General features: G+C 62.5%; 49 protein-coding genes, 2 tRNA genes and 3 pseudogenes (1 of these 54 running past the window's edge). 23 read left to right on the top strand and 31 right to left on the bottom strand.

The genetic code is table 11. From position 1 onward, the window contains the following. The 7 genes and pseudogenes from O7A61_RS09235 to O7A61_RS09205 form a co-directional block, all read right to left on the bottom strand. A protein-coding gene (locus O7A61_RS09235) for an ABC transporter permease (RefSeq protein ID WP_027144811.1) crosses the window boundary here: on the bottom strand, positions 1 to 793 show its 5' portion. The gene continues 26 nt to the left of window position 1, outside the view; 793 of the gene's 819 nt are visible here — the first part of the coding sequence; the start codon lies at positions 791 to 793; its stop codon lies beyond the left edge, outside the window. After that, the gene (locus O7A61_RS09230; protein ID WP_337129443.1) at positions 790 to 1758 is read right to left on the bottom strand and encodes an ABC transporter permease subunit; all 969 of its coding nucleotides are present in this window, start codon (positions 1756 to 1758) and stop codon (positions 790 to 792) included. The genes O7A61_RS09235 and O7A61_RS09230 overlap by 4 nt, the downstream gene beginning before the upstream one ends. Positions 1759 to 1767: 9 nt before the next feature. Beyond that, positions 1768 to 2904 carry an ABC transporter ATP-binding protein gene (locus O7A61_RS09225; protein ID WP_337129441.1) on the bottom strand — a complete coding sequence of 379 codons (1137 nt, stop codon included), beginning with the start codon at positions 2902 to 2904 and terminating at the stop codon, positions 1768 to 1770. Between the two features lie 75 nt (positions 2905 to 2979). After that, positions 2980 to 4077, bottom strand: coding sequence for a polyamine ABC transporter substrate-binding protein (locus O7A61_RS09220; RefSeq protein ID WP_337129440.1), 1098 nt, complete (start codon positions 4075 to 4077; stop codon positions 2980 to 2982). Positions 4078 to 4406: 329 nt separating this feature from the next. After that, positions 4407 to 5377: pseudogene (locus O7A61_RS09215) on the bottom strand (DMT family transporter). 142 nt (positions 5378 to 5519) lie between these two features. Continuing rightward, positions 5520 to 6419: a DUF2167 domain-containing protein gene (locus O7A61_RS09210; protein WP_337129439.1), complete on the bottom strand. Its 900-nt coding sequence runs from the start codon at positions 6417 to 6419 to the stop codon at positions 5520 to 5522. Positions 6420 to 6570: 151 nt separating this feature from the next. Then, positions 6571 to 8019: a helix-turn-helix domain-containing protein gene (locus O7A61_RS09205; protein ID WP_337129438.1), complete on the bottom strand. Its 1449-nt coding sequence runs from the start codon at positions 8017 to 8019 to the stop codon at positions 6571 to 6573. Between the two features lie 225 nt (positions 8020 to 8244). On the opposite strand from O7A61_RS09205, the gene aceA reads away from it, so the two are divergent. The 3 genes from aceA to O7A61_RS09190 all read left to right on the top strand — a co-directional run bounded on the left by aceA (position 8245) and on the right by O7A61_RS09190 (position 10525). After that, on the top strand, positions 8245 to 9534 hold the full coding sequence (aceA, locus tag O7A61_RS09200) for an isocitrate lyase (RefSeq protein ID WP_337129437.1): 1290 nt from the start codon (positions 8245 to 8247) through the stop codon (positions 9532 to 9534). A gap of 64 nt (positions 9535 to 9598) precedes the next feature. Continuing rightward, positions 9599 to 9841 (top strand): SMc00767 family acetate metabolism repressor, encoded by a 243-nt coding sequence (locus tag O7A61_RS09195; RefSeq protein WP_006202762.1) that lies wholly within the window; start codon positions 9599 to 9601, stop codon positions 9839 to 9841. A 270-nt stretch (positions 9842 to 10111) separates the two neighbouring features. Then, on the top strand, positions 10112 to 10525 hold the full coding sequence (locus O7A61_RS09190) for a response regulator (protein WP_246672679.1): 414 nt from the start codon (positions 10112 to 10114) through the stop codon (positions 10523 to 10525). Positions 10526 to 10597: 72 nt separating this feature from the next. Here O7A61_RS09190 and O7A61_RS09185 read toward each other — a convergent pair whose 3' ends face one another. Beyond that, complete coding sequence (locus tag O7A61_RS09185; RefSeq protein WP_140504700.1) at positions 10598 to 11314, bottom strand: HAD family hydrolase; 717 nt, start codon at positions 11312 to 11314, stop codon at positions 10598 to 10600. Positions 11315 to 11461: 147 nt separating this feature from the next. On the opposite strand from O7A61_RS09185, the gene O7A61_RS09180 reads away from it, so the two are divergent. From O7A61_RS09180 to O7A61_RS09170, 3 genes are all read left to right on the top strand, one after another. After that, a complete protein-coding gene (locus O7A61_RS09180) occupies positions 11462 to 12898 on the top strand; it encodes a glutamine synthetase family protein (RefSeq protein WP_027144802.1) in 1437 nt (478 codons plus the stop codon). 91 nt (positions 12899 to 12989) lie between these two features. Further along, a complete protein-coding gene (locus O7A61_RS09175) occupies positions 12990 to 14276 on the top strand; it encodes an NAD(P)/FAD-dependent oxidoreductase (RefSeq protein WP_337129436.1) in 1287 nt (428 codons plus the stop codon). A 435-nt stretch (positions 14277 to 14711) separates the two neighbouring features. Next, a complete protein-coding gene (locus tag O7A61_RS09170) occupies positions 14712 to 15548 on the top strand; it encodes an SH3 domain-containing protein (protein ID WP_337129435.1) in 837 nt (278 codons plus the stop codon). A gap of 19 nt (positions 15549 to 15567) precedes the next feature. Here the strand turns inward: O7A61_RS09170 and O7A61_RS09165 are convergent, their stop codons facing one another. After that, positions 15568 to 16314, bottom strand: coding sequence for an SDR family oxidoreductase (locus O7A61_RS09165; protein WP_337129434.1), 747 nt, complete (start codon positions 16312 to 16314; stop codon positions 15568 to 15570). 407 nt (positions 16315 to 16721) lie between these two features. Between O7A61_RS09165 and zwf the strand changes: the two genes are divergently transcribed. From zwf to edd, 3 genes are all read left to right on the top strand, one after another. Next, entirely contained in the window at positions 16722 to 18194 is a 1473-nt protein-coding gene (gene zwf / locus O7A61_RS09160) for a glucose-6-phosphate dehydrogenase (protein WP_027144797.1), read from the top strand. Continuing rightward, positions 18176 to 18892 (top strand): 6-phosphogluconolactonase, encoded by a 717-nt coding sequence (gene pgl / locus O7A61_RS09155; protein WP_337107288.1) that lies wholly within the window; start codon positions 18176 to 18178, stop codon positions 18890 to 18892. Before zwf ends, pgl begins: the two co-directional genes overlap by 19 nt. A 72-nt stretch (positions 18893 to 18964) precedes the next feature. Beyond that, positions 18965 to 20788 (top strand): phosphogluconate dehydratase, encoded by a 1824-nt coding sequence (gene edd / locus O7A61_RS09150; protein ID WP_337129433.1) that lies wholly within the window; start codon positions 18965 to 18967, stop codon positions 20786 to 20788. Between the two features lie 66 nt (positions 20789 to 20854). Here edd and O7A61_RS09145 read toward each other — a convergent pair whose 3' ends face one another. From O7A61_RS09145 to O7A61_RS09130, 4 genes are all read right to left on the bottom strand, one after another. Next, positions 20855 to 22507, bottom strand: coding sequence for a vWA domain-containing protein (locus O7A61_RS09145; protein WP_337129432.1), 1653 nt, complete (start codon positions 22505 to 22507; stop codon positions 20855 to 20857). Between the two features lie 109 nt (positions 22508 to 22616). Continuing rightward, positions 22617 to 23615 carry a GlxA family transcriptional regulator gene (locus O7A61_RS09140; protein ID WP_032922464.1) on the bottom strand — a complete coding sequence of 333 codons (999 nt, stop codon included), beginning with the start codon at positions 23613 to 23615 and terminating at the stop codon, positions 22617 to 22619. A gap of 28 nt (positions 23616 to 23643) precedes the next feature. Continuing rightward, positions 23644 to 24543, bottom strand: coding sequence for a bifunctional methylenetetrahydrofolate dehydrogenase/methenyltetrahydrofolate cyclohydrolase FolD (folD, locus tag O7A61_RS09135; RefSeq protein ID WP_337129431.1), 900 nt, complete (start codon positions 24541 to 24543; stop codon positions 23644 to 23646). A 182-nt stretch (positions 24544 to 24725) separates the two neighbouring features. Then, positions 24726 to 25736 (bottom strand): hypothetical protein, encoded by a 1011-nt coding sequence (locus O7A61_RS09130; RefSeq protein ID WP_337129430.1) that lies wholly within the window; start codon positions 25734 to 25736, stop codon positions 24726 to 24728. Positions 25737 to 25899: 163 nt separating this feature from the next. On the opposite strand from O7A61_RS09130, the pseudogene O7A61_RS09125 reads away from it, so the two are divergent. After that, positions 25900 to 26043 (top strand): annotated as a pseudogene (locus O7A61_RS09125) (O-antigen ligase family protein); the annotation flags it as partial. 94 nt (positions 26044 to 26137) lie between these two features. Beyond that, entirely contained in the window at positions 26138 to 26953 is an 816-nt protein-coding gene (gene proC / locus O7A61_RS09120) for a pyrroline-5-carboxylate reductase (protein WP_337129429.1), read from the top strand. A gap of 13 nt (positions 26954 to 26966) precedes the next feature. Here proC and O7A61_RS09115 read toward each other — a convergent pair whose 3' ends face one another. From O7A61_RS09115 to O7A61_RS09090, 6 genes are all read right to left on the bottom strand, one after another. After that, a complete protein-coding gene (locus O7A61_RS09115) occupies positions 26967 to 27359 on the bottom strand; it encodes a type II toxin-antitoxin system VapC family toxin (protein ID WP_337129428.1) in 393 nt (130 codons plus the stop codon). After that, on the bottom strand, positions 27359 to 27601 hold the full coding sequence (locus O7A61_RS09110) for a type II toxin-antitoxin system VapB family antitoxin (RefSeq protein ID WP_337129427.1): 243 nt from the start codon (positions 27599 to 27601) through the stop codon (positions 27359 to 27361). Before O7A61_RS09110 ends, O7A61_RS09115 begins: the two co-directional genes overlap by 1 nt. A 66-nt stretch (positions 27602 to 27667) precedes the next feature. Further along, positions 27668 to 28981 carry an NAD(P)H-dependent oxidoreductase gene (locus O7A61_RS09105; protein WP_337129426.1) on the bottom strand — a complete coding sequence of 438 codons (1314 nt, stop codon included), beginning with the start codon at positions 28979 to 28981 and terminating at the stop codon, positions 27668 to 27670. Between the two features lie 168 nt (positions 28982 to 29149). Next, positions 29150 to 30538 (bottom strand): multicopper oxidase family protein, encoded by a 1389-nt coding sequence (locus O7A61_RS09100; RefSeq protein WP_337129425.1) that lies wholly within the window; start codon positions 30536 to 30538, stop codon positions 29150 to 29152. Positions 30539 to 30673: 135 nt separating this feature from the next. Continuing rightward, on the bottom strand, positions 30674 to 32335 hold the full coding sequence (locus tag O7A61_RS09095; RefSeq protein WP_337129424.1) for a DUF882 domain-containing protein: 1662 nt from the start codon (positions 32333 to 32335) through the stop codon (positions 30674 to 30676). Positions 32336 to 33866: 1531 nt separating this feature from the next. Continuing rightward, positions 33867 to 33941, bottom strand: a tRNA-Thr gene (locus O7A61_RS09090). Positions 33942 to 34098: 157 nt separating this feature from the next. Between O7A61_RS09090 and O7A61_RS09085 the strand changes: the two genes are divergently transcribed. The 9 genes from O7A61_RS09085 to yacG all read left to right on the top strand — a co-directional run bounded on the left by O7A61_RS09085 (position 34099) and on the right by yacG (position 39855). Then, positions 34099 to 34278 (top strand): hypothetical protein, encoded by a 180-nt coding sequence (locus tag O7A61_RS09085; RefSeq protein ID WP_337129445.1) that lies wholly within the window; start codon positions 34099 to 34101, stop codon positions 34276 to 34278. A 148-nt stretch (positions 34279 to 34426) separates the two neighbouring features. After that, positions 34427 to 35719 carry a UDP-N-acetylglucosamine 1-carboxyvinyltransferase gene (murA, locus tag O7A61_RS09080; protein ID WP_337129423.1) on the top strand — a complete coding sequence of 431 codons (1293 nt, stop codon included), beginning with the start codon at positions 34427 to 34429 and terminating at the stop codon, positions 35717 to 35719. A gap of 199 nt (positions 35720 to 35918) precedes the next feature. After that, positions 35919 to 36350, top strand: a complete 432-nt coding sequence (locus O7A61_RS09075; protein ID WP_127279571.1) for a DUF2948 family protein — start codon at positions 35919 to 35921, stop codon at positions 36348 to 36350. Positions 36351 to 36357: 7 nt separating this feature from the next. Beyond that, positions 36358 to 37650, top strand: a complete 1293-nt coding sequence (gene hisD / locus O7A61_RS09070) for a histidinol dehydrogenase (RefSeq protein WP_337129422.1) — start codon at positions 36358 to 36360, stop codon at positions 37648 to 37650. A 6-nt stretch (positions 37651 to 37656) separates the two neighbouring features. Continuing rightward, a complete protein-coding gene (locus tag O7A61_RS09065; RefSeq protein WP_337129421.1) occupies positions 37657 to 38142 on the top strand; it encodes a UPF0262 family protein in 486 nt (161 codons plus the stop codon). Continuing rightward, the gene (locus O7A61_RS09060) at positions 38130 to 38600 is read left to right on the top strand and encodes an arsenate-mycothiol transferase ArsC (RefSeq protein ID WP_140504733.1); all 471 of its coding nucleotides are present in this window, start codon (positions 38130 to 38132) and stop codon (positions 38598 to 38600) included. Before O7A61_RS09065 ends, O7A61_RS09060 begins: the two co-directional genes overlap by 13 nt. A 197-nt stretch (positions 38601 to 38797) precedes the next feature. Continuing rightward, positions 38798 to 39016, top strand: a complete 219-nt coding sequence (infA, locus tag O7A61_RS09055; protein WP_006329283.1) for a translation initiation factor IF-1 — start codon at positions 38798 to 38800, stop codon at positions 39014 to 39016. A gap of 18 nt (positions 39017 to 39034) precedes the next feature. Next, positions 39035 to 39661, top strand: coding sequence for a Maf-like protein (locus O7A61_RS09050; protein ID WP_337129420.1), 627 nt, complete (start codon positions 39035 to 39037; stop codon positions 39659 to 39661). After that, positions 39658 to 39855, top strand: a complete 198-nt coding sequence (gene yacG / locus O7A61_RS09045) for a DNA gyrase inhibitor YacG (RefSeq protein ID WP_027146559.1) — start codon at positions 39658 to 39660, stop codon at positions 39853 to 39855. The genes O7A61_RS09050 and yacG overlap by 4 nt, the downstream gene beginning before the upstream one ends. A gap of 32 nt (positions 39856 to 39887) precedes the next feature. On the opposite strand, the gene O7A61_RS09040 is transcribed toward yacG, so the two are convergent. From O7A61_RS09040 to O7A61_RS09015, 6 genes are all read right to left on the bottom strand, one after another. Next, positions 39888 to 41258, bottom strand: a complete 1371-nt coding sequence (locus tag O7A61_RS09040) for an alpha-glucosidase/alpha-galactosidase (RefSeq protein WP_337129419.1) — start codon at positions 41256 to 41258, stop codon at positions 39888 to 39890. Between the two features lie 19 nt (positions 41259 to 41277). Continuing rightward, a complete protein-coding gene (locus O7A61_RS09035) occupies positions 41278 to 42945 on the bottom strand; it encodes an ABC transporter ATP-binding protein (RefSeq protein WP_337129418.1) in 1668 nt (555 codons plus the stop codon). Positions 42946 to 42955: 10 nt separating this feature from the next. After that, positions 42956 to 44092 (bottom strand): ABC transporter permease, encoded by a 1137-nt coding sequence (locus O7A61_RS09030; RefSeq protein ID WP_337129417.1) that lies wholly within the window; start codon positions 44090 to 44092, stop codon positions 42956 to 42958. Then, complete coding sequence (locus O7A61_RS09025) at positions 44093 to 45100, bottom strand: ABC transporter permease (protein ID WP_337129416.1); 1008 nt, start codon at positions 45098 to 45100, stop codon at positions 44093 to 44095. Positions 45101 to 45229: 129 nt separating this feature from the next. Then, complete coding sequence (locus tag O7A61_RS09020) at positions 45230 to 47311, bottom strand: ABC transporter substrate-binding protein (RefSeq protein ID WP_337129415.1); 2082 nt, start codon at positions 47309 to 47311, stop codon at positions 45230 to 45232. A 159-nt stretch (positions 47312 to 47470) separates the two neighbouring features. Next, on the bottom strand, positions 47471 to 48937 hold the full coding sequence (locus O7A61_RS09015; protein ID WP_337129414.1) for an alpha-glucosidase/alpha-galactosidase: 1467 nt from the start codon (positions 48935 to 48937) through the stop codon (positions 47471 to 47473). A gap of 213 nt (positions 48938 to 49150) precedes the next feature. On the opposite strand from O7A61_RS09015, the gene O7A61_RS09010 reads away from it, so the two are divergent. After that, positions 49151 to 50059 (top strand): AraC family transcriptional regulator, encoded by a 909-nt coding sequence (locus O7A61_RS09010; protein WP_181165933.1) that lies wholly within the window; start codon positions 49151 to 49153, stop codon positions 50057 to 50059. 22 nt (positions 50060 to 50081) lie between these two features. On the opposite strand, the gene O7A61_RS09005 is transcribed toward O7A61_RS09010, so the two are convergent. The 5 genes from O7A61_RS09005 to O7A61_RS08985 form a co-directional block, all read right to left on the bottom strand. Continuing rightward, positions 50082 to 52109: an aldo/keto reductase gene (locus O7A61_RS09005; RefSeq protein WP_337129413.1), complete on the bottom strand. Its 2028-nt coding sequence runs from the start codon at positions 52107 to 52109 to the stop codon at positions 50082 to 50084. 36 nt (positions 52110 to 52145) lie between these two features. Continuing rightward, positions 52146 to 53225 (bottom strand): ABC transporter ATP-binding protein, encoded by a 1080-nt coding sequence (locus tag O7A61_RS09000; protein ID WP_337129412.1) that lies wholly within the window; start codon positions 53223 to 53225, stop codon positions 52146 to 52148. Between the two features lie 8 nt (positions 53226 to 53233). Then, the gene (locus tag O7A61_RS08995; protein WP_027146569.1) at positions 53234 to 54070 is read right to left on the bottom strand and encodes a carbohydrate ABC transporter permease; all 837 of its coding nucleotides are present in this window, start codon (positions 54068 to 54070) and stop codon (positions 53234 to 53236) included. Further along, positions 54067 to 54927 (bottom strand): carbohydrate ABC transporter permease, encoded by an 861-nt coding sequence (locus O7A61_RS08990; RefSeq protein WP_337129411.1) that lies wholly within the window; start codon positions 54925 to 54927, stop codon positions 54067 to 54069. Before O7A61_RS08990 ends, O7A61_RS08995 begins: the two co-directional genes overlap by 4 nt. A 94-nt stretch (positions 54928 to 55021) precedes the next feature. Next, positions 55022 to 56293 carry an ABC transporter substrate-binding protein gene (locus O7A61_RS08985; protein WP_140504757.1) on the bottom strand — a complete coding sequence of 424 codons (1272 nt, stop codon included), beginning with the start codon at positions 56291 to 56293 and terminating at the stop codon, positions 55022 to 55024. Between the two features lie 104 nt (positions 56294 to 56397). Here O7A61_RS08985 and O7A61_RS08980 point away from each other — a divergent pair, with 104 nt between their 5' ends. Together O7A61_RS08980 and O7A61_RS08975 are read left to right on the top strand one after the other, a co-directional pair. Beyond that, positions 56398 to 57270, top strand: coding sequence for a helix-turn-helix domain-containing protein (locus O7A61_RS08980; protein ID WP_140748163.1), 873 nt, complete (start codon positions 56398 to 56400; stop codon positions 57268 to 57270). Positions 57271 to 57442: 172 nt separating this feature from the next. Further along, positions 57443 to 57518 (top strand) — tRNA-Phe (locus O7A61_RS08975). Between the two features lie 47 nt (positions 57519 to 57565). Here O7A61_RS08975 and O7A61_RS08970 read toward each other — a convergent pair. After that, a pseudogene (locus tag O7A61_RS08970) lies at positions 57566 to 57671 on the bottom strand (IS5/IS1182 family transposase); the annotation flags it as partial.

Here is a 57671-nt window from a genome sequence, read left to right as displayed (position 1 = left end):
CAAGCTGCCGCTGCACCTCGCGCCGCTTGTTGGCGACCGAAGCGATGATCACGCCAACCGTGACGATCGCGATCAGGAGGGTGCAGGCGGCATTGATCTCCGGCGTCACGCCGAGGCGGACCTGGCTGTAGATCTTCATCGGCAGCGTGGTGGCGCCAGGGCCCGAAGCAAAGCTGGCGATGACCAGGTCGTCCAGTGACAGCGTGAAGGCCAGCATCCAGCCGGACACGATCGCCGGCAGAATGACTGGCAGCGTGATCTGGAAGAAGGTCTTCACCGGCGGCGCGCCAAGATCCATGGCGGCTTCTTCCAGCGAGCGATCGAAGCTGACAAGCCGCGACTGCACGACCACCGCGACAAAGCACATTGTGAAGGTGATATGCGCGAGGATCACGGTCGTCATGCCGCGATCCATGCCGATGGCGACAAACAGCAGGAGCAGCGACAGGCCGGTAATGACGTCAGGCATGACCAATGGTGCGAAGATCATGCCAGAGAACAGGACCCTGCCCCGGAAGCGTGTGTAGCGGGTCAGCGCCAGGGCCCCCATGGTGCCGAGAACCGTGGCCACCGTCGCTGAAATCAGACCGACGCGGATGGTCACCCACGCGGCGTCCATCAGGCCCTGATTGTGGAACAGCGATACGTACCATTTGGTGGAAAAGCCGCCCCAGACGGTGACGAGCTTGGACTCGTTGAAGGAGAAGACGACGAGCAGCACGATCGGCAGATAGAGAAAGGCAAAACCGAGCGTGATCGAGGTGATGTTGAAGCGGCTCCAGGTGGCGTTCATTTGTCCTGCTCCTGCGCGCGGGCCTGGGCATGCTGGAACAAGACGATCGGTACGATCAGCAGCAACAGCAGGATGACGGCAACGGCCGACGACACCGGCCAGTCACGATTGGCGAAGAACTCGTTCCACAGCGTCTTGCCGATCATCAGCGTCTGCGAGCCGCCGAGCAGGTCGGGGATGACGAATTCGCCGACGGCCGGGATGAACACCAGCAGGCAGCCGGCAATGACGCCGGGCAGCGACAGCGGAAAGGTGATCTTCCAGAAGGCAGCGGTCGGCGGACAGCCGAGATCCTTGGCCGCCTCGATCAGGGAGTAGTCCATCTTTTCCAGCGACGAATAAAGCGGTAGCACCATGAACGGCAGGTAGGAATAGACGATGCCGATGAAGATGGCCGTGTAGGTGTTGAGGATCACCAGCGGCTGATTGATGACGTGCAGCGACAAGAGCAACTGGTTGAGCAGGCCCTCTGGCTTCAGGATACCGATCCAGGCATAGACGCGGATCAGGAACGACGTCCAGAACGGCAGGATGACCAGCATCAGCAATGTCGGGCGGATCGTGGCCGGAGCGCGCGCCATGCCATAGGCGATGGGATAGCCAACCAGCAAGGTCAGCCCCGTGGAGATGGCAGCGATGACGACGCTGGTGAGGTAGGCTTTGAAATAGAGTGCGTCCTGCGTCAGCCAGACATAATTGTCGAAGTTGAGGTCGCGAAAGCCGGCGAAGAAACCGGAAACGCCGTCCCTGAAATCGAGCACCGGCGTATAGGGCGGCATGGCGATAGCCGTCTGCGACAGCGAGATCTTGAAGACGATGACGAAGGGGACGAGGAAAAAGAACAGCAGCCAGAGATAGGGAACGATGATGACGAGCCGGCTGACGAAGCCGACACCCAAACGCGTCAGGAACGGATTGGCGGCAGTCGATGGCGCGGCGGCATCGGCGACGGCGGTATTGGACATGCCCGCCCCCTACCGTGCCAGCACGACGCCGGCGTCGGGCCGGAAGGACACCCAGGCACGGTCGTTCCAGGTCAGCGGATCCTCGGTCACACGAGCCGCGTTCAGGGCGCTTGCCCGCACGATCTGCCCGTCGTCCAGCCTGACGTGATAGACGGTCATGTCGCCGAGATAGGCGATGTCGTAAACCTCGCCCTCCAGCGCGTTGACGGCGTCGGCCGGCTTCTTCGATGAAACCCTGATCTTTTCCGGCCTGATGGCGAAGATGATGTCGGCGCCTGTTGCGGCGGCGCCATTCTCGACGACGATCTGGGCTCCGGTCGCGCCGGTGATGCGTGTTGTCTTGTCGGTGTGCTCGGCAACCTTGCCCTCGAACATATTCACGTTGCCGACGAAATGAGCGACGAAGCGCGACGTCGGAGCCTCGTAAACCTCCGCCGGTGTCGCAACCTGCATCACCTCGCCCTTGTCCATGATGGCGATGCGATCGGCCATCGTCATCGCCTCTTCCTGGTCATGGGTGACGACGACGAAGGTGAGACCAAGCTCCTGCTGCAGATCCATCAGTTCGAACTGGGTTTCCTCGCGCAGTTTCTTGTCGAGCGCGCCGAGCGGCTCGTCGAGCAGCAGCACCTTCGGTCGCTTGGCGACCGAGCGGGCAAGCGCGACGCGCTGGCGCTGGCCGCCGGAGAGCTGGTGCGGCTTGCGCTTGGCGAACTGCTCGAGCTTGACCAGCTTCAGCATGTCGGCGACGCGCTTTTCGATATCGGGCTTCGGCATGCCTTCCTGCTTGAGGCCGAAGGCGATGTTGTTCTCGACCGTCATATGCGGGAACAGGGCATAGGACTGGAACATCATGTTGACCGGCCGGCGATAGGGCGGAATGCCGCGCAGATCCTGACCATCGAGCAGGATGCGACCGGCTGTCGGTTCCTCGAAGCCGGCAAGCATCCTGAGCAGCGTCGACTTTCCGCAACCCGAGGCGCCGAGCAGCGCGAAGAATTCACGCTCGAAAATGGTCAGCGACAGATTATTGACGGCGGTGAAGTCGCCGAACCTCTTGGTGACGCCGTCGAACTGAATATATGGCTTGGCCTTCGGGTCGTTCCATGGCGCGAAGTCCCTGCGGATGCTGCCAAGCGATTTCATATCCCCACTCCGTACTTTTTATTCCCCAAAAGAAATCGACCCCGGCAGTTGGCTGCCGGGGTCGCGTCGGATTGCCTACTGGCCGGTGACGATCTTGGTCCAGCTGCGCGTGATGATGCGCTGCGTCTTGGGATCGTAAGGCTGGACGGTATAGAGCTTCTGCAAGGTCGCGGCGTCCGGATAGACCGAGGGATCGTCGAGCAGCGCCTTGTCGACGAACTGCTGCGAAGCCTTGTTGCCATTGGCATAAAGGACATAGTTCGACGATTTCGCGATCACTTCCGGCGTCATCATGTAGTTGATGAATTCAAGCGCCTCGGCGACATGCGGCGCATCGGCGGGGATCGCCATCTGATCGAACCACATCTGGGCGCCTTCCTTCGGCACGGAATAGCCGATTTCCACGCCTTGCTTGGCTTCGACCGCGCGGTTGCGAGCCTGGAACACGTCACCCGACCAGCCGACCGCCAGGCAGATGTCGCCATTGGCAAGTGCGTTGATGTATTCGGACGAGTGGAATTTCCTGATATAGGGACGTATCTTGAGAAGAGCTTCCTCGGCCTTGGCAATGTCGTCAGGCGAGGTGCTGTTGGGATCCAGACCGAGATATTTCAGCGCCGCCGGCAGGATGTCGGAGGGAGAATCCAGCACATAGACCCCGCAATCCTTCAATTTGGCCAGGCTGTCCGGATTGAAGAAAGTATCCCAGCTGTCGATCTTGTCGGTGCCGAGCGCTGCCTGCACTTTTTTGGTATTGTAACCGATGCCGACCGTGCCCCACATGTAATTGACCGAGTATTCGTTGCCGGGGTCGTATTTGGCCGTGCGTTCCGTAACCGTATCCCACATGTTGGAGAGGTTCGGCAGCTTCGACTTGTCGAGCTTCTGGAACACACCGGCCTGAATCTGGCGAGCCAGGAAATTGCCGCTCGGCACGACGACGTCGTAGCCGCTGCCGCCGGCGAGCAGTTTGGTTTCGAGGATTTCGTTGGAATCGAAGGTGTCGTAGACGACCTTGATGCCGGTCTTCTTGGTGAAATCGTCGATGATCGAACTGTCGATATAATCCGACCAGTTGAAGACGTTGACGACGCGGTCGGCGGCGTGACCGGCGGGCGTCAAAAGCGCCAGAAATACCGAGGTTGCCGAAAGCCAGAGCGCTTTGCGGATCATGCTATTCTCCTTTGGTGAGTGTTCCATTGCCGGCGCGTCGCGACATGCTCGCGCTGCCGGGCATTTTGCTTCAGACTATTGAGCTTTCCAGGGGCCGACAAGCGCCATCCGGCACGCCGCCTGCGGCAACCCGGTCGTTCGGGGCGGGAAGGAATTGCGGTGCCGTCAGAAGCTTTCGCCGCCGCGCGGAGAGAGATACAAGAATGTGGTCCGGTCTCGATCGAGCCGCCGGGGAGACTTGGCAAGATAAGCCTGTCTTGTTGTTGCCGTAGTCCCAGCCTGCCCGGGCGGCAGCGACATTGTCAATGGGCAAAGCTTCGGCGCCGGCATCAATTAGGCGAAGGCACTCCGGTGACCCCAGCCCGCTGCGGCCGCGCCTGGCGCTTGAATTCCAGCCCAATATGGACAACCAGCGCCGTGACCACCACCGCGCCGCCGATCATGGTGCGCCCGGACGGCACCTCGGAATGGATGAGCCAGACCCATATCGGCCCCAGGATCGGCTCGAACGTGCCGAGCAGTGCCGCGATCGCCGCCGGGATCAGGCGCGCGCCGGTGGCGAAGAAAGCAAGGCCAAGGCCGAGATTGACCACGCCGAAGACGAAGAGAAAGCCCATGTCACCGGCCGACACCATGAAGGTCGAGGCTTGCGAGGCAGCCAAGCCCGCCGCCAGGATCGTGCCGAGACAGGTCGCCGGCGTCATGCGCACGCTGGAGAAGCGCCGGGTGATGACGGTGGCGATCGAGAACATGAACGCGATCAGCAACGCAAGTCCATCGCCTATCGGCGAGACGGCGCCATCCAGTGATTGCGACACCATGATGGCTACGCCGGCGATAACGGCGGCAATGGCCATCCAGGTCGCGACGGTTACTCTTTCGCGAAACAGTGCCCAGGCAAAAAGGCCGCCAGGAGCGGCACGCCGGCCTGCATCAAGAGGATGTTGGCGACGGTAGTATAGGCAAGCGCCACGACGAACGAGGTCGAGGCAATGGCGAAGCAGAATCCCACGGCAATGCCTGGCAAGCCCATGTCCCGGAATGACGTCACCATGCCGCGCCAGCCGTCACGCCAGACCATGAAGCAGAGCAGGAAGGCGGCGGCCCAAACGGAACGCCAGAAAATAACCGTCCAGCTGTCGCCGGCGCTGATGAAGCGAGCGATGGTGCCGCCGAAACTCCACATCAGCGCCGACAGGAAGACCAGAAGCATGCCGACGCGTTCGTCGCGCGGCGAGACTGTCGAGGTAGCAAGGCCGGTCGATGCAACAAGTGTCGGAGATGATGCTGTGTCTGTCATGGGCGCGACTGTCGAGCTTTTGTGGACGGGACGATGCGCAAGGGACGACAAAAAACTACTCTGTTCACGTAACGCAAAGGCGCCGACCGGGGATGATCCAGTGCGGCGCTCCGTTTGGCGCACTGCAAGGCTTTGACAAACCTTACGAAGTGTTTTTCTTGCCGCGAATGAGGCGCCAGAGACCCGCCAAAGGGACCAGCAGGATCAGGCCAAATTTTTTCAGCGCAATGAGCGCCACAGCGATAAGACCTGCTTTTGCCGCCAATTTTCCGGCTATCAGGCCGCCAATGCCGACTGCCGCAACCGTATCGGCGCCCGGTGTGAAATCCGTGTACTTTTTTCCGTCATTGAAGACTGCAAGGCCAAGGACTTCATCCAGGCTCTGCCTTATCTCCGGCAACTGCTCAACCGTGGCGATATAGCTCATTACAAAAACGCCTTCCCTGCCGAGAAAACGGACGTCGTAATTGAGCGTGTGAACGCTATCGCTTCCGAATTGCAATTCCTTGGCCCAGTGCAAACGCTTGTTTGCCGCATCATAGACTGGCGTTGAGGCCCAACCAATCAGCGTAATGGGCGAAAAGCCGTCCTTCACCCTTTGGTCATTGCCCGACAAGGTGTCCGCCTGCATGCTGCGCAGCAGATCGCCATAGTCGATTGATGCGGCATCGCCATCATCGACATAGCCTATCTTTTCCCATCGCAGTTCTATCCCCCAATTGCCGTCCGCGAGGGGATCGTATCTGGCTGGAAAGATCATGCCGACAGCATCGGAAGCCGAAGTGGGTGGATTGCCCCAAGCCTCGGTCAGAACCGAGACCGTATCTTTCTTGCTCAAAAAGTAGAACTTATCTCCGAGGTTGAGATGCACACCTTCGGCAAGGTCCACTGCGCCGATCTTCGGATCAATCTTATTCAAGAACGCCTTGCCGGCATCATTGTATCCTTCATAGGACTTGAAGAATCCCGAGGATTTCTCCGCAAATGCGGGCGAGATCGCCAGGGCAAGGCCCAGCCCACCCCAAAGAACCGTCCTGCCCATCAATACCCCCACCGATCCGCAGCTAGAGGTTTGATATCTTACTACCAATGTTCAATCAATATTGTTGCTCGCAATGTCGGGCGCGTGACGGCTTGTTGTTTGCACAACCAAAGAAGAACCTGACCCACCATGCTCTCCACCGGCTGCGACGTTACTGAAAATCGAACGCGCTCAGGCCGGTCACCATCTCGTCGAGGCCGAGGGGTCGCGTCACCGGCGGCTCGGCGCGCGCCAGGCAGCCGACGCGCTCGCAAAGCCGGCAGGCCGGGCCGACAGGCGTCGCCGCGATGGTGCCTGCCCCCACCTTCGCGCCGACCGCCGCGCCAGGCAGCACCGCGCCATAGACGATGTCGTCGCGAAAGCCGATGTCGCAGCCGAGTAGCAGTGCCGTGCGGCGCGGGCGTTCGGAGAATGCGCCTTGCGGCCCCTCCAGCGTGCGGGCGATGCACAGGAACTCGGCGCCATCAGGCATTTCCACCGCCTCGACGAAGACCTGACCGGGCTGGGTGAAGGCGACATGCACGGGAAGCTTGGGACAGCCGCCGCCAAAGCGGCTTTGCGGAAAGCCCTGGCTGCCGGCCTTGCGAAAGCGGTTTCCGGCATTGTCGACCTCGAGCATGAAGAAAGGCACGCCAGAAGCACCTGGCCGCTGCAGCATGGTCAGCCGGTTTGCCGCCTGCTCGAAGGAGACGCCAAAGCGCGAGCGCAGGACGTCGATGTCGTAGCGTGAGCGAACGGCCGCCGCGTGATAAGGCTGATATGGCATCATCAGCGCGTGGGCGGCATAGCGGCCAAGTTCGAAGCGGGCAAGGCGGCGCGCCTCGTCCGTGGCCAGCCTCAGCGCCTGGATCTCGCCGGCGATCGCGACCGTCATGCGGATCAGGCAGGCCTCCATCGCGACTTCACGCAACTGGTCGAATGGTGACAGGCGCTCGGACAGGAACAGGCGCTGCGAGTGACGGTCGTAGCGGCGGCGCCAGTTCGGCATGGTGGCGACCGGCAGAACCTTGACCACGATGCCGTATTCGCGCTTCAGCCATGCCTTCAATGCGCCAAACAAGTCGTCGCCGGGGTCAAGCACCGACGTGAACGCCTCGGCCTCTTCCTCGAGCGAGGAAAAATGGTTCGGCCGCCGCTCGAAAATCTCGCGCACCTCGTCGATGGGCAGGCGGGCGCCGGAGAGCGCTGTCGTCCGACCCTCGCGTGCCAGAAGCTCGTTGATGTCGGACAGCCGCTCGGCCTGCTCGCGATAGGCGCGAAACAGTTTTGTCACCCCGGCGGAGGCATTGGGCGCCGCCTCGGCAAGCTCGATCAGTTCCTGATCTCCCGGCAGTTCGCCAACCAGCAGCGGATCGGTGAACACCTCCTTCAGGGCAGCGACCGATCCCCTTGCCTCGCCCTGAAGCTCGTGCGGATCGACCTTGTAGACGGAGGCCAGCTTCAGGATCAGCTGCACAGTCAGCGGCCGCTGGTTGCGCTCGATCAGGTTGAGATAGGAGGGCGAGATGCCTAGCCCCTCGGCCATTGCCGTCTGGGTCAGGCCCTTGGCGTTGCGGATGCGGCGAATGCGCGGCCCGGCGAAAATCTTCTGATCAGCCATCGACTATCCTTGACAGGAATTTACACGACATCAGCCGCGCTTGCCTTTACAGTATTGACAAATTTACAGCGCCTCCCTGTCAAACGCAACACAGGTTTTCCCTTATGTTCGGTCAGATTTCCTGATTTTTCTGGCTCATTTTGCACCGCACTGTAAATTCAGTCACATAGAAGTGCCGCCGACAACTGGCGCGCGGACGTCGTGCAGAAACCTTCGGAGTGACCAATGACCGATTTTTACAACCTCGTCCCCTCGGCGCCTGAAGGCCGCTTCGACGGCATTGAACGTCCCTATTCGCCGGAGGATGTGAAGCGGCTGCGCGGTTCGGTGCAGATCAGGCAGAGCCTTGCCGAAATGGGCGCCAACCGGCTGTGGAAGCTCATCCACGAAGAGGACTTCGTCAACGCATTGGGCGCCATGTCCGGCAACCAGGCGATGCAGCAGGTGCGCGCCGGGCTGAAGGCGATCTATCTGTCGGGCTGGCAGGTTGCCGCCGATGCGAACACCGCCTCGGCGATGTATCCGGACCAGTCGCTCTATCCGGCCAATGCGGCGCCCGAACTGGTTAAGCGCATCAACCGCACGCTGCAGCGCGCCGACCAGATCGAGACCTCCGAAGGCAACGGGCTTTCGGTCGAGACCTGGTTCGCGCCGATCGTCGCCGACGCGGAAGCCGGCTTCGGCGGCCCGCTCAACGCCTTCGAGATCATGAAGGCATTCATCGAGGCGGGTGCCGCCGGCGTCCACTATGAGGACCAGCTGGCGTCGGAGAAGAAGTGCGGCCATCTCGGCGGCAAGGTGCTGATCCCGACCGCGGCGCATATCCGCAACCTCAACGCCGCGCGACTCGCGGCCGACGTGATGGCCACGCCCACCCTGGTCGTGGCGCGCACCGACGCGGAAGCGGCAAAGCTGCTCACCTCCGATATCGATGAGCGCGACCAGCCCTTTGTCGACTATGATGCGGGCCGTACGGTGGAAGGCTTCTACCAGGTCAGGAACGGCATCGAGCCTTGTATCGCACGGGCCGTTGCCTATGCGCCCCACGCCGACCTGATCTGGTGCGAGACCTCGAAGCCCGACCTGGCACAGGCCAAGAAATTCGCGGAGGGGGTGCGCAGGCACCGTCCAGGCAAGCTGCTCGCCTATAATTGCTCGCCGTCGTTCAACTGGAAGAAGAACCTCGATGACGCGACGATCGCCAAGTTCCAGCGGGAACTGGGCGCCATGGGTTACAAGTTCCAGTTCATTACGCTGGCGGGCTTCCACCAGCTCAACTACGGCATGTTCGAACTCGCCCGCGGCTACAAGGCGCGGCAGATGTCGGCCTATTCCGAGTTGCAGGAAGCGGAATTCGCGGCGGAGGCCAATGGCTATACCGCGACCAAGCACCAGCGTGAGGTCGGCACCGGCTATTTCGATGCCGTCTCGATGGCGATCACCGGGGGCCGGTCATCGACCACCGCCATGCATGAGTCGACCGAGCACGCGCAGTTCAAGCCGGCGGCGGAGTGAGTTCGCCAAAAAAGACGACCAACAGAGGAAACGCCCGAGAGGGCAAAGACATAGGAGACGACCAATGGCATCGATAAGCCGCGTCAAGGAACGGGCAGAAGAGCAATCGACCACGATGAGCGTCGACCAGCAGGCGACGATCCGCATGCTGGCCAACGATCTGCACAGGCTCAACCAGTCGGTGATGAAGGCGGTGGAGGCGGGCGTCTCGGTGGAGCTCGTGCGCTCCGCAAGGCATCATGGCGGTGACGGCAATTGGGGTGACCTTTTGATCCCGGTCATCGTCACGCAACAGAGCCATGGCTGATTCGAAATCGTCCAAGCGGCCTTTCACCTGCGCAATGAATGCGCAGGTGAATTTTATTTTTACGCAACCAAGCCATGGACAGAGCAGTACAGTACTGTTGCTTTGAATCCACTGTTGTGGAGGACGCCTCCAGGTTCTTTTATTTCAACTTGACAAGGGTGCGATCTCACGCCAATTGTCGCCCAGATTTCAACTCTGCATTGAAATAGGGGCGAACTTCTTGGCCGACTTGGGTGCCCAGTGAACCGCGAGGGCGAGACCGCAAAACATGTGAATCTGGGGACCCGGGATTCAAGCACCAACACGATCCGCGATCTCTCGCGGGTGCTTGTTGTCGGAAAATCGCCGATCAACCGGGTCGTCGTATCGAAGATCGTCGAACGGTCCGGGCTCAGACCAATCTCGGAACCGCCTGATATCGCAGCGAAAACCTTGCGGACGCTGGTGCCGGGAGCGATCGTCCTCGATGGTGGCCCCGACAACAAGGACTGCGACAATCTGATGCCCGGCATCGAAATGTTGCGCCGGACTTCGGGCAAATCGCTTCCTCCCGTGATCCTGCTTTCAACCAAGAATGGCACGCCGGAGAGCCTTGGCCTGGCGAAAGTCGTCGACGTGGTGGTGGCAAAACCGATCACGCCCGAACGGCTGCAACCGGTGATCGATCGCCTGATCAACCGCTGAGGCAATTCCGGGAAAGTCGTGCCGCGGTTTTCCGCCCGGATTTATTCAAAAAGCAAATAATCGCAATCGCGATCAGCTTGGCTTCGCGATGCTTTCTATCAGTTCCGGCAATTGACCGAGATCCGATATCTGGCGGAAACGCGGCTCTGCGACTGGCGCCTCGACATGTTCGAGCACCCAGGTCAGTTCGTGCGGGACATGGACACCCCAGCCGCCGGCCTCGATGGCGGGCACCACGTCCGACTTCAGCGAATTGCCGACCATCATGCTCCTCGCCGGGCCGTCGCCATGGCGGTTGAAGAGGCGCGCATAGGTCGCGGCCGTCTTGTCGCTGACGATCTCGACGGCATCGAACAGATCGCCCAGCCCGGAGCCGGCCAGCTTGCGCTCCTGATCGAACAAATCGCCCTTGGTGATCAGCACGAGGCGGAAGGTGCCGGCGAGTTTCTCGACCGTCTCGCGCGCATAGGGCAAGGGCTCGATCGGATGGCCCAGCATCTCGCGACCGGCGTCGAGAATCTCCGATATGACCGAGGCCGGCACGCGCCCGTCGGTGACCTCGATCGCCGTTTCGATCATCGAGAGCGTAAATCCCTTGATGCCGAAACCATAGATCGCAAGGTTGCGCCTCTCGGCCTCCAGCAGTCGCGCCGAGATCTGCTTCTCCTCGCCATGATCGGCCAGCATGGCGGCAAAGCGCTTCTCCGTCATGCGGAAGAATTGTTCGTTTTGCCAAAGCGTGTCGTCGGCATCGAAGCCGATCGTGGTCAGTTCGCTGCTGGTTCGCATCACCGGCTTCTCGAATGCGGGAAGACACCAAACCTAAGCCGAGCGGCGGGCGGTTTTCAACCTGCAACGGAAAATGCCGGCGGTGGCTCCCTTCCCTTCCATCGCGCGGCACGGCTATACTCCGAAATCCGCAACCCAATCTGGTGAATGATGCCGCCTGCAAAAAAGGAAGTCCGTCCGTCGAGCCGCGGAGGACGGGCGCGCACGCCTGCCTTTGTGAAAAACCTGCGTGGTGTGAAGAACTGGAAGGAAGTCAGCGATTGGCTGGAATGGCGCGGCATCGAGGATATCGAATGCATCACACCCGATCAGGCCGGCGTGGCGCGCGGCAAGATGATGCCGTCGAAGAAATTCACCTCCAACACTTCGCTGGCGCTGCCTTCGGCCGTCTTCATGACGACGATTTCCGGCGGCTATCCAGAGGACGGTAACGGCTTCCACTACCCTGAAGACGACGGCGACCTCAAGCTGATGCCGGACCTGTCGACGCTGACGGTGGTACCTTGGGAAGAAGACCCGACGGCGGCCGTGATCTGCGATCTCGTCCACCAGGACGGCCGCTCGGTCGAGTTCACGCCGCGCAATGTGCTGAAGCGCGTCCTTGCAGCCTATGACAGGCTTGGGCTGAAGCCGGTCGTGGCGCCTGAGATCGAGTTCTACCTCGTGCGCAAGAACCCGGACCCGGACTATCCGTTGACCCCGCCCGTCGGCCGCTCGGGGCGCGCGATCGGCGGCGGCGCCGGCTATTCGATCGCCGGCGTCAACGAGTTCGACGAACTGATCGACGACATCTATCATTTCTCCGAAAGCCAGGGGCTGGAGATCGACACGCTCATCCACGAAGAAGGCGCCGGCCAGCTCGAGATCAATCTGCGCCATGGCGACCCGATCGAACTTGCCGACCAGGTGTTCATGTTCAAGCGCACCATCCGTGAGGCGGCACTCAAGCACGAGATCTACGCGACCTTCATGGCCAAGCCGATCCAGGGCCAACCGGGCTCCGCCATGCATATCCACCAGTCGATCGTCGACAAGAAGACGGGCAGGAACATCTTTTCGGCCGAGGATGGTTCCGAAACCGAGGATTTCTTCCATTTCATCGGCGGCATGCAAAAGCACGTGCCGAACGCGTTGGTGATGTTCGCGCCCTACGTCAACTCCTACCGGCGGCTGACGCAGGCGGCATCGGCTCCCGTCAACAACAAATGGGGCTACGACAACCGCACCACGGCGTTCCGGGTGCCGCGTTCCGACCCCGCGGCGCGGCGCGTCGAGAACCGCATTCCGTCCTCCGACGCCAATCCCTACCTGGCACTTGCAGCCTCGCTCGCCTGCGGGCTGATCGGCATCACCAGGAAGATCAAGGCCGAGCCGCCCGTGCTTACAACCGCCAACGCGGACGAGATAGACCTGCCGCGCAGTCTGCTCGAAGCCGTGGACTTGTTCGAAGGCGACGAGGAACTCTGCGCGTTGCTGGGCAAGTCTTTCGCCGCCACCTATGCGGCGATCAAGCGCGCGGAATTCGAGACGTTCATGGAAGTGATCAGTCCGTGGGAGCGGGAATATCTGCTGCTCAACGTTTAGGGGCGAATAGCGAATAGAAACGATATCGGTTTTTTTCTATTCGCTACTCCTCTTCCATTCCTTCCCAAACTCCTCGAGTCTTCGCCACATCATGCCTTATCAATCCCCAATCTCCCCTGGTCGATCCTGGTATGAGGACACGGCCGGGCAACGGCCTGAACATCCGGCGCTCGACGGCGACCGGACCTGCGATGTGGTTGTCATCGGCGGCGGATTTACCGGCCTGTCTGCAGCGGTTTATCTGGCCAAGGCTGGAGCGGACGTGGTGCTGATCGAGGCGCATCGCTTCGGCGATGGCGCTTCGGGACGCAATGGCGGCCAACTTGGCACCGGCCAGCGTGCCTGGGCCGAGGATCTGGAGGCCGAATATGGCCTTTCCCGCGCCAAGGCGCTGTTCGATCTTGCCGAGGAGGCCAAAGCCCACCTGCTTGATTTCGCGGCCATCAACCAGATCGATATCGACTACATGCCGGGCCAGCTTTCTGTTGCGCACAAGCCGCGCTATGTCGACGACTACAAGGCCCATGCCGAGATCATGGCCGGCCGTTTCTCCTACCCGCATATCTCCTTCATGGATGCGAAGGAGACGGCGGAGCGGCTGGGCTCGAGCGCCTATTTCGGCGGCACGCGCGACACCGGCACCGGCCATATCCATCCGATGAAGCTGGTGATCGGCACCGCGCGGGTGGCGGCACAAGCCGGCGCGCACCTGTTCGAAGGAACGCCATCGACCGGCATCATATCCGCGGGGGGCAAGGTCAGGGTTTCCACGCCGAGAGGGACGATCTCGGCGCAGAAATGCCTGATCGCGGTCAATGCCTATGGCGAAACGCTCGAGCCGGTGAGTGCCGCGCACATCATGCCGATCGGATCCTTCATCGGCGCGACCATGCCGCTGGGGTCGGATTCGAAAGTGTTGCCGGGGGGCGAATCGGTCGATGATTCCCGTTTCGTCGTGCGCTATTTCCGCAAATCCAGGGATGGCCGGCTGTTGTTCGGCGGACGCGAGGTCTATGGCGTCAACGATCCGAAGGATATCCACATCCATATTCGCCGCCAGATCGCGGAACTCTATCCGGCGCTGAGCGATGTCGAGATCACCCACGGCTGGGGCGGTTATGTCGGGATCACGGTGCCAAGAAAGCCGTTCGTGCGTGAAGTGATGCCGAATGTGATCTCGGCCGGCGGCTATTCGGGTCACGGCGTCATGCTGTCCAACTTCTTCGGCAAACTCTATGCCGAAACCGTCACCGGCAACCGCGACCGGCTGAAGCTGATCGAGGAACTGAAAATTCCGCCATTTCCTGGCGGCCGCCGGTTCCGGGCGCCGCTGCTTTTCCTCGCGCTCAACTGGTTTGCGCTGCGGGACAGGATCTAACGCGTCGTGCAAAAGTGATCTGCCTGGGAAGAACGACGCGCATCAAAACAAGATCTAAAAGCGCGTTGTATAAGTCCCTCTCCACGCGACGTGCTTTAGGCAGAGATTGGATGGCCGTTATCCCATACGATCACGATCTCATGTAATATTGTAATATCCATGTAACATTTGTTGCCCGGGCGACACATTGCGGAATTGCCGGCGAAGGTGCAGAATCCTTGATAATGGCGTACTGATGCCACAATCGCGGGCGAAAGGTCCGCGTCTGGGCGATTGTTCGGGGATTGTTGCGGGCCTGTCCGCGTTTTGGGACCGATGCTGATCGAACGCATGATTTGCGATATCTGATCGAAAGAACACCGGCCCGCTTATGGAGGTGGCAAGAGAGTGAGAGAGCCCTTCAGTTTCGGTGCTCCGGAACGTCGGCGCTTTGCCATGCAGTTCGGCTATGACATGCGCCCGTCATTCTGGCAGGGAGTCCGCTCGAACTCGCATCTGGTCATTGCCGCGGTCGGTACCGCCGCTCTGCTTGGCGTTGCCGCGGTGGCACTCTGGCTGGCATTGCCGACCAGCGAGAGGCAAGCGGTCGCCAGTCCCGAGCAGAGCATTCCGAGCATCCCGGTGAAGACGACGAAAGTTTCCCCTTCGGGAACTACGGTGACAGCGGCTGCCGTGACACGGCGGGTAGAGCGCAAGTCCAGCCAGGTCCCACCGACCATGGTAGCGGCGGCGGGCAACATACAAGCGCTTGCGGCCAACGATCCTCGCTGGACCGGGGCGCAGCAGAAGGCTGCTGCCGCGGCAGCAGATCCCGATCAAACGGCTGCCCCCAGCCAGGTAGCCAAGCAGCCTGAGCCGACGCCTGACAAAACAGCGGCCGCATTCGCCCAATCGTCTACCGATACCGATGCCACCGACGAGCTTGCCAAGGTTGCCGCGCCGAGCCCGCTTGCGAGCAGCAGCAATCCCGATGGCGCGCAGACCGCCGCCATTCCGGAGACGCAGCCGCAAGTGGCGGACCAAAAACCCGCGAATGCACAAGACGAGGACAACGCAGCCAAAGCGAAGCCGCGCAAGGTGGCGGCGACGGGCAGTGCCCGTATTCTCAGGACTGTGACCATGCGCAGTGCTCCGAAGAAGGGCGGCACCCCCATCGGGACGGTGCCTGCCCGGACTTCAGTACAACTGATAGGCTGCAAGCAGTGGTGCGAGGTCGTCTACAACGGCAAGCACGGCTGGGTGTACAAGAGCTACGTCAAGCCCGGCGCGTAATATCCGAACATCGCCGCATTCAGATGCAGCGGCCGCCATCGACCTCCAGCGCCACGCCGGTGATGAATGCGGCCTCGTCCGAAGCCAGCCATAGCGCCGCATTGGCGATATCGATCGGGGTCGACAGCCGCCCGAGCGGGATCGAGGCGCGGAATGTCTCGCGGATCTCGGGCGTGTCGGCGCCCATGAATTTCTCCAGCATGCCGGTCTCGCCGGCGACCGGGCAGAGGCAGTTGACGCGGATGTTCCTGGGTGCGAGTTCCACCGCCATCGACTTGGTGGCGGTGATCGCCCAGCCCTTCGAGGCATTGTACCAGGTGAGGCCGGGCCGAGGCCGCAGGCCAGCGGTGGACGCCGTGGTCAGGATGACGCCACTGCCCTGCCGCTCCATAATCGGCACGACGGCACGCGCGGCGTGATAGATCGCCTTCATGTTGACTGATGTGATCAGGTCGAAAGTTTCCTCGTCGACCTTGAGCATGTCGCCATTGCGGTGGGTGAACCCGGCGTTGTTGACCATGATGTCGATGCGGCCGAAGGCGCTTTTGGCCGCATAGACCATCTCGTCGAACTCGGAGCGCAACGAAACATCGGTCTGCGTCCAGATCGCCGCGTCGCCGATCTCGCCTGCCACGCGTTCCGCCCCCTTGGCGTTGAGATCGGCGACAACGACCCTGGCGCCCTCTTGCGCGAAGCGCTTGGCCATGCCTTCGCCGAAGCCTGATGCCGCACCGGTGATAATGGCGACCTTGTTTTCCAGACGCATGCGTTACCGCTCCTTGGGTTCATCGCGCAGCTTGCGCGAAAGGGCTGACAGTCCGGCCGGTGCCGCGATAGGTACGATTTCTCCCTTGCAGCATGTCGCGGCGAATAGGATTCGCCCGACCTGCTGCAAGCTTCTGATCTTATGCATGTCGTTATCCCGGAACCGAGGACACTTCCGGGCGACATGCATTAGCTTTCGTCACATTCACGTTCTATGCTGCAACTGCGAAAGCTTCCGGAGTCTTCGTTCACCGACAAGCCTCCCGGTGGCGCCAGTGTCAAGCGCACGGGTGGACCCAATCAATATCCAGCGATTGGTCCTCGATGTGACAGCATGGCACTGGAAAATTTAAATCGATTAGAATATATCAGCCGCGTACTCGCGACCGGCGTCACAGCGGACAGACCATGACCAGCCAGATCATCCCCGTCGACCCTTTCGACTTCATCATCTTCGGCGGCACCGGCGACCTGTCGGAGCGCAAGCTGCTGCCGTCGCTCTACTATCGCCAGCGCGACCATCAATTCTCCGAGCCGACGCGCATCATCGGCACGTCGCGCTCGAAAATGAGCGACGAGGAGTTCCAGGCCTTCGCCAGGCAGGCGATTTCGGACCACGTCAAGCCGGCCGATATAGATGCCAAGGAGTTGAAGACCTTCCTGGCGCGGCTTTCCTATGTCCCGGCCGATGCGACGAGCGGCGCCGGCTTCGACAAGCTGAAAAAGGCGATTGGCGAAAGCGACCACATCCGCGCCTTCTACCTGGCCGTGGCGCCGGCGCTGTTCGGCGATATCTCGCACAAGCTCAAGGAGCACAATCTGATCACGCCGAATTCGCGCATCGTGCTGGAGAAGCCGATCGGCCGCGACCTCGCCTCGGCGCAGGCGCTCAACGACCTGGTCGGCGACGACTTCCATGAAAGCCAGATTTTCCGCATCGATCATTATCTCGGCAAGGAGACGGTGCAGAACCTGATGGCGCTGCGCTTTGCCAATGCGCTCTACGAGCCGCTGTGGAACTCCGCCCATATCGACCACGTGCAGATCACCGTCGCCGAGACCGTCGGCCTGGAAGATCGCGTCACCTATTACGATAAAGCCGGTGCGCTGCGCGACATGGTGCAGAACCACATGCTGCAGCTGCTTTGCCTGGTCGCCATGGAAGCGCCGTCGTCGATGGACGCCGACGCCGTGCGCGACGAGAAGCTGAAGGTGTTGCGGGCGCTGAAGCGCATCAACGGCAATGAAGCGCCGAAGCACACCGTGCGTGGCCAGTATCGTGCCGGTGCGTCGGCGGGCGGACCGGTGAAAGGTTATGTCGAGGAACTCGGCAAGGACAGCGACACCGAGACCTTCGTCGCCATCAAGGCCGAGATCGGCACCTGGCGCTGGGCAGGTGTTCCGTTCTATCTCAGGACCGGAAAGCGGTTGGCGACCCGGGTTTCTGAAATCGTCATCGAGTTCAAGCCGATCCCGCATTCGATCTTCGGCGACAGCGGCGCTGGGCCGATCTTCGCCAACCAGTTGGTCATTCGGCTGCAGCCGGACGAAGGCGTCAAACAGTTCATCATGATCAAGGATCCAGGCCCGGGCGGCATGCGGCTGCGCCAGATCTCGCTCGACATGAGTTTCGCGCAGTCTTTCGACGGCCGCGCGCCCGACGCCTATGAACGGCTGATCATGGATGTCATCCGTGGCAACCAGACCCTGTTCATGCGTCGCGACGAGGTGGAGGCCGCCTGGAAGTGGATTGACCCGATCCAGAATGCCTGGGAAGGCGCCAAGCAGGAAGCACAGGGCTATACGGCAGGCACATGGGGGCCGTCAGCCTCGATAGCGCTGATCGAACGCGACGGGCGGACATGGCACGAGAGCAATTGAACAGCGCCAGCTATAACTGGAATGCCTTTGCCGACCGTCCGCAACTGGCCTCGGCGCTGGCTGCAAAGGTGGCCGATCGCCTAACGAGGGCGATCGACCGGCGCGGCAGGGCGTTTCTGGCTGTCTCCGGCGGCACGACGCCGGCAAAATTCTTTGCCGATCTCTCCGCAGCGCCGATCGCCTGGGACAAGGTGATCGTGACGCTGGTCGACGAACGCTTCGTGCCGGCCTCCTCGCCGCGATCGAATGCCGGGCTGGTGGCCGCGAACCTGCTGCAGAACGCGGCCAAGGCCGCCCGTTTCGTTCCGCTCTACCACGAGGCGGCCGGCATCGAGGATGCCGCGACATCCGACGATGCGGCACTGCGATCCCTGCCCTGGCCGCTCGACGTCGTGGTGCTCGGCATGGGACCAGACGGGCACACCGCCTCGTTCTTTCCTGACGCCGACGATCTGCCGAAGCTGCTCGACCCGGCCTCCGACAGGATGATCCTGCCGGTCCATGCCAAAAGCGCCGGAGAGCCGCGGCTGACCCTGACGCTCGCCCGCATCATCGATGCGGATTTCCTCGCCTTGCACATAGAGGGCGAGGACAAGCGTGTCGCCTTCGACAACGCTGTCGCGCCCGGACCGCGCAAGCCGATCCGCGCCGTGCTCGACGCATCGCCCAAACCCGTGGAGGTTTTCTGGGCGCCCTGATTTCAAGTTTACAGATGGTCCCGGCAACGGCGGGAGGATGTTTCCGGGACCTCGGCTGAAAGGACTGATGCCATGACCGCAAGACGCGATATCGAAGCCATCACCGAGCGGATACGCCAGCGCTCCAAACCGGGCCGAGAGCGTTACCTGAGCCGTATCGCCGAAGCGTCGAACCAGACCGCCAACCGGTCGGTGCTGTCCTGCGGCAATCTTGCCCACGGCTTCGCGGTGTGCAGCCCCTCGGAAAAGCTGGCGCTCGGCGCCGACAAGGTGCCCAATCTCGGCATCATCACCTCCTATAACGACATGCTGTCGGCGCATCAGCCCTTCGAGACCTTCCCCGCCCTGATCAAGCAGGCCGCGCACGAGGCCGGCGGCATCGCCCAGGTCGCCGGCGGCGTGCCGGCGATGTGCGATGGCGTGACACAAGGCCAGCCCGGCATGGAGCTGTCACTGTTTTCGCGCGACGTGATCGCCATGGCAGCCGCGATCGGCCTGTCGCACAACATGTTTGACGCCGCCGTCTATCTGGGCGTCTGCGACAAGATCGTGCCGGGACTGGTGATCGCCGCACTCACCTTCGGCCATCTGCCGGCAGTGTTCATCCCGGCCGGGCCGATGACGACAGGCCTGCCCAACGACGAGAAGGCCAAGGTTCGCCAGCTCTATGCCGAGGGCAAGGCAGGTCGCGCCGAACTCTTGGAAGCCGAGTCCAAGTCTTACCATGGGCCGGGCACCTGCACCTTCTACGGCACGGCGAACTCCAACCAGATGCTGATGGAGATCATGGGCCTGCACACGCCGGGCGCGTCCTTCGTCAATCCAGGCACGCCGCTGCGTGATGCCTTGACCCGCGAAGCGACGAAGCGGGCGCTGGCGATCACCGCACTCGGCAACGCCTATACGCCTGTCGGCCGGATGATCGACGAACGCTCGTTCGTCAACGGCGTCGTCGGCCTGCACGCCACCGGCGGCTCGACCAACCACACCATCCACCTGATCGCCATGGCGGCGGCCGCCGGCATCGCGCTGACCTGGCAGGACATTTCCGATCTCTCGGAAGCGGTGCCGCTGCTCGCGCGCGTCTATCCGAACGGCCTTGCCGACGTGAACCATTTCCACGCGGCGGGCGGGCTCGGCTTCCTGATCCGCGAACTGCTCGATGAAGGCGTCCTGCACGAGGATGTGCAGACGGTGTGGGGCGAAGGCCTGCGGCCCTATGCGGTCGAGGCAAAGCTCGGCGCCGACGGCGGCGTGCTGCGCGAGGCTTCGCCGCGCATAAGCGGCGACGAAAAGGTGCTGGCGCCGTTCAACAAGGCGTTCCAGCCGACGGGCGGGCTGAAAGTGCTGGCGGGCAATCTCGGCCACGCTGTCATCAAGACCTCCGCCGTCAAGCCGGAGCGACGCGTCATCGAGGCGCCGGCCAAGGTGTTCGATAGCCAGCAGGGGCTGAACGACGCCTTCAAGGCCGGCACGCTCACCGGTGATTTCATCGCCGTCATCCGCTTCCAGGGGCCGAAGGCGAACGGCATGCCGGAACTGCACAAGCTGACCACCGTGCTTGGCATCCTGCAGGACCGCGGTCAGCGTGTCGCGCTGGTCACGGACGGACGCATGTCGGGCGCCTCCGGCAAGGTGCCGGCGGCGATCCATGTGACGCCGGAAGCGGTCGAGGAAGGACCGATCGCGCGGATCCATGACGGCGACGTCATCCGCCTCGACGCCGATGCCGGCACGCTGGAGGTGCTGGTGCCGGGGACCGAGCTCGCGCTGCGCCGCACAGCCGAAGCCGACCTGATCGGCAACGAGTTCGGCTTCGGCCGCGAGCTGTTCGCCGGTTTCCGCCAATTGGTAGGCCGCGCCGATCACGGCGCCGGTGCGTTCGGAACCGCCTGACGCATTCTGTACGGCATGAAAAAGGGCGGCTCGTGGCCGCCCTTTTGCTGGTCGAAATCGCGAGCCTTATTGCACCGTCAATTCAACCCGCTCGCCAGCCTTCACGGTCACGGTGCCTTCCTTCTTGCTGTTGTCCGACTTCTCCGAGACCACCGCGTAGTCGCCCGCCGCTATCGCGGCCTGATACTTCTCGTCATAGGCGTAGCCGATCGACTTGCGATTGCCATTGATGTCCTTCTTCGTCTCGAAAATCTCGATCTTGGAGGTGCCGGGCGCCGTAATAGCCAGCACGCCGGCATCCATGGCGACCTTGAGGTCCTGGAACTCGCCGAGCTTGACGCTGAAAGGCTGTTCCACGACCGCGAGGTCAACCGTCGCGATCAACACATAGTCATCCGGCGGCAGGTCGAACTTGCTGTCGGGGCCATAGGCATACGTGACCTCGTCGCGGGTGCCATCGATCTTCTTCTTGGCCTTGAGCACCTTGAAGCCGATGCCTGAACCATCGGCCTTGTCGCCTCCGGCCGCATAATATGCGTTGGCAACGACATGGCCGACGCCGACGATGATGTCCTTGTCGATCACCCTGCCGGCAGCGAGCGGAATCGTTTCGGTAGCCACGCCCTGTCCGATCGTGACGGTCACTTTCTCGTCGCCGGCCGGCAACACGACTTTCGTGTCTCCATAATAGGTCGGGGGGTTGCCGACGCCCGGATAGGCGATCACGACAGCCGCCCCGCTCACGACATCCGCACCTTGGCTGGGGCGCGGATGCAGGATGAGCGTGCCGGCATTCAAGGTGAAAATCGGTTTATAGACCTGGCCTGCCTCGATCCTGACCTTCTGCTCCACCTTGGCTTCGCCGTCGCGCGCGACGATGATGTAGTCGCCCGGTTCCAGATTGGCTTTGTAGTCGCCGTATTCGGTGGTGATGTTGTCGCCGCGCGTGCCGTCCGATTTGGCCTTGTAGACTTCCCAGGCATTGCCGTCGGTGACGGGATCGCCGCCCTCGGCCAGCACAACGGTCGGCATGAAATTGAACTCGGACTTCGCCGGCTCGGGCGCTGGTGCCGGTGCTGGCTCGAGCGTCGGTGCCGGGGCCGCCACAGTCTCGACCAGCGCTTCCTGCAGCGCCTTCTCGTCGGATGCCTGGATGTATTTGCCGCCGGTGTTGTCGGCGAGGCAGGCGATCTGCTTGCCTTCGTCGGCGGTCAGGCCGAAGCCGACGACATCGGCGGTGAAATCGACGCCGGAGGCTTCGAGTTCCTTGCCAAGCGCACAAGGATCGCCGCCGCAGGTTTCGAGCCCGTCGGTGATGAGGACGACGGTCGCCTTGTCCTCGGTGTATCTCAGCGCTTCGGCCGCCTGCTTGACGGCTGCCGTCAGCGGCGTCTTGCCGAGGAACTTCATACTGTCGGCGGCCGCCGAGATGGCGCTTGCCGAGCCCGCCTGAGGCGGCACGATAAGCTGGATGTCGTCGCAGCTGCCTTTCTCGCGATGGCCATAGGCCATGAAGCCGATCTCGTCGGCGGCGGGAACCGATTGAAGCACGGTCCTCAGCGATTCGCGGGCGATTTCGAGCTTGGGCTTGCCATCGATCTGCGCCCACATCGATCCCGACGCGTCGAGGATGATGATGACCTTGTTGGCGGCAAAGCCGAATGTCGTCGTCGACAAAAGGAGGATCGCCGCAGCGAAGCTCCGCGCAAGTATCGCCATCGAAATCTCCTGAATAGCCACCCCGTCCGCCGGCTGAAGCTATTTGAGCGCGTGCCGGGACACAAGCCATCGCTGTCAACGAAGCTCGCATAGGCTCTGCGTACTTAATTCAGTATGTGGTGCGGCGCTCTTCCGAGGGCGGGCGGCCAAATTGCAGCCGATAGCTCTGGGCAAAATAGGAGTGCGAGGTGAAGCCGGTCGCGATCGCCACGTCGAGGATCGGCATGTTGGTCTGACGCAGCAATTCGCGGGCCCGCTCCAGCCGAAGCCGCATATAGTAGCGCCCGGGCGTGACGTTGAGATGGCGCAGGAACAGCCGCTCCACCTGGCGCACCGAAAGGCCCGCCGACTTGGCGAGCTGTACCGCCGACAGCGGCTCGTCGAGATGGTCGGCCATCAGTTCGACGATGCGCCTGAGCTTCTCCGACTTGCCCGTCAGGTCACGCTCCGGCCCGACGCGCTGGCGGTCTCCGGCGGAGCGGATGCGCTCGTGCTGAAACTGGTTGGCGACGCCATTGGCGAGGTTGGAGCCGAAATCGCCGCGCACGATCTCCAGCATCAGGTCGATCGAGGTGGTGCCGCCGGCGCAGGTGTAGCGCTTGCGGTCGATCTCGAAGACATTGCCCGTGCAGTTGATGTCGGGAAAGCGCTCGACGAAGCCGGCGCGGTTTTCCCAATGGATGGTGCAGCGATAGCCTTCGAGTTGGCCGGCCTCGGCCAGCAGGTAGGATCCGACCGACAAGGCACCCAGCGCGTTGCCGCGCCGGCCCCAGCTGCGCAAGGCCGCCAGAACCTTGCTCTTGCCCGGAAATTCCGTCGTCAGGCCGACCGAGACGAAGAGTATGTCGACCGGCGGCAGATCGGCGACGGCGTAGTCGATCTTGAGCGGCAGGCCGTTGGAGGCCATCACCGGATCGCCATCGGCGGACACCGTCGTCCAACCGTAGAAATCGCGACCGAGCAGGCGGTTCGCCGACCGGAACGTGTCGATCGCGGCGGCCAGCGAGAACATGGAGAACTTGTCGACCAGCAGGAAAGCGAACTGCCGGCCTCCTTGAACGGGATCATTCGTGACCGGCCGTTCCGGGGAAATAGTGGGATTCGGCAAAGCTGCGGCTTTCAGGGTCAACCCGGGCTCAGAAGGAAGGCCGCTTCAATCCGGCCGCAAGGTAGGCCGAAGCTAATGTATTGGCCATCAGCATGGCAATGGTCATCGGCCCGACACCGCCGGGCACCGGGGTAATCGCGCCCGCCGCCTTTGCCGCTTCGGCATAGGCGACATCGCCGACGAGACGTGACTTGCCTTCGCCCTTCTCGGGCGCGGGAATGCGGTTGATGCCGACATCGATGACGGTGGCGCCAGGCTTGACCCAATCACCCCTGATCATTTCCGGCCGGCCGACGGCGGCGACAAGGATGTCGGCCGTGCGGGCAAGCGCCGGCAGGTCCTTGGTGCGGCTGTGGGCGATGGTGACGGTGCAGTTGGCGGCAAGCAGCAGGTTAGCCATCGGCTTGCCGACGATGTTGGAGCGGCCGACGACGACCGCGTTGAGGCCAGACAGGTCCTTGCCGCGCACGCGCTCGATCAGGAGCATAGAGCCGGCGGGCGTGCAGGGAACGAAGGCCGTGTCGAGTTCGCCGGTGCCGAGCTTGCCGACATTGATGAAATGGAAGCCGTCGACATCTTTCTGCGGCGCGATGGCCTGGATGATCTTGCCGGCATCGACATGGGCGGGCAGCGGAAGCTGGACCAGGATACCGTTGATGGCCGCGTCGGCGTTGAGCTCGGCGATGAGCTTGAGCAGTGCCGCCTCTGACGTCTCGGCCGGCAGCGTGTGCTGAAGCGAGTGAAAGCCACATTCCTTGGCGGTGCGGGATTTGGAAGCGACATAGACCTGGCTTGCCGGATCCTCGCCGACGATGACCACGGCCAGACCTGGCTTGGCCTTGCCCTTGGCAACCAGCTCGGCGGTCAGCGCCTTGACCGATCGCACCACGTCTTCGGCAACGCTCTTTCCGTCAATCACTTCGGCCATGGACCACCCTCAATGTCGTTCCGCCCAACGCCGCTTTCGTGAACACAATGCAGCGGCGCAGGCAATCTGCAGCGCGGCATTGTCACGAAAATACAAGCTCGCAATCCCGTCAAAGCGCCTTCCCATGCCGTTTACGCGAAACCGGCACGGTTTTGTTCGGCCTCCGCAACCTATCTGGTGGCTCAGAAGTAGCGGCGACGGGTGCGGCTTTCCGTGAGTTGGCGGACCGCTTCGTGGAATTCGCGCAGGCTGGCGCGAATCTCTTCGACCGATGGTTGTTCGCCACCCTCCTTGACCGGGATCGGCCTCGCATGCGGGGCGGCTGGTGGCTGCGTCGGAGCGGGCGGCGGCGGGTACGGCATCTGCGCCGCATAGGGTCCCGCCGTGGCTTGCGTATGACCCGCCTGCGACCAGGGCTGCGCCGGAGGATAGCCCATCGGCTGCGCATAGGGGGAGGATGGCAAGGGCGGAGCTGGATGCAGTCCCCATTGCGGCATCAGGGGCGAGCGCGAGGGCGACGCCATTTGCCGCCCATACCCGGCCTCGGGGCCTGGCTGGAAAGGTGACTGCGAATAATCCAGGCCGGCCGCCTGCCGAGGTCCGAAACCAGGCTTCGGATACGTAGGGAATATCGGAACGTTGGCCGGCCGTCCGTTGTCGGCGAAGGCGGGTAGGCCGAACTCGCTGGACAGGTCGTCGGCTTCGGCCGACGGCTTGCGGGACATGGCCTTGCGCAATCTCGATATGAGTGCGCCGATCCTTCCGGGGCTTTCGTCCGTACCGCCATTGGAGGACGGGCCGGCTCTGCCGGTTGCGCGGGATCCGGTTGCATCATGAGCGCGACCCGCCGCTGGAGGTTCTTCCGGCGCCAGCCTTGCGCGCGGCAGATCGGGTGGCAGATCGCTGGTGCCGATCTGTCCCCGCGAACGCCAGGCGTCGTCGGCTTCAAACGGCTGCTCCTCGTCAGGGGGGAACCGCGAAGCCTCACCGGCGACAGACTGCGGCGGGCTCGCCTTCGTCTCGCGCCGGGAACGGGCCAGGCGATGTCGGGTGGCGGCATCCTCGCGCCATGAGGGGTCCGCGCGGTCTCCTATCGACACCAGCGACGCGTCGTCCTCGCCACGCAAGGCCTCGCCAAGCGCCAGCAAGGAGCGCTCGCGCTTCCAGTCCTCACGGTTTTTCCTGTCGACCATTGTCGTGGAGCTTTACTCTTTAGTCGCTTGGCGGCGGCGGTCGGCCATCCATTAAGTCACGCTAAACAGGCATGGGAAACAAAAGGTTAATTTGCGGAGGATGATGGCAGGAATTCACGCCATGGTTGCGGTAACTTTCAACACATCTGAAGGCTTCAGAACCGTGCTGATGGGTATCCCTGCCCTTTGCTTGGCGACCTATCTCATCGCACAGTTGCGCGACTACATGCGCATTCCGCTGCGCAAGGAGAACAGCTATCTCGGCGATTGCTTCATGATGGTGGTGCTGTTCACCGCACTCAACGCCGATCGCGGTGCGCATGCCCGTCCAGCGGTCCTGAGAGGGCTTCCCCACCGATCCGCGAGCGTCTATGTCATGGCCTTTCCTAGGAGGGCTCTCGATGACGATCAGGCTTGTTCTCGCCGGCTGCGGCAATATGGGTTACGCCATGCTCTCGGGCTGGCTGAAGTCCGGCAAGCTTGCACCCTCGGCGGTTTTCGTGGTCGAGCCCAATGGAGACCTGCGCCAGCGCGCGGCGACTCTGGGCTGCGGTACGGCGGCGGAAGCCGGAGGTATTCCGGCGGATGCCGTGCCTGAACTCGTCGTCATCGCCGTGAAGCCGCAGGTGATCCGTGATGTCACCGCCGCCTACAAGGGCTTCGGCGACGGCCGCACCACTTTTGTAAGCATCGCCGCCGGCACGCCCGTCGCTACCTTCGAGCAGGTCCTGGGCAACCGTGCGCCGATCGCGCGCTGCATGCCCAACACGCCGGCTGCCATCGGCAAGGGCATGATGGTGGTGTTTTCCAATCCCCTGGTTTCCGGAGACACCAAGCGTTTCGTCGCCGACCTCTTGTCGGCCAGCGGCGAAGTGACCACCATCGATGACGAGAGCCTGATGGATGCGGTGACCGCCGTGTCCGGATCGGGTCCGGCCTACATCTTCCATTTCATCGAGGCACTGACCGTTGCCGCCGAGAAGGCCGGGCTCCCGACGGCAACCGCCAAGCTGCTTGCCATGCAGACCGTCTACGGCGCCGCATCGCTCGCCGCCGAAAGCCACGAGGATCCGGGTGTGCTGCGCCAGCAGGTGACCAGCCCCAACGGCACGACGGCGGCCGCGCTTGGCGTGCTGATGGGCGAGGACCGGCTGACAAACCTGCTCACGCAAGCGGTGGAAGCGGCGCGACTAAGGTCGATCGAACTGGGCAAGTAGAGCGGACATCTCGCTAGGCAAGATCCGTGTGCGAAAAGTCGTTGCCTTTGTAGAGCAACGCCGAGCCGTGGCTCTTTGCGCAAGCGTAGGACAGGCAATCGGCAAGATTGAGCTGCGCGGGATGCCCACGTCCCTTTCCGTAGTCCGAAAACGCCCGGATAGCCAATTTGGCATCGCCGGCATCGATCGGCACAATGTCGATTTCGGCCTCGCGCAGAAGCGCCTCTATCGCCATTTCCGCGACCACCGGTTCGACTGCAAGCATCGTAGAAAGCCGCATCGACGCTTCGGGCACAACCAGCGCGGACGTAATCTTGTGAGGTGCAGCCGCGATCCGATCGCTCCACTCGCCGGCATCCCCTTCTCCCGAAAGAATTGCGACGATCACGGAGGTGTCGACGAACATCAGGGATGTCCCCACATGTCGTCAATTTCGTCCTTGTTCACAGGTCGGCCGCCGGGGCCGGCTTTGGCTTTAAGTTCATCAGCTATGGCAGCCAGCCGTTTCGCCAGAGGTATGTGTCCGCTTTCCCGTTTCAATTCAGACTCAAGCGCTTCGATAACCGCTTCGGTCATCGAAATCTTGCGTTTGGCTGCGAGCCGCTGCGCCAGTTCACGTGCGCGCGGGTCCCTAATCTGGAGGTTCATTGGCCGATCCTCAGCGACATTTGCCACTACAATGTAGTCCATTTGTCATGACGGCGCCACAACGACCTATTTTTCGTACAGCATCTCATCTTGCAGCCGGCGCAGCGCAAACAACCTGGTCTTCTGGTCGGGCGCTGCATTGTCGGCGGTCAGCAACTCGCCTTTCCTGACCGGTTTCAGCACCTTGCCGCCCTCGAGCAGGCCGACCGGGACGGCGTGTTGGGCGCGGGCTTCGCCGACGGTCATGGTCCAGGAGCGATAGCAGGTTTCGCCGATCGCATCGAAGGTGTCGCCGGCGGCGAGATCGCGCTTGGCAACGGCGCAGACCTCGGCGACCGGCCTCGGCAGCGGCACCATGTCGGGCTTGCCGAACAGCACGATGCGGGCCGCTGTCAGCGGCACTTCCAACGAGGTCAGGTGATATGGTCGAAACAGGCTGTAATAGGGGCCATGGCCGATATGCAGGTCATCCATGCGCTCGATGATGCGCGGATGCGTCGCCTCGACGATGACGAAGACACCAGGCGCCACACCCTTGCCGATCGTGTAATCGACGACGCCCTTTTTCAGCAGGAGGCCACCGTCCTCGCGCGGGATCAGCACCTTGACGAGGTCGTCGCGGTCGGCCTTGGGGCCGTGCATGCCAGGCACGTCGGGCACCAGTCCGGTCGCATTGGCGATGGCGCACATCTCGACCATGGTCTTGGAGCCATCGACGAACTCGACCAGCATGCGGGGGTTCATGTTGCGGCGGGCCGCCTCGTCGCGATAGTCGTCGGGCACGGCATCATGGTTGAGCGGGTTGTTCTTGCCCTTGCCGGCCGAGACGATGGTCAGGCCGAGTGCGGACGCGAACTCGATCAGTTCCATGCAGCTTGACGGCTCGTCGCCGGCGCCGACCGAATAGACGACGCCAAGCCGGTCGGCCTGCTGCTTGAGATAGCAGCCGATGGTGACGTCGGCCTCGACATTCATCATCACCAGATGCTTGCCGTGCTCCATCGTCATCAGGTCGAAATCGGCGGCAACGCCCGGCTTGCCGGTGGCGTCGATGACCACGTCGATCAGTGGATTGGTGACCAGCATCTCGTTCGAGGTGATGGCGATCCTGCCGCTTTCGATGGCGTCTGTGACTTTCGATGCCGTGTCGGCTTCGACCGCCATCGCCTCATCGCCATAGGCGATGCGGATGGCGTCACGCGCGGTGTGCGGGCGCCGGGTCGAGACGGCGCAGACCGCAATGCCCGGCATCAGCATGCCTTGCGTGACCAGGTCGGTGCCCATTTCGCCCGAGCCGATGACGCCGATGCGCACGGGGCGGCCCTCGGCGGCGCGCCTGGCGAGATCGCGGGCAAGTCCCGTCAAAGCGACATTGGTCATGCAGGGAATGTCCACAGCTTCTTGATTTGGGGCCGAATTAGCAGGGACTGGTTCCCTGTGCCAACGAAACCACTCGCGACCGGCGATTTCCAACGGAATCGCCGGGAAAATCCGCTTTCGCCGCGAATTATTGGCCCAGGGTTGCGAATTGACATTGTCGTGACGGCTTCAAACCACCCTGACGTAGCTCGTCATGCCTGATTTCTGATGCTCGATGATGTGGCAGTGCAGCAGCCAGTCGCCGGGATTGTCGGCGACGAAGCCCAGGCTCACCTTCTCATTGGGTTGGATGAGATAAGTGTCCGAAATCAGCGGCTGCACCGGACGCGTCGAGGATGACAGCACCTTGAAGCTCATGCCATGCAAATGCATCGGATGCGATTGCGGCGTCAGGTTCTCCATGTCGATGATGTAGCTTTTGCCAAGCTTCAGTTCGGCCAAAGGCGCGGTCGGATCGGGCGTATCGCCCGGCCACGGCACCTTGTTGATGGCCCAGAAACTGTAGCCGAGCGAGCCGCAGATGCTGTCGCTCGGGACGTTCTCCGCCGTGGCGCTAAGCGCCAGCGAAATGTGCTGGGCGGTAGTGAGATCGATCTCGGCCACCGGATTGGCCTCCAGCGGTGCGAGATCGCGGCTGTCGCGTTTGAGGGAAGCTCCAACCGCGCGCAGCGTCGCCAAGGCTTTCGGCTTGGTGCCCCTGACGTCCCGCAAGGTCACAAGCGCGCCCTCGTCGTCGGGCATGCGGACAGCGAGTTCCAGACGCTGACCGGGTCCGATCAATAGGGCGTCGGGTGCAAAACGCTGCGGCACCGGGTTGCCGTCCAGCGCGATGACATCAGCTTCGGCGCCGTCGACGCGAAAGGCGTAGATTCGGGTGACATCGGTGATTGCAACGCGCAGCCGCACCAACCCGCCGGCCGGCGCGTCATATTGCGGCTGGTCGAGCCAGTTCGCCGTGCGCACCGTACCGTAGGTGCCGGTCCTGGCCGCATCGCGCGGTCGGAACTGGTCGATGAACTGAGCGTCGTCGCCAAGGCGCCAGTCGCGCAGGTTGAGGACAAATTCGGCGTCGAATTTCGGATCGTTCGGGTTTTCGACCACGATCACACCGGTCAGGCCGTGCCCCATCTGCTCCAGCGTGTTGCAATGCGGATGATACCAGAAGGTGCCGGCGTCGGGCGGCGTGAAGGCATAGTCGAAATGGTCGCCGGTGTAGACGTAAGGCTGCACCAGGAAGGGCACGCCATCCATCTTGTTCGGCAGGCGAATGCCGTGCCAGTGGATGGTTGTCGGATCATCGATGGCGTTGACCAAGCGCGCGGCAAAAGGCTCGCCCTTTTTCATCCTGATCACCGGAGGCATGCCGGCGTTGCCGTAGGTCAGCACATCCCTGGTCTGGCCGACATCCATCAGTTTGGCCTGGATTTTCGCGGTCCGCAGCACCACCGGTTCAGGCGTGGTCGCGGCCCAGCCGCCAATCCTGCCGATCGCGGCAAGCCCAAAACCGCTCGCGCCAGCGATGGCGGCGGTTTTGAGAAGTGCGCGGCGTGTGATCATGATGCGCTCCAACGGAAAAGCTGACTAGCCTCCACATCTTTTGCCGTTCATAGCCGGACTGGCACCCGTTTGCCAACGACACCGGTCAGGACGGCGGCTTCTCGCTTGCCAGTGAACGGATGCGCTCAAGCTTTGTTATTTGAAGCTGGCGATGGGCAGGAATTTTACCGCCGAGCCGGTGAAGCGGCGGTGGTCGGACGTCCGTCGTCGTGGCTGGAATCCATCGAGATAGACCTGCTCCGGCGCCGTGCGGATGAAATTGGCGGCAATGATGGTCGCCGTTGTCGAGCCGGTTCGGCCGGCGATGCGCCGACCTGTCTCAAGCGGCACAATGACGGCGGTGGCTTCGGGATCGAGACCTGGCTGGACGCGGTCGGCCTTGGGGCTGGTCCTGATGCGATCTTCGGGTTTCGATGCGGGGAGTGCAACCCGCTGGCCGGCCAGCGGATCGAGACCGTCGTCGGTGTGATGCATGGCCAGCAAGGCACCGATTGCATCGGCAGGTTTGGCCGCCGCCGGCTGACGCGCGGGGCCAGTCTGGCCTTCGGGTCGCCATGTCGGGACAGGGATGTCGAGCGCCAGCATGTCGGCACCAGCAATCGCGGGAGCGGCATTCATCTTGGCCAAGGGAATTTCGGCGCCGGTCGCCGCCGGTTCAGCCGCCGTGGATGCGCTGGCTACGCCGAACGGCACGGTTTGCGGGGTTGGAATGCTGGCAGCGAGCCCGGCGCGCGGTGCGAAGGCGGGTACCGGCACCGTGCCGGGCGCCATCGCCATGACAATCGCTTCCGGCGTCTTCGCGGGTGTTTCTTCAGCCGGATCGGCGGAAGCCATCCGGATGTCCGCCCGCTGCGCCGCCTCCGGCGCCACGATAGCGATGCCCTGTCCGGCCGCCTTGGCTTCACCAGCCGTCTTGGGTTCACCAGTCATCTTGGGTTCACCAGCCATCTTGGGTTCAGCGGACTTGGCCGAGTTGCGTGGCGCAGGCGCCGCTTGCGCGGCATCGTCGGCTTCGTCCGCGCCGGGCCCGCCCAAAAGCGTTGCCAGCAGACCACGCGCCGGCTTGCGCTGGCCGTTGTCGACGCTTGCCAGCTCGATGCTGGGCGCGCCGGCGGCCTTGCGGGATTTGTAGGCGGCAAACGCCTGGTCGTAGCCAGGCAGCGGCCTGCCGTCGGTCGGCACATGCAGCGTATTGCCGTTCGGGAAGACCCTGGCCAGTTCCTGGCGGCTGATGCCCGGCCAATGCCGCACATTGCCGACATCCATGTGGATGAAGGGCGAACCGGAAGTCGGATAATAGCCGACGCCGCCGCCCTGCATCTTCAGGCCGATGTCGCGCAGCTTCTTCAGCGGCACATCCGGCAGGAAGAAGTCCATGGCGCGGCCAACAATATGCTGGCTTTCCCGGGCCACCCCTTTCGAGCGGCCGCGCAGCATGGCGTTGGTCGCCGGCGAGCGATAGGCGCTGACCACATGGATATAGGCTGTGGAGCCGCTGGCGCGGTAAGCCTGCCAGACCAGGTCGAGCAGACGCGGATCCATCCTGGTTGGTTCGTTGCGGCGCCAGTCGCGCAGCATGAAATTGATCTTCTTCAGTCCCGCCTGATCGTAACGCCCGTTGCGCTTGAAGACGATCTCGGCCTTCTCGCCCGTATGGAGATGCTGAATTCGCAGAGAGCGCGTTTCGGCGAACGCATCGGTGATGCACATGCAGAAGAAAGCGACCATGAAGGCCGGCAACCGGGTCCACCAGCGGAAACCGCCGGGCGCGTTCTGTTGGCTTTCAATCACGCTCATGCCTTGCACATCGTTCCTGTTTCGGACGATTTGAGGTCTTCGCCGGATGCGGAGCCTTCTTTTCAGCACCTCCCCGGCGATGGCTTGACCAGGCGAACAGGCAGCCATCCCACAACACGTCTGTCGAAGAACAGCATCTTGGTTAATGAATCGTGTCATGCCGAGCATGCGTTTCGACTGGAGATTGCCGAAGGCCCGCCTTTGGGGAAGCCACGTTGTCTTCCGGCTGAACGCGCCAACGGCAGATGCCATCGCACTGTAGCTGGCGGCTGCCGATTGGTTCGGACAGACCTGAAATGCCAGCGTGACGGGTGGTTTCGAGCAGCGCCGCAAGGGCGCCTTCTCGTTAGACTACATTGCCGACCGGATTCTCGGCCGGGGCAAGTAACAACCCAATGATTCGTGGATATCCCTGGCACTTCGAGGGCAGCAGCGGGGAATGCAATCGCGACTGGAAGCCGGCTTTCGAGCAGCGCCATTTTGAACGCTGGTCCTCTCCTGTCCCATTTCAGCACTAAGGTGCTGGTATTGTTCTTGCATCGGACAGATTGCCGGTTGATCCCGGCCCTGGTCGCATGATCCGATCAGGTTGTAGGCTCGCCGGGCCAGATGGCGGGGTCTCCGCCCGGCGAGTTCTACCCATATCCGCCGTACCATTGACAGCGGCAGCGGCCCGACAGGCTGTCGAGGTGTATTCGACCGACCGTCGGGCCTGACCGGCTTGGGGTTCTTGTTGGGGGCCGGCGCGTCGACCGCCTCAGCGAAGCCGCTGGATGCGCTGGGACGTCGTCTAGGTGCCGCCAGCCGCGCCGCGACGCTGGGTCCCCGATCGCAGCATGGCTTAACCAGCCATCCGCAGACATCAGCGGGCGTGAACGGGCGGCCCAGCGGCGTGGGTGCTAGGGGGACTGGCAGCGTCAGGCCGCTGGGCCTAACCGGCGGGGCTTTGAGGAGCGGGCGGCACGCCGGCTGATTTAGAAATATACGCTCCTGCTAATAGACGCGGAACACATCAAAACGAACGAAGGAAGCAGCAAAAGGTGGAGCATAGGCCGGTGGCGAAGTATGTCACTAGCACGTCATCGGAAAGCAGGCCGGCGAACCTGTCACGGTATTTTCGAGCCTTGTCGCAATCGACGCTTGCCAATGCGTAGCGTCGATCACAGGCGCGAAGTTCCGAGTCAAACTCGACTTGAGACAGGTAGTCCCGGCTTGCGATTTGCGGAACTGTGAGCGGCAGCGCGTTCTGCTATTGTTATACGGTGCTGAAGGTCAGCAACAGCACCCGGGAGCTTCGATAAGGCTGTGTGGCGATCCGCGCCAAGGGGGTGCGCAATTCCGTCTGGCGATCCAGAAACGGGCGGAGGTCTTTCGGAATGACGAGCCGGGCGTAATAGCGACCGTCCCGAAAAAGCAGATATCGATTCCGTCCGGCCGCGAGATTCACGCCCTCTTGTTACGATTTTCGTAACGGAATAATGGGCGCAAGGCCTTGCTTGTCAAATGGTTGAGGGATTTCACCAAGATAGACTGGTGCTGCGAGAGAGGATTGAACTCTCGACCTCTCCCTTACCAAGGGAGTGCTCTACCACTGAGCTACCGCAGCCGCCGATGGCGGGCTTCTGCCATATCGAACCGGCAAGCGCAAGGCCAAGAACAACGCTTCTGTGAAAGCCTTTGCCGGATAGCTTTCCATGACATGGCGGCGCCACAATGTTGGCTATCCCTGAATGGCGGGTTGGCTGGTCGCCAACCGGGGCGGGATGATGAACGACAAGACAAATCCACCGAAAAGCAGCGAAACAACCCGCAAGAGCCGGCTCGCCGAGCAGTTGCGTGCCAATCTGCAGAAGCGCAAGGCGCAGTCGCGCTCGCGCCGCACAGGTGAGGCCGACCAACGGCCCGACGGGCTCGGCGCGGCCAAGGAAATGAAGAAAGATTAACTCAAATCGGCTACTCTTGGGCCGGGGTGGGCGAAATCCTATTTCTTGAACCAGCCTAATTCTTGAACCAGATTGGTCAATGGTCTAGACGGGCCGATACACTCAAACGGTTGAACCGGCCTTTTCTGGCTGAGAGGGACATTCTCTAATGGATCGCATCAGAATTGTCGGCGGCAACAAGCTTGCCGGAAGCATTCCGATCTCGGGCGCCAAAAACGCCGCTCTGCCGCTGATGATCGCCTCGCTTTTGACCGACGATACGCTGACACTCGAAAACGTGCCGCATCTGGCCGATGTCGAGCAACTCATCCGCATCCTCGCCAATCACGGCGTCGACTATTCGGTCAATGGCCGACGCGAGAAGCAGAATGAGGGCTATTCGCGCACCATCAACTTCTCCGCCCGCAACATCGTCGATACCACCGCCCCTTACGAGCTGGTGTCCAAGATGCGCGCCTCGTTCTGGGTAATCGGGCCGCTGCTGGCCCGGATGGGCGAGGCCAAGGTCTCGCTGCCCGGCGGCTGCGCCATCGGCACGCGTCCGGTCGATCTGTTCCTCGAAGGCCTGCAGGCGCTGGGCGCCGATATTGATGTCGATACCGGCTATGTCATCGCCAAGACCCGGAATGGCCGCCTCGTCGGCAATCGTTACGCCTTCCCCAAGGTCTCGGTCGGCGCCACCCATGTGCTGATGATGGCGGCATCGCTCGCCAAGGGCGAGACGGTGCTCGAAAACGCCGCCTGCGAGCCCGAGATCGTCAACCTCGCCGAATGCCTCAACGCCATGGGCGCCAGGATTTCCGGCGCCGGCACGCCGACCATCACCATCGACGGCGTCGAAGCGCTGTCGGGGGCGCGCGTGCGCGTCATCCCCGACCGCATCGAGACCGGCACCTATGCCATGGCTGTGGCGATGACCGGCGGCGACGTCGTGCTCGAAGGGGCGCGGCCGGAGCTGCTGCAGACGGCGCTCGACGTGATTTCCCAGACGGGCGCGGAGATCACGCAGACCAATTCCGGCATCCGCGTGAGGCGCAACGGCGCCGGCATTTCGCCGGTCGATGTGACGACGGCGCCCTTCCCGGCCTTCCCGACCGACCTGCAGGCGCAGTTCATGGGCCTGATGACCATGGCCAAGGGCAAGTCGCGCATCACCGAGACGATCTTCGAAAACCGCTTCATGCACGTCCAGGAACTGGCTCGGCTCGGCGCCCACATCACGCTTTCGGGCCAGACGGCGATCGTCGACGGCGTGGCGAAGCTGAAAGGCGCGCCGGTCATGGCGACCGATCTTCGCGCTTCCGTCTCGCTGGTCATCGCTGGCCTGGCGGCCGAAGGCGAGACCACGGTCAACCGGGTCTACCATCTCGACCGCGGTTTCGAGCGGCTGGAGGAAAAGCTTTCCAATTGCGGCGCGGTGATCGAGCGTATTTCGGCTTAACGATCCGCGGTCGCTTGGCGAAATCATCGGCGAAGCGTCCTTCTCCCGCCACTATACAGGGAGAAGTGCCGGCAGGGCCGATGAGGGGTGTGCAAAACCTGAGGCAATTGCCTCTGGCAGCATTCCTGGCGCGGTTGCACCGATCGGAAAGACCGCCTAACAGAAAGGCTGGTTGCCAATCCCTAGGTGTGAAATCCGCATGGCCTTAAAACTCATCGCGCTCGACGACCAGGATCTGAGCATCGTCTCGGCCCATCTCCAGGACGCCGTCATGAAGGTCTCGGACCTCGAATTCCTGCCCAAGGCCAAGCGTTTCGTGCTGACCATGAACCGTTTCGTATGGGAGGCCAAATCCGGCCTGTTTCGCCAACACAATGAGCGGCGGCAGGCCGTGTTGCATTTCGACCGGGTGCTGGGCGCCAAGACCAACGGCATCGCCCGCGACAAGCCGGCCGAAATCCTCTCCCTGCTGGCGATCAGCTTCATCGAGATCAGCAAGCCCGCGGGCATCGTCGAACTGATCTTTTCGGGCGGCGGCACGATCATGCTCGATGTCGAATGCATCGAGGCTCGCCTTGCCGATATTGGCGGCGCGTGGGAAGCCACGTCGCGCCCCATACACAGGGCTTGAGCATACGATGGCCATCACGCTTCGCCAGTCCGACGCCGATTTCGAGCAGCGTTTCGCCGCGTTCCTCCTGACCAAGCGCGAGGTATCGGCCGATGTCGACGCCGTGGTGCGCGACATCATCGCGCGCGTGCGTGCCGAGGGCGACGCGGCACTGATCGACTACACGAAGAAATTCGGCGGAGGCGACCTCGCCAAGCTCGGCGTTGCCGTCTCGGCGGAAGACATCGCCGACGCCTATGCCGAGGCCGATCCGGCCACGGTCGAGGCGCTGAAATTCGCACGTGACCGCATCCGGTCCCATCACCAGCGGCAAAAGCCGCAGGATGAACGCTACACGGATGCCGCCGGCGTCGAGCTCGGCTCGCGCTGGACCGCGATCGAGGCGGTCGGGCTCTATGTGCCGGGCGGCACGGCAAGCTATCCGAGCTCGGTGCTGATGAACGCCGTGCCGGCCAAGGTAGCCGGCGTCGAGCGCATCGTCATGGTCGTGCCGGCACCGCACGGCATCGTCAACCCGCTGGTGCTGGTGGCGGCGGATATATCAGGCGTCTCCGAAATCTACCGCGTCGGCGGCGCGCAGGCGATCGCGGCACTTGCCTATGGCACGCAGACGATCAAGCCGGTGGCCAAGATCGTCGGCCCCGGCAACGCCTATGTCGCGGCGGCCAAGCGGCGGGTGTTCGGCACTGTCGGCATCGACATGATCGCCGGGCCGTCGGAGGTGCTTGTGGTGGCCGACGGCGGCAATGATCCGGAGTGGATCGCGGCGGACCTGCTTGCCCAGGCCGAGCATGACGTGTCGTCGCAGTCGATCCTGATCACCGACGATCTGGCTTTCGGCAAAGCGGTCGAACATGCGGTCGAACGCCAGCTGCAGAGCCTGCCGCGCGCGGAAACGGCGGCGGCGAGCTGGCGCGATTTCGGTGCGGTGATCGAGGTCGAAACAATCGAGGCGTCGCTGCCGCTGGTCGACCGCATCGCCGCCGAACATGTCGAGCTGGCCATCGACGATGCCGAGGGCTTCCTCGCAAAGATGCGCAACGCGGGCGCGGTTTTTCTCGGCCGCCACACGCCCGAGGTCATCGGCGACTATGTCGGCGGCTCCAACCATGTGCTGCCGACGGCGCGCTCGGCGCGCTTCTCGTCGGGCCTTTCCGTGCTCGACTTCGTCAAGCGCACCTCGGTCCTGAAGCTCGGGCCGGAGCAGTTGCGCATGCTGGCACCGGCGGCGATCGCACTCGCTCAGGCGGAAGGGCTCGACGCGCATGGCCGCTCTGTCGCCATACGTCTGAACATGTAGGCCGGCATGACGGGCCACGATCAAACCCGCGCAAAACTGATCGATATCGAACTCGATGAATCGATCGGCCGTTCGACGCCCGATGTCGAGCATGAGCGGGCGGTGGCGATCTTCGACCTGATCGAGGAGAACAGCTTTAAGCCTGTCAACGACAGCGGTACAGGTCCTTACCGGCTGAAGCTGTCGCTGGCCGAGTCCCGCCTGGTCTTTGCCGTGGCGCGCGAGGACGGCGCCGCCGTCGTCACCCACATCCTGTCGCTGACGCCGCTCAGGCGCATCGTCAAGGACTATTATATGATCTGCGAGAGCTATTACGACGCCATCCGCTCCTCGACGCCGAGCCACATCGAGGCGATCGACATGGGCCGCCGTGGCCTGCACAATGAGGGCTCGCAGACACTGATGGATCGGCTCTCCGGCAAGATCGACATCGACTTCGACACGGCGCGACGGCTGTTCACGCTGGTCTGCGTGCTGCACTGGCGGGGCTGATCCTGGTCGCCGGCGCCCTGCCCCGCTCGGTCCTGTTCCTGTGCGGCATGAATGCCGTGCGCTCGCCAATGGCCGAGCAGCTGGCGCGCCGGATGCTTCCCGCTACCATTTTCGTCGCCTCGGCGGGTGTGCGCGCCGGCGAGCGCGACCCGTTCGTCGATGCCGTGCTTGCCGAGGACGGTCTGACGCTGGGCGAACGCCATCCACGGACGCTGGACGATCTCGAGGACGACTATTTCGACCTGATCGTGACACTGGCGCCGGAGGCGCACCATGCCGCGCTCGAACTCACCCGCTCGCTTGCCGTCGAGGTGGAATACTGGCCTACGCCGGACCCGACCGGTGCCGACGGCACGCGTGAACAGATCATGGCCAGCTATCGCGACGTGCGCGAGCGGCTGAAGTTGCGCATAAGCCGACGTTTTTTGCTTCCCGAAGCAAAAAACGCGACGGATTAAGCGTGTTCACAAGCGCACGATTATCATATAGGTTCCGCCGAAATTCCGGCTGGAGTCGGATGATTTCAGGTCTGTCCGACCTGAAATCATCCGACTCTAGGTCAAAGAAGTAGAGCATGATGTCGTCGGAAAACCGCTTCACACTTTTCGGCATCATGCTCTAGGCGCCGGAACTGCCATCCAAGCAAAGGTATCGAATGCCGAAGGAAGAAGTCCTCGAGTTTCCGGGTATCGTCACGGAATTGTTGCCCAACGCGATGTTCAGGGTAAAGCTCGAAAACGAACACGAGATCATCGCCCATACGGCCGGCCGCATGCGCAAGAACCGCATCCGCGTGCTGACCGGCGACAAGGTTCTGGTCGAGATGACGCCATACGACCTGACCAAGGGCCGCATCACCTACCGTTTCAAGTAAGATCAAGACCCGAGCGCGATGAGCATTTTGCATAAGCTGGTGCTTGCCTCGGGTTCGCCGCGTCGCATCGAACTCTTGCAGCAGGCCGGCATCGAGCCGGACCGCATCCTGCCAGCCGATATCGACGAAACGCCGCTGCGTGCCGAGCATCCGCGCTCGCTGGCCAAACGGCTGTCGAAGGAAAAGGCCGAGAAGGCGTTCGCGTCGCTGAAGGCCGAGACCGACTATGCGCCAAGCTTCGTGCTGGCGGCCGACACGGTGGTCGCCGTCGGGCGGCGCATCCTGCCCAAGGCCGAGACACTGGATGACGCCGCCAACTGTCTCGGGCTGTTGTCCGGCCGTTCGCACCGGGTTTATTCCGGCATCTGCCTGATCACGCCAGGGGGCAAAATGCGCCAGCGGCTGGTCGAGACGCGGGTGCGTTTCAAGCGGCTGCCACGCGAGGAAATCGACGCCTATGTCGCCTCGGGCGAATGGCGGGGCAAGGCCGGCGGCTATGCCGTCCAAGGTCTCGCCGGCGCCTTCGTCGTCAAGCTCGTCGGCTCCTACACCAATATTGTCGGCCTGCCGCTCTATGAGACGGCGGCGCTGCTGTCGGGCGAAGGTTTCAAGACCCATCAAAACTGGTTGTCCGTGCGACCATGAGCCCGGACGACAAAGTCACGCCACTGCGGCCCAAGCGCCCTTGCCCCGAATGCGGCAAGCCGTCGGCGCGCGAGACCTATCCGTTCTGCTCGACGCGCTGCAAGGACATCGACCTCAACCGCTGGCTGAAGGGCGCCTATGTCATCTCCGCTCGCGACGACGAGGAAGAACCGGACGCCGACGAGCCGAAATGAAGCCAGGGCCAAAATGAAGCCAGCGCCGCCGGTCAGGCGGCCTGGTTCTTGCGATCACCACGCGCCCAGGCCGGAAGCCAGTCGCCGTGGGCGGCCAGGAGATCGTCAACCAGTGACCAGATCTGGTCGAGGTCGAGTTCGGCCGCCGTGTGCGGGTCCATCATCGCCGCGTGATAGATGTGTTCGCGGTTTTCCGTCATCAGCGCCCGCACCGTCAGTTCCTGCACGTTGATGTTGGTACGGATCAGCGCCGTCAATTGCGGCGGCAGGTCGCCTATGTAGGTTGGCTGGATGCCGGACGCGTCGACAAGGCACGGCACTTCGGCCGCGCAATCGCGGGGCAGCGAGGTGATGCAGCCATTGTTGCGGACATTGCCGTAGATCACCGACGGCTCGCCGGTCCAGACCGAATTCATGATCGAGGAGGCATACTCCTTGGACTCCTCGACCTCGATACGTTGGGCCGAGCTATACGCCTGCGCCTGGTCCTTCCAGCGCTCGATCTGCTCGATGCAGCGCTTGGGGTATTCATCGAGCGGAATGCCGTATTTCTCGATCAAATCGGGGCGGCCGTCCTTGATGAAATAGGGCGTGTATTCGGCAAAATGCTCCGAGCTTTCGGTGACGAAATAGCCCAGCCGCGTCAGCATCTCGTAACGCACCTTGTTGGGGCAGCGCGGGTTCCAGCCGGGCTTCGGCGCGCGGCCTTCGCGATAGGCGCGCACGAGATCGGGATAGAGGTCGCGGTAGGATCCGTCCGGCTGGCGATGCTCGAACTTCAGGTAGAAGGCCATGTGGTTGATACCAGCCGAGCGGTAACGAATCTCGTCGTAGGGAAGGTCGAGGTCGTGCGCCAGTTCCATCGCCGTGCCTTGCACCGAGTGGCACAGCCCGACCTGCCTGATCTCGGGATATTTCTCTGAGATCGCCCAGGTGTTGATCGCCATCGGGTTGACGTATTGCAGCATGATCGCCCGCGGGCAGACCGCAAGCATGTCCTCGCAGATCTTCCACAGATGCGGCACGGTCCTCAGGCCCCGCATGATGCCGCCGACGCCGAGCGTATCGGCGATCGTCTGGCGCAGCCCGTATCTCTTCGGCACCTCGAAATCCGTGACGGTGCAGGGCTCATAGCCGCCGATCTGGAAGGCGACGACGACGAAATCGGCGCCCGCCAGCGCCTTGCGCTGGTCCGTGTAGGTCTCGGCCTTCGCCTTGACGCCGAGTGTGGCGATCAGCTTGTTGACGACGACGGCGCTTTCTTCCAGCCGCTGCGGATTGATGTCCATCAGCGCGATCGTGGCGCCCGAAAGTGCCGGGCGCTGCAGCACGTCGCCGACGATGTTCTTCATGAACACCGTCGAACCGGCGCCGATGAAAGTGATCCTGGGATGTCTTGCCAATGTAACCTCCGGCATGTGTTCAGGCCACGTCGAAAGCGGCCCTGACGAGCCGTTCGGTGTAGGCGGTCTTGGGATTGGTGAGGACCTCGTCGACAGGGCCCTGCTCGACGATCTTGCCGTGCTGCATGACGATGACGCGGTGGCACAGCGCGCGCACCACCTTGAGGTCGTGCGAGATGAAGAGATAGCTCAGGCCACGCTCGTCCTGCAGCTTGCGCAGCAGGTCGATGATCTGTGCCTGGACGGAGAGGTCGAGCGCCGATGTCGGCTCGTCGAGCAGGATGAATTCGGGTTCGAGTGCGATGGCCCGCGCAATCGCGATGCGCTGGCGCTGGCCACCGGAGAACTCATGCGGAAACCGCGACAGGATATCGCCCGGCATGCCGGCACTGACCAGTGCCTCGCGCACCCGCTCGACGCGCTCGCGCCGTGTCGCGCCGATGCTGTTGACGATCAGCCCTTCCTCGATGATCTGGCCGATCGTCATGCGCGGGTTGAGCGAGGAGAACGGATCCTGGAAGACGATCTGCATGCGCGAACGCAGCGGCCGCATCTCGCCTCGCGACAGGCCATGGATAGGCTGGCCATCGAAGCGGATCTCGCCGCGTTTGGCGTCGGTCAGCCTCAGCAACGCCTGGCCGAATGTGGTCTTGCCGGAACCGGATTCGCCGACCAGTCCCAGCGTCTCGTGGCGGCAAAGCTTGAGGTCGAGGTCGTCGACGGCAACCAGCTCGCGCCAGTCCGGCTTCAGGAACGTTCCATGGCGCAGCATGAAGCAGACGCGCACGCCGTTCGCCTCGAGGATGGTGCCGCTGCCCTCGGGCAGCGGTTGCGGCCGGCCGCGCGGCTCGGAGGCAAGCAGCCGCTGGGTGTAGGGATGCCGCGGAGCGGCGAAGAGCCGTTCGGTGACGTTGTGCTCGCACATTTCGCCGTGCTGCATCACATAGACGTAGTCGGAAAACTTGCGCACCACAGTGAGATCGTGGGTGATCAGGATCACCGCCATCCGCAGCTCTTTCTGCAGATTGCGGATCAGGTTGAGGATCTGCGCCTGGACCGTGACATCCAGCGCGGTCGTCGGCTCATCGGCGATCAGCACGTCGGGATCGTTGGCGAGCGCCATGGCAATCATCACGCGCTGCCGCTGCCCGCCCGAGAGCTGGTGCGGATATTGTTTGAGCCGCGCTTCGGGTTCGGGGATCTGCACATGCCGCAGCAGCTCGAACGCCCGCGTCCAGGCTTGCTTGCGGCTCACCTTGCGATGCACCCGGATTGCCTCGACGATCTGGCTGCCGACCGTATAGATCGGATTGAGCGAGCTCATCGGCTCCTGGAAGATCATCGAGATGCGGTTGCCGCGCAGTTTGCGCCGGGCGCTTTCGGGGAATTTCAGGATGTCCCGTCCGTCGTAACAGATGCTCGATTTCGGCGACACGGTGGCGCGGCGCGACAGCAGCCCCATGACGGTGCGCGCCGTCACCGACTTGCCGGAACCGGATTCGCCGACGATCGCGATCGTCTCGCCGCGATAGAGCTGAAACGAGATGTCCTTGACCGCCTCGATGACACCGTGTTCGACCTTGAAGGCCACCTCGATGTTGCGGGCATCGATGACGGGCTCTCCCTGGCGCCCATCATGGTCAAGGCGGAAAGCTGGTGCGAACGGCTCGGCGAGTACAATGGTCATCCCGGTCCCCTCAATACGGATCGACGGCATCGCGCAGGCCGTCGCCCAGCGCGTTGAAGGCAAAGACGGTGACGAGCACGAAACCGACCGGCGACAGGATCCAGGGATAAGTGCCGATGACCGAATAGGTCGCGGTGTCCTGCAGCATCAGGCCCCAGGAGATCAGCGGCGGCTTGACGGCAAAACCGAGGAACCCGAGAAAGGATTCGAGCAGCACCACCGTCGGGATCGCCAGCGTCACGGCGACAATCACGTGACTCATCACATTGGGAAAGATGTGCTGCAGGATGATGCGCCGGTCTGTCGCGCCGACCGCCATGGCGGCGCGCACATACTCTATGCGCGCCAGCGCCAGCGTCTTGCCGCGCACCTCGCGCGACATCTGCGCCCAGCCCAGCGCCGACATGACGATGATGACGAAGGCGAGGAACACATTGGTCGGCGCGGTGACCGGGATCAACGTCGTCAGCGCCAGATAGAGCGGCAGTTGCGGGAAGGCGAGCACCAGTTCGACGAAGCGCTGCATCCAGACGTCGAACCGGCCGCCGAAATAGCCGGAGACCATGCCGACGGTGGTGCCGATGACGGTGATGATGAAGACGACCGTCAGCGCGATCATCAGTGAGACGCGCGAGCCGTGGATGGCGCGCGACAGCACGTCGCGGCCGAATTTGTCGGTGCCGAGGAAATGCACCGGCTGGCCATCCGTCGAGGCGAAGAAATGCCGGTTCGCCGGTATCAGTCCGAAGAGCTTGTACGGTGCGCCTTCGACGAAGAAGCCAAGCAGCCTCGGGTGGTCGTAGTCGGGGCCGACGACGGGCTGGAAAGTGACCGGATCGAGGTCGGCCGAATCAGACAGTGCATAGACCCTCGGCCGCGCGACGAAATTGCCGTCCTTGTCGTGGAAGGACGGAAGCTGCGGCGGGGCGAAGCCGACATCGGTCGCCTTCGGGTCCATCGGCGCCAGGAATTCGGCGAATACGGCCATGACCAGGAGCAGCACGACCAGCCAAAGCCCGGCCATGCCGGTCCAGGAGCGCTTCAGCCGGCGCCAGACAAGCGCCATGTAGCTCTCATTGCCGCGTGCGGGCGCCACTGTGGCTCGCTCGGCTGGCAGTGGCGGTGGTGCAGGATCTCGTGCCAGCATCTAACCCTCCCCGAACTGGCGCACGCGCGGATCGAGCAGGACGAGCAGCATGTCGGCGATGATGTTGCCGACGATCAGCGTCGCCGACAGCACCATCATGAAGGTGGCGGTGACATAGACGTCGCCGACCGCCATCGAGCCGACGATCGCCGGACCGACGGTCGGCAGCGCGAAGATGATCGCCGTCTCGATCTCGCCGGTCAGCATATAGGGCAGCACCACACCCTGATACATGACCAGCGGATGCAGGGCATTCGGCACGGCGTGGCGCATCACGACGGCGCTACCGGTCAAGCCCTTGGCCTTGGCCGTCTCGACATATTGCGCGTTGAGCGTATCGAGCAGATTGCCGCGCATGACGCGCATATTGTAGGCAAGGCCGCCGAAGGTGGCGATCGCCACCACCGGCCAGACATGCTTGACCAGGTCGACGAACTTCGCCCACGACCATGGCGCGCCGCCATATTGCGGCGAGAAGAATGAGCCGATCTCCGAGACATTGAACTGGAAGACCAGGAGATAGACGATGATCAGCGCCATCAGGAAGCGCGGCACCGTCATGCCGAGGAACGAAATCGCCGACAGAGTCGAGTCGATCCAGGTGTATTGCCGGGTCGCCGCCCAGATGCCGAAGGTGATGCCCAGCACCGAGGCGAGCAGATGGCAGACCAAAGCCAGAAGCAGCGTGCGCGGCAGGCGCTCGCCGACGACGTCGGCCACCGGCTTGTTGTAATAGAGGCTGTAGCCGAAATCACCGTGGGTGACGATGCCGCCGATCCAGTTGAGATACTGGATGGGCAGCGGCTTATCGAGGCCGTGCTCGACGCGATAGGCCTGAGCCTGCGCGTCGGCCTCGGCGAAGGAGGCTCCGCCCTGGTTGATCAATTGCGAGCGGATGTAATCGGCATAGTCGCCAGGCGGCGCCTGGATGATGGCAAAGGTGACGAGGCTCAGAATAGCGAGAACCGGTATTGCCGACGCTATTCGCGTGAGCAGGAATCGCAGCATGGGCGGTCCGCTTCCTCATCTCGCCGGACGCTTGGGGGGCGCTCGGAGGGTTGGTTTGTCCCGGCCGCGCCAGCGGCGCGGCCGGGTCTCTCTCAGTCAGGGGGGGTAAACTTGCATCGGCCCTTAAACTTACATCGGACCCTTGTCTCCAGGCTTGCCGGGAAGTTCTTCCGGGAACAGTTCGTATTTGGCCTGCTTGTCGGCCGCGACGAAGACCCGTTCGCGGATGATGGAATCCTCAGCCCAATTGAACATGAAGATCGGCGTGCCTTGCGGAATGTTCGAGAAGCGCTTGTTGATGATCAGCGCGCCGGGATATTCCGTCAGGCCGATATTGTAGACGTGTTCGGTCGAGATTTTCTGGAAGTCCCGCATCAGACTGGCGCGCTGGTTATTATCCGCCGACGAGACGAACTTGTTGACGATGTCGACGAGATCCTTCTCGAAAGGCATCAGATCGACCTCCCCGCTTTCCGGCGCGCGGTGATCCCAGCTGGTCTTGGGGCCGACTGGAGCGAGCTGCACGGTGTTCTGCACCACTGAGGTCAGCTCCTGCTCATTGCGCCGGATCAGCCAGTCGAAACGGCCTGAATATTGCGTGGCATCGCGCTGGGTACCGTTGAGCCCGTTGAGCACGATCCGCAGGCCAAGCTTCTCCATCTGCGCGACCACGCCTTCGGCGAGGCTTTTGTCGGTGGTGTAGTCGTTGTTGACCAGCATCACGATCTCGACATTCTTGCCGCCGGCGGTACCGGCCGGGAAGTTGACGAAACCATCGCCGTCAGTGTCCTTCAGGCCGGCCTTGGCGAGTTCGGCTTTGGCGCCCTCGAGGTCGAAAGGATAGTAGACGGTGGATTTGCGGTCGTAGAAGCTGGTGCCCGAGGAGAGGCCGCCAGGATAGATCGCGGTGAACGGCCCCTTGACGAGGGAATCGCCCAGCGCCTTGCGGTCAAGCGCCATGGTGACGGCCTTGCGGAAATCCTCGTTGCGGTTCAGCTCGCGGAGCGCCTGGCCGCGCTCGTCCGGATTACCCCAGCCATTGGCGGAAAAGTTCAGGCGCAGATTGTAGCCGATCAACCGCGGGCCGAAGGCCAGACGTGCCGGCGCATTCGGCTCCGCCGCGCGCTTCAGAGAGGCAACGAAGTTTTCCGGCTGCTCGAGATTGGAGAAGTCGCCTGCGCCGGCGACCGCCTGAACGTCCCGGTCGGCCCAGGTCGACAGCTTATAGTGCAATTCGTTGAGATAGGGCAGCTGGTTGCCCTTCTCGTCCACCTTCCAATAATAGGGATTGCGGCGCATGACGATGATGTCGTCGGCCCGATATTCGACCGGCACCCAGGCGCCCATGACCGGCATGTTCATATATTCCGGCGGGAAGGCGTTCTTGAACTGGTCGTAGGTGTTCTTCGAATATTTCGGGTGCTGCGGCTTCAAGATATGCGAGGGACCGGGGCAGAAGGTGCCGTAAGCCATTGCGTAGAGGTGCTGTTTCGGGAAAGCGTCCTTGAAGGTCCACTCGACCGTATAGTCGTCGATCTTCTTGAGCGTCGTGCCGACACCGAAGGTTTCCTGGGTGGCGCCATTGAGCGGCGAGACGTTGGGATCCATGACCTCGTCGTCCCAGTAGAACATGACATCGTCGGCGTTGAATGGCACGCCGTCGGACCATTTGGCACCTTCGACGAGATGCATGGTCAGCTTGTGGCCATCGGCTGACCAATCCCAGCTTTTGGCGAGGTTGGGCAGCGGCTCGGTATCCTTCGCCTCGACCTGGAACAGCGGCGCGGTGCGCGTCAGGCACTCGGAAAGGCCGATGTCGATGCCGCCCCAGCCTTGGGTCTGGCCGGCGCCGTAGTTCCAGCCTTCCGGCCGGCCACCGATGACATGGCGCATCGTATCGCCGTAGACGCCGACGCCGTTCGGCATGTTGCCCGTCTTGAAGACAAGCGGCTCCTTCGGCAGCCTTTCCTTGACCGGCGGCAGCTTGCCGGCCTTAACGTATTTTTCCGTCACCCAGCCGGGCTCGTGATACTCGGGCAGCGCCTTGAACTCCAGGATGGAGTCGCGCGCCACGTATTTGATCTTGCCCTCCGCCGGAAACGTCGCCGGCACCGGCGGGACGGTCGGTTCGGAAGCGAAAGCGTTGAGCGCTGGAACGGAGACGCTCAGCGCCAGTCCAGCGGCAATGCCAATACTGCGTAGGTTCCTCATTAGTGTCCTCCCTCGTGTTCAGACGGTTGCTGCTGCTCGTCTTGTCTATGTCTCTATGCAATTCCGGACGGAGAACCGCTTCACACTTCTCCCGTGATTTCTCCGGGCGGCTGACTGCGGTGGACCTGCCTCCCGAGGGTCCGCCGCCGCGCCCGGTTTTCAGACGGCCTGTTTCAGCGCGGCCTTTTCTGCCCGCAGCTCCTCGATCGAGCGCACGTTCCGCCGCGCGGCACCCGCCCATTCCCGGGTCTTGACCGTGGATTTCGACAGCCGCTCTTTGGCCGCAGGAACCGCGTGGGCATATTGCGGCAACCATTGCGCCTGGGCGACGACCATTTCGTCCACCATCTGCCAGACCTCATCCGGCGTCGATACGGCGCCGACCAGCGGGTCGTGCAGCACGGCAAGCTTCAGAAGATCGATGTCGCCAGAGATGGCGGCGTGGACCGACATGCGCTGGACATTGATAGAGGCCATGCAGGTGGCGGCGCAGGCTTCCGGCAGTGTGATGCCGGCGGCCATGTTGATGCCGAAACGGTCGACGAAACCGGGCGATTCGATGATGGCGTCGCGCGGCAGATTGGTGATCACGCCGTCATTCTTGACGTTGAAGTGGCCGCGATAGACGCGGTTGGTTTCCAGCGCCTCCAATATGTGGCTGGCATGCTCGTTGGAGCGCTTTGAGGCGTCGATCGGCTTCGATGCCGCTTCGAGGAATTGCGGATATTCGGTCTCGAACCAATTGCGGGTTTCCGTGGAATAGCGGAGATAGCCGCCCGTTTCGCCATGGATCCAGTCCGACATGTCGATCCAGCGCGTGATCTCGTCGGGGCGCTTACGGTACCAAGGCAGATATTCGGAGAGATGACCATTGCTTTCGGTCGAATAGACGCCGAAACGCTTGAGCACATCGATGCGAAGCTTTTCCTGCTGGGAATAGACCGGGTGCGCCTCGAAGGCGGCGACTAGCTCATCTTTGTCGATCTTTCGGCCGTTCAGCCGCAAATCGATGAACCAGGTCTGGTGGTTGATGCCGGAACAGACATAGTCGAGTTCCCGCGGCGATTTCGCGCCCAGCACCGCGGCGATCTGTTCGGCGCCGTGCTGGACACCATGGCAGAGGCCGACCGTGTCGACCTTGCCGTATTCGATCGCCGCCCAGGTGTTCATCGCCATCGGGTTGGCGTAGTTGAGGAATTTGGCGTTGGTGTCGGCGACTTCGCGGATGTCCTTGCAGAAATCAAGGATCACCGGAATGTTGCGCTGGCCGTAGAGGATGCCGCCGGCGCAGATCGTGTCGCCGACACACTGGTCGATACCGTATTTCAAGGGAATGCGAATATCGTCGGCATAGGCTTCGAGGCCGCCGACCCGCACGCAGCTGATGATATAGCGCGCGCCCTCGATCGCCTTGCGGCGATCGGTTGTCGCGGTCACCCTGGTCGGCAATCCGTTCGCCTCGACGATCCTGTCGAGGATCGCCTTGATCATCCCCAGATTGTGCTCGCTGAGGTCGGTCAGCGCGAATTCGATGTCCTTGAATTCAGGCACACAGAGAATGTCGGTGAACAGCTTCTTGGTGAAACCGACGCTGCCGGCGCCGATAATAGCGATTTTGAAACTCATCACCTTCACCTCGATCCATTCGAATGCTAGGCAAGGAGCAGCAAGGGAGGAAGACGGCTACACGCCTTGACGTGCAAGCCATTCAAGCCGGAATCCGGCTTTCTCTCCTCCCGCCCGCTCCTCGATCGCGGGTTATTCGCGTTCTTCGAGGCGGGATTATGCGCATATTCGCGGGCGCGGCCAGAGAAGGATTATGCTTTCAGGGGTAATTTTGTGCTGCGGGATTTGATCGCCAACGGACAGTCGATGCGGACGGTCTCGCTGCCGCGCGGCCGCCAGCGTCTGCATGCCATGCCGACAAGCACGGGCTATGAGGTGCGCGAGGACGTGACCTATGACTGGGACGGGCGAAAGCGCGGCCAGACACCATTCACCGTACTGCAGCATACGATCAGCGGCACCGGCCGGCTGCGCTACGAGAACCGCGATTACCGCCTGCAGACGAACGACACGCTGCTGGTGCTGGTGCCGCACAACCACCGCTACTGGCTGGCCAGGGACGAGCGCTGGGAATATTTCTGGATCTCGATGAACGGCGAGGAGGCGTTGCGCATCCACAAGTCGATCCTCGACGTGTCGGGACCGGTCTTTCGGCTGCAGCCGGCGACGATCGATCATCTTGCCGATTGCAGCCTGCGTCTCATCAAGGGGGCCGCTTCGCCAGGCGCTGCTTCGGCCATCGCCTACGAGGCGGCGATGGCACTCTATGACGATGTGTTCGGCTCGCATGCCTTTGCCGAAAAACAGAGCGCGATGCAGCCGGTCATCGATCACATCAACGCCAATCTCGACAAAGCCCTGCCGGTGGCGGACCTCGTCCAGATCAGCGGGCTCAGCCGGGCTCATTTCTCGCGCTGTTTCGCCGAGAGCGAGGGCCTGCCGCCCGCCGAGTTCGTACTGCAGCAGCGGCTGCAACGGGCCGCGAAGCTTTTGACGAAAGCGGACTTCCTGCCGGTAAAGGAGGTCGCCATCCTGTGCGGTTTCGAGGACGCGAATTATTTTTCGAAGGTCTTCCGCCGGCTCTACGGCACGACGCCCAGCCAGTTCCGCACGACCGGCATGTATGCCAGCTTGCGGACCCCGGCCAGGCGCGGCGTCAGACTGTCGGACGACGAGACCTGACGCCGCCTGCGGCCTTGTTTTGTCAGGCCGCGTGCAGGCTGCCGCCGTCCAGCCACTCGAGTTCGGCGGGCGAAAGCGCGATGTCCAGCGCCCGCAGACTGTCGTCCAGTTCGCCCAGCGTGCGCGGCCCGATCAGCGGAATCGATGGGAAAGGCTGGTTGAGCACATAGGCCAGCGCAATATGGATCGGGCTCTTGCGCAGCCGGGTGGCGAGTTCGATCGCGCGGTCGCGGCGGCCGAAATTGCGCTCGGAGTACCAGACCCGCACCAGTTCCTCGCTGTCCAGCCTGTCGCGCCCGGCGCGGTCGGTGAAGAAGCCGCGTCCCTGGCTCGACCAGGCAAAATTCGGCATCTGCCTGGATGTCAGCCAGGCCTTCCAGTCATCGGTGGAGGAGGTGACACAACCAGCCCAGATCGGCTCCAGCATTTCGGCCAGCGAAAAATTGTTGGAGAGCACGCCGGGCCTCTGCTTGCCGGTGCGCTCGGCATAGGCAATCGCCTCGTCCATGCGCTGCATCGTCCAGTTCGAGCCGCCGAAGGGGCCGCGAATGCGCCCGGCTTTGACCTCGCGGTCCATGGCATCGACGAATTCGCCGACCGGCACGTCCGGATTGTCGCGATGCATGAAATAGATATCGACATGGTCGGTCTGCAGGCGGTCGAGCGACTGGGCAAGCTGCTTGCCGATCACGTCGGGATAGCAGAGCGGCGAATGCGCTCCCTTGGCGATAACAACCGATTGCTCGCGCACGCCACGGTTCCTCAGCCATTGGCCGAGCAGCGTCTCGGTGTAGCCGCCGCCATAGACATAGCCGGTGTCGAAGAGATTGCCGCCGGCCTCGAAAAAGGCGTCGAGCAGGATCGACCCGGAGGAGAAGGTGCGGAAATCCTCGAAGCCGAGCGCCACCACGGAGGCCGGCTTCGCCAGGCCCGGAATGGTGCGCTTGCCGATCGCGGTGCCGCCCGGGCGCAGGGGTCGCCCGGAGATGGTGTTGGTGCGCAGCGAGGCCTTCTCGATCTCATATTCCAGCCCGACCGCCGCGCGCCATCTGTCAAGCACGCGCAAGGTGCCGAGGCTGTCGGCCCAGCCCATGCCCGGCCAGGCGAATTCCTGACGCCCGGCGCGGATCGCCTCGCCGGCGGCATCGACCTCGAAGGAATAGACATGGCGCTTCTCGTTGACGCTGATGGTCTCTTGCGCGCCGTCGGCACCGATCACGTCGATCCGGCCTGGGCCGACATCGCGGTCGCCGCCGGCGAACCAGAAGTCGGGCACTTCGATACGCCCCTTGGTGCCGAAGATACGCAGGACATTGTCCTGGTTGAGCGAGATGCTGCAGGAAACCTCGGCGACGATACCGCCGGGAAAATGCAGGACAGCGGAGGCCCATTCGTCGACACCGGATTGACCAAGATGGGCGGTGCCAGCGACTTTGTCGGGTTCGGCGAATGGCTCTCCAGCGGCGGCGCCGGCAATAAGGCGCACCATCGAAACGGGATAGCCGCCGACATCGAGAATGCCGCCGCCGGCGAGATCGTTGGCGTAGAGCCGGTGCCGCGGCATGAAACCAGGCATGGCGAAGCCGAAGCTCGACTTGATCATCCTGATCTCGCCGATGACGCCGGACTTGATCAAGTCGACCAGTTGCAGCGTCTGCGGATGCAGCCGGTACATGAAGGCTTCGCCGAGGAAGGTGCCGGCCTTGCGCGCCGCATGCATCATGGCGTCGGCCTCGAAGGCCGTCAGCCCGAGCGGCTTTTCGCAGAGCACATGCTTTCCGGCTTCCGCCGCCCTGATCGCCCATTGCGCATGGCCTGGATGCGGGACCGCGATATAGATCGCCTCGATCTCCGGATCGGCAAGAAGAGCGTCATAACCGTCGAGGATGCGGGCGCCGGGAAAGCTCTCGGCCAGTCCCGGCTTGCCGGGATTGCGCGCGCCGATGGCAACCAGTTTACCGGTGCGCGAACCGGCGATGCCGCCGGCAAAGGCCTTGGCGATGCCGCCCGGCCCAAGAATGCCCCAGCGAATGGGCGTTGATGCAGTCATGTCATTCTCCTTGCGGGCTGGGAAAGGGGCGGCCGGTCAGCGCAGCCGCATCCCTTTTTCGTCGAACAGGTAGGATTTGCGGATGGAAACGGTGATATCTGATGTCTCGGGGACCTTTGCCGCGTCGCGCTGGATCACCACGTCCTCGCCATGGGCCGTCCTGGCGTAGAGAAAACTCGTGCCGCCCAGGTGCTCGACCACGTCGATGGCGACGGAAAGGTCAGCGTCGCCTTCACCGGCAACGCCGAAATGTTCGGGCCGCACGCCGACGATGACCTTGCTGCCCGGCTCGGGCGCGACGCCTGTCACCGGCTGGACGACACGGGTCCTCTCCTCGCCCGCCAATTCGACCACAACGCCTTTTGCATCACGGCCGACAATATGGGCCTTGATGAAGTTCATCTTCGGTGAACCGACAAAGCCGGCCACGAAAATACTGTCGGGATTGTCATAGAGTTCGAGCGGCCTGCCGATCTGCTCGATATGGCCGGCGCGCAGCACGACGATCCGGTCGGCGAGCGTCATTGCCTCGGTCTGGTCATGGGTGACATAGACCATGGTGGCGCCGAGTTCCTTATGCAGCCTTGAGATTTCGACCCGCATCTGGACGCGCAGTTCGGCATCGAGATTGGAGAGCGGCTCGTCGAACAGGAACACCTGCGGCTCGCGCACGATGGCGCGGCCGATGGCGACACGCTGGCGCTGGCCACCGGAAAGTTTCTTGGGGCGGCGCTCCATCAATTCGCTGATGCGCAGGATCTCGGCCGCGCGCTTCACCCGCCGCTCGGTGTCGGCCTTGGGGTTGCCGGTCATGCGCAACCCGAAGGAGAGGTTCTGTTCGACACTCATATGCGGATAAAGCGCGTAGGACTGGAACACCATGGCGATGCCGCGGTCGGCGGGCTCGACATCATTGACCACCTTGCCACCGATGGCGATCTCGCCGCCGCTGATGTCCTCCAGCCCGGCGATCATCCTGAGCAGCGTGGACTTGCCGCAGCCCGACGGGCCGACGAAGACGACGAACTCGCCATCGGCGATGTCGATGTTGGCACCGTGGACGACCTCGAACGCGCCGAAGCGCTTGGCGACATTGGTGAGCGTGACGGTTGCCATTCTGCTCCTTATTTGACCGCGCCGGCGGCGATGCCGGCGATGAAATGACGCTGCAGGAGCACGAAGACGATGAGCATCGGCACGGTCAGCATCACCGCACCCGCCATGATGCCGCCCCACGACACTTTGGTCAGGCCGATCAGCGTGCCGAGCGCCACGGGTGCTGTCATCGAACCCGGCTGGCTGTTGATCAAAAGCGGCCAGAGATAATTGTTCCAGGAGGCGAGAAACAGGATGATGCAGAGTGCGGCCAGCATCGGCCGCGCCAACGGCAAGGCGATGAAGACGAAGATGCGCCACTCCTTGACGCCCTCGACGCGGGCGGCATCGAACAGATCGTCCGGCATCATGGAAAAGCTCTGGCGCATGAACAGCACGCCAAGCGAATTGAACAGCGGCGGCACGATCAGCGCCACCCATGTGTTGGCGAGCTTGAAGTCACGCGCCACCATGATGAATTGCGGGATCAGCACCACCGCATAGGGCAGCGTGATGGTGCCCAGGATGATGGCGACGACGACGCTTTTGCCGAAGAACTGGTAGCGGGCCAGCGCCCATCCGGCCATCGAGGTCAAAAGCACCGACAGGACGGTGTAGGTCACCGCCACGCAAACGGAGATGATGATGGCACCAACGAAGTCGGTGTCGCGCTGCAGATTGTTGAAATTGTCGATGAAGTTGCCGTGCGGCAACAGTTCGATGCCGGGGCTGAAGATGCCGTTGTCGGGCATGGTCGAGAACACCACCATCATCCACAGCGGAAACAGCCAGATCAGCGCCAGCGGCGTCAGGAAGAGGTGCAGTGCGATGCTTCGTTTCAGTCTTGCCGACGAGAGCGAACTCATTTCGGTTCCCTCGTCAGCCAAAGCTGCACCAGCGTGATGGCGATGGCGAGCCCCGCCATGGTGTAGGCGACGGCCGAGGCATAGCCGAAGTTGAGCGAGCGGAAACCCTGGCGGTAAAGCAGCAGGCCGAGCGTCTCTGTGCCGCCGCCCGGCCCGCCGCGCTCGGTGATCAGGAACGGCTCGGTGAACAATTGCATGGTGCCGATGATCGACAGCACGGCGCAGAAGACGATGACCGGCTTCAACAGCGGCAGGGTGATGTAGAAGAATTGCTTGAGCTTGCTCACCCGGTCGAGCGTCGCCGCCTCGTAGACATCATCGGGAATGGATTGCATGCCTGCCAGCAGGATAATGGCGTTGTACCCGGCCCAGCGCCAGGTGACCGCGATCATGATCAGCGCCATGGCCGGCGTGACATTGGAGAACCAGTCGACCTTCGGCAGGCCGATGCCGTTCAAGAGCTTGTTGACGATGCCGAAATCGAGGCTGAACATCAGCCGGAACACCGCGGAATAGGCGACCTCGCCGACGACGACCGGGGCGAAGAAGGCAAAGCGGTAGAGGCCGCGCGCCTTGAGCAGCGGCGAATTCAGCAACACCGCCATCACCATGGCCAGGGCGATCATCACCGGAACCTGGATGACGAGGATGAGCAGCGTGTTCTTCAGCGCGTTGAAGAAGGCAGGGTCGCCGATCAGCCGGCCCCAGTTGAAGCCCGGTGCGAAGCGCCACGGCACGGTACGCGTCGCCTGGAACGAGATCAGGAACGAGGAGATGATCGGCCATACCCAGAAGATGGCGAAGATCAGGAGATAGGGCGTGAGGAAGCGATAGGCCGTGGCATTGCGGTTGCGCATCTTTTCTCCTCCTTCATCCCTGGTGTTGAAGACAAGCGAGCGAGTGGCGGGTCCAGGACGGCACTTCTGCCATCCCGGACCCCGTCCTGGGAGGTCAGGACTTGACAGGCAGCCCAGTCGCCGAGGCGATCTGGCTAGCGGCGTCGTCGAGTGCCGCCTTGGCGTCGGGATAGCCGCCGGCGAGATATTTGGTCTGCACCGCGCGGACGATGATCTCGGCATCGCTCTGGAACTGCGTGCCACGGCTCGGAACAACCTTGGGCAAGGTGCCCAGAATATCCTTCCACACCGCCTGGCCACCCCAGTAGGGCAGGCCCTGGCTGACATAGGGGTCGTTCAGGGCCGAGACCAACGAGGGGACAAGACCGAACTCCTTCAGCATGGTGATCTGGCCTTCATTGGTGCCGAGCGTGTATTTCAAATACTCGTAGGCCGCTTCCTTGTTCTTCGACGCCGAAGTGATGGCGAGCGAGGAGCCGCCGAGATTGGCGGCGCGCGGACCGTCCGCGGTCAGGCTCGGCATCAGGTAGACGCCCCATTTGCCGTTTTCGCCTGCCGATTCGGTGCGGATAGTGCCCTCGTACCAGCCGCCATAGACCTGGGTGGCGACGGCTCCGGCGGTGTTGTTGGTGATCTTGGTGCCCCAGTCGGCGGACGAGACGATGCCAGCGTCCTTCATCTCCTTGACCTTGGTCATGGCGTCGACGCATTTGGGCTGGTTGACCGTGATCGACTGGCCGTCCTCGGCGAAATAGGCGCAGCCCTGTTCGTTGGAGATCATGCGGAAGAATTCACTGTCGCCGTTGAAATCGGCATTGGTCATCGAGACCCCCGGATTGGCGGCCTGTATCTTCTTGCCGGCGGCGATGAAATCGTCCCAGGTCTTGATCGATGCCGGATCGACACCGGCCTTCTCATAGAAGTCGCGGCGATAGAAAGCGGCGACCGGGCCGGAATCCCACGGCATCGCATAGGCCTTGTCGCCGACTTCGAGTTCGGTGCGCTTGAAATCGGGGAATTTCTTCTGGTCTTCCGCCGTATAGCCCAGCGTATGCAGGTCGACGAAACAGTCGGGGAACTGGCTCCAATAGTTCTCGGCCTCGCCATTCTCGATGGTGACGATATCGGGCAGCCCGACGCCGCCGGCCGCGCATCCGGCGATCGACTTGTCGTAGGTCGGCTGGTTGCCGAGATCCTGGACCGTGACTTTGATGTCGGGATGCAGCTTGTTGAAGCCGGCAACCGTTGCCTTCAGGGACGAAGCGGCAATGTTCCAGCTCCAGATCGTGATTTCGCCGGATTGCGCGAAGGCCGGGGCGGAGCCCAGGGCAAGCGCTAGCGCGGCGCAGGACAGTGTGATGCGCATTGAAATCCTCCCATTTCATTTGCTCTCTCTGTGAGCGTGGCTAGACTAGGCACCGGTGAGGGCCTGTCCCTGACAGAGGGAATATGGAATTGGCGGAAAGTAAGATGCCTGACAGGCCGTTTTACCAGCCCGGCGCCAGCAGCGTTGAGGGTTTTCCGCTGGCGCTGCAGATGTTCCACACCAACCCGCTGGTGATGCTGAAGCCGCATTGGCATGCCCAGGTCGAGGTGAATTTCATCGTCCGCGGCTCCGTCCACTACCGCATGAACGAGCACGAAATATCGCTTTCGGCCGGCGAGATGTGCCTGTTCTGGGGCGGCTTGCCGCATCAGATGGACGATTTGAGCGACGACGCCGTCTATGCCGGCGCGCATCTGCCGCTGGTGCATTTCTTTCGGCTGCACCTACCGGCGGACATACGTCATCGGCTGATGACGGGCGCGACGCTGGTGACCAGCGCCACCGATCAATCCGACAACGACAATTTCGCCCGCTGGAACCGCTATGCCCGCTCAGGCGATCCGGCCAAGGCCGAGCACGCCGTCAACGAACTTCTGCTGCGGCTGGAGCGGGTGCGGTTCGAGCCCTACCGGCTGGTGCCGGGAAACGCCGCCGGGCAGGAAGCGGGCAGCCCCTTCGATCAGCAGTCGTCGCGCAATGTCGGGCGCATGTGCGATTTCATCGCCGAGAATTTCCTCTACGACATCGATTGCGTGAACATAGCGGCGGCCGCCGACATCCACCCAAAATACGCCATGAGCCTGTTCAAGAAATCGACCGGCATGACGCTCAACGAATATGTCAACCTTCTGCGGCTGAGCTACGCGCAGGCGCTGTTGATGCATCAGGACGCCAATGTGCTGCGCGTGGCCATGGATAGTGGCTTCGGCTCGCTCAGCGCCTTCAACAAATCCTTCCGCAAGCTCGCCGGCATGACGCCATCCGACTTCCGCAAGGGACTGGCAAGCGCCAGATAGGCGGGCGCACGGCATGGAAACCAGCCCATCGGGGGGCATTTCTTTTCCTGCGGGAAATCCACATCTGGGCGCTGGACAGGCCGGATTCCCATGCTATAACCCACGCGCTTTCAAGGGGTGCCCACGGTGCCTTTATGAAATCCGGAGCACGAGTTTTCGTTAGCCGGAACAGGCCCAGATAGCTCAGTTGGTAGAGCAGCGGACTGAAAATCCGCGTGTCGGTGGTTCGAATCCGCCTCTGGGCACCATCATTTTAAAAAAGAAAATCAAGTCCTAGGGCGTAGTGACGATTTAACTACCTGAGCCAGATAGCGATAGCGGCAAGTTTGACAAAGCCCATGAAGTTGGCGAGCAACTTGTCGTATCGTGTTGCGACGCGGCGGAACTGTTTGAGTTTGTTG

The organism is Mesorhizobium sp. Cs1321R2N1 (assembly GCF_037179725.1).
In the GTDB taxonomy this organism is placed as follows: domain Bacteria; phylum Pseudomonadota; class Alphaproteobacteria; order Rhizobiales; family Rhizobiaceae; genus Mesorhizobium; species Mesorhizobium salmacidum.
The sequence above is the reverse complement of the archived record's forward strand: the minus strand, read 5'-3'. Positions and strand labels throughout refer to the sequence as shown.

Excerpts from the sequence above, each read along its gene's own strand:
- O7A61_RS09230 (WP_337129443.1), bottom strand. The coding sequence starts at position 1,758 with ATGTCCAATACCGCCGTCGCCGATGCCGCCGCGCCATCGACTGCCGCC.
- O7A61_RS09225 (WP_337129441.1), bottom strand. The coding sequence starts at position 2,904 with ATGAAATCGCTTGGCAGCATCCGCAGGGACTTCGCGCCATGGAACGAC.
- O7A61_RS09220 (WP_337129440.1), bottom strand. The coding sequence starts at position 4,077 with ATGATCCGCAAAGCGCTCTGGCTTTCGGCAACCTCGGTATTTCTGGCG.
- O7A61_RS09210 (WP_337129439.1), bottom strand. The coding sequence starts at position 6,419 with ATGGGCAGGACGGTTCTTTGGGGTGGGCTGGGCCTTGCCCTGGCGATC.
- O7A61_RS09205 (WP_337129438.1), bottom strand. The coding sequence starts at position 8,019 with ATGGCTGATCAGAAGATTTTCGCCGGGCCGCGCATTCGCCGCATCCGC.
- aceA (WP_337129437.1), top strand. The coding sequence starts at position 8,245 with ATGACCGATTTTTACAACCTCGTCCCCTCGGCGCCTGAAGGCCGCTTC.
- O7A61_RS09195 (WP_006202762.1), top strand. The coding sequence starts at position 9,599 with ATGGCATCGATAAGCCGCGTCAAGGAACGGGCAGAAGAGCAATCGACC.
- O7A61_RS09185 (WP_140504700.1), bottom strand. The coding sequence starts at position 11,314 with ATGCGAACCAGCAGCGAACTGACCACGATCGGCTTCGATGCCGACGAC.
- O7A61_RS09180 (WP_027144802.1), top strand. The coding sequence starts at position 11,462 with ATGATGCCGCCTGCAAAAAAGGAAGTCCGTCCGTCGAGCCGCGGAGGA.
- O7A61_RS09175 (WP_337129436.1), top strand. The coding sequence starts at position 12,990 with ATGCCTTATCAATCCCCAATCTCCCCTGGTCGATCCTGGTATGAGGAC.
- O7A61_RS09170 (WP_337129435.1), top strand. The coding sequence starts at position 14,712 with ATGCAGTTCGGCTATGACATGCGCCCGTCATTCTGGCAGGGAGTCCGC.
- O7A61_RS09165 (WP_337129434.1), bottom strand. The coding sequence starts at position 16,314 with ATGCGTCTGGAAAACAAGGTCGCCATTATCACCGGTGCGGCATCAGGC.
- zwf (WP_027144797.1), top strand. The coding sequence starts at position 16,722 with ATGACCAGCCAGATCATCCCCGTCGACCCTTTCGACTTCATCATCTTC.
- pgl (WP_337107288.1), top strand. The coding sequence starts at position 18,176 with ATGGCACGAGAGCAATTGAACAGCGCCAGCTATAACTGGAATGCCTTT.
- edd (WP_337129433.1), top strand. The coding sequence starts at position 18,965 with ATGACCGCAAGACGCGATATCGAAGCCATCACCGAGCGGATACGCCAG.
- O7A61_RS09145 (WP_337129432.1), bottom strand. The coding sequence starts at position 22,507 with ATGGCGATACTTGCGCGGAGCTTCGCTGCGGCGATCCTCCTTTTGTCG.
- folD (WP_337129431.1), bottom strand. The coding sequence starts at position 24,543 with ATGGCCGAAGTGATTGACGGAAAGAGCGTTGCCGAAGACGTGGTGCGA.
- O7A61_RS09130 (WP_337129430.1), bottom strand. The coding sequence starts at position 25,736 with ATGGTCGACAGGAAAAACCGTGAGGACTGGAAGCGCGAGCGCTCCTTG.
- proC (WP_337129429.1), top strand. The coding sequence starts at position 26,138 with ATGACGATCAGGCTTGTTCTCGCCGGCTGCGGCAATATGGGTTACGCC.
- O7A61_RS09115 (WP_337129428.1), bottom strand. The coding sequence starts at position 27,359 with ATGTTCGTCGACACCTCCGTGATCGTCGCAATTCTTTCGGGAGAAGGG.
- O7A61_RS09110 (WP_337129427.1), bottom strand. The coding sequence starts at position 27,601 with ATGAACCTCCAGATTAGGGACCCGCGCGCACGTGAACTGGCGCAGCGG.
- O7A61_RS09105 (WP_337129426.1), bottom strand. The coding sequence starts at position 28,981 with ATGACCAATGTCGCTTTGACGGGACTTGCCCGCGATCTCGCCAGGCGC.
- O7A61_RS09100 (WP_337129425.1), bottom strand. The coding sequence starts at position 30,538 with ATGATCACACGCCGCGCACTTCTCAAAACCGCCGCCATCGCTGGCGCG.
- O7A61_RS09095 (WP_337129424.1), bottom strand. The coding sequence starts at position 32,335 with ATGAGCGTGATTGAAAGCCAACAGAACGCGCCCGGCGGTTTCCGCTGG.
- O7A61_RS09085 (WP_337129445.1), top strand. The coding sequence starts at position 34,099 with ATGATGAACGACAAGACAAATCCACCGAAAAGCAGCGAAACAACCCGC.
- murA (WP_337129423.1), top strand. The coding sequence starts at position 34,427 with ATGGATCGCATCAGAATTGTCGGCGGCAACAAGCTTGCCGGAAGCATT.
- O7A61_RS09075 (WP_127279571.1), top strand. The coding sequence starts at position 35,919 with ATGGCCTTAAAACTCATCGCGCTCGACGACCAGGATCTGAGCATCGTC.
- hisD (WP_337129422.1), top strand. The coding sequence starts at position 36,358 with ATGGCCATCACGCTTCGCCAGTCCGACGCCGATTTCGAGCAGCGTTTC.
- O7A61_RS09065 (WP_337129421.1), top strand. The coding sequence starts at position 37,657 with ATGACGGGCCACGATCAAACCCGCGCAAAACTGATCGATATCGAACTC.
- infA (WP_006329283.1), top strand. The coding sequence starts at position 38,798 with ATGCCGAAGGAAGAAGTCCTCGAGTTTCCGGGTATCGTCACGGAATTG.
- O7A61_RS09050 (WP_337129420.1), top strand. The coding sequence starts at position 39,035 with ATGAGCATTTTGCATAAGCTGGTGCTTGCCTCGGGTTCGCCGCGTCGC.
- yacG (WP_027146559.1), top strand. The coding sequence starts at position 39,658 with ATGAGCCCGGACGACAAAGTCACGCCACTGCGGCCCAAGCGCCCTTGC.
- O7A61_RS09035 (WP_337129418.1), bottom strand. The coding sequence starts at position 42,945 with ATGACCATTGTACTCGCCGAGCCGTTCGCACCAGCTTTCCGCCTTGAC.
- O7A61_RS09030 (WP_337129417.1), bottom strand. The coding sequence starts at position 44,092 with ATGCTGGCACGAGATCCTGCACCACCGCCACTGCCAGCCGAGCGAGCC.
- O7A61_RS09025 (WP_337129416.1), bottom strand. The coding sequence starts at position 45,100 with ATGCTGCGATTCCTGCTCACGCGAATAGCGTCGGCAATACCGGTTCTC.
- O7A61_RS09020 (WP_337129415.1), bottom strand. The coding sequence starts at position 47,311 with ATGAGGAACCTACGCAGTATTGGCATTGCCGCTGGACTGGCGCTGAGC.
- O7A61_RS09015 (WP_337129414.1), bottom strand. The coding sequence starts at position 48,937 with ATGAGTTTCAAAATCGCTATTATCGGCGCCGGCAGCGTCGGTTTCACC.
- O7A61_RS09005 (WP_337129413.1), bottom strand. The coding sequence starts at position 52,109 with ATGACTGCATCAACGCCCATTCGCTGGGGCATTCTTGGGCCGGGCGGC.
- O7A61_RS09000 (WP_337129412.1), bottom strand. The coding sequence starts at position 53,225 with ATGGCAACCGTCACGCTCACCAATGTCGCCAAGCGCTTCGGCGCGTTC.
- O7A61_RS08995 (WP_027146569.1), bottom strand. The coding sequence starts at position 54,070 with ATGAGTTCGCTCTCGTCGGCAAGACTGAAACGAAGCATCGCACTGCAC.
- O7A61_RS08990 (WP_337129411.1), bottom strand. The coding sequence starts at position 54,927 with ATGCGCAACCGCAATGCCACGGCCTATCGCTTCCTCACGCCCTATCTC.
- O7A61_RS08985 (WP_140504757.1), bottom strand. The coding sequence starts at position 56,293 with ATGCGCATCACACTGTCCTGCGCCGCGCTAGCGCTTGCCCTGGGCTCC.
- O7A61_RS08980 (WP_140748163.1), top strand. The coding sequence starts at position 56,398 with ATGCCTGACAGGCCGTTTTACCAGCCCGGCGCCAGCAGCGTTGAGGGT.